Origin of the sequence: Cupriavidus numazuensis (assembly GCF_905397435.1) — a bacterium.
In the GTDB taxonomy this organism is placed as follows: Bacteria; Pseudomonadota; Gammaproteobacteria; order Burkholderiales; family Burkholderiaceae; genus Cupriavidus; species Cupriavidus numazuensis.
The window spans coordinates 165,519-222,086 of record NZ_CAJPVI010000001.1 but is presented as its reverse complement, the minus strand read 5'-3'; the positions used below and the strand labels follow the sequence as shown (position 1 = coordinate 222,086).

General features: G+C 65.8%; 55 protein-coding genes (2 of these 55 running past the window's edge). 36 read left to right on the top strand and 19 right to left on the bottom strand.

What is annotated here, in order from left to right; translation table 11 throughout:
• Positions 1-137: the 5' end (the start) of an electron transport complex subunit RsxB gene (rsxB, locus tag KHO41_RS01145; RefSeq protein WP_211951473.1), read on the bottom strand. Its footprint begins 610 nt before the window's first position; only the first 137 of its 747 coding nucleotides appear in the window; the start codon lies at positions 135-137; the stop codon falls past the left edge of the window.
• Between the two features lie 206 nt (positions 138-343).
• Here rsxB and KHO41_RS01140 point away from each other — a divergent pair, with 206 nt between their 5' ends.
• Complete coding sequence (locus tag KHO41_RS01140; RefSeq protein ID WP_211951472.1) at positions 344-976, top strand: TetR family transcriptional regulator; 633 nt, start codon at positions 344-346, stop codon at positions 974-976.
• A gap of 78 nt (positions 977-1,054) precedes the next feature.
• On the opposite strand, the gene KHO41_RS01135 is transcribed toward KHO41_RS01140, so the two are convergent.
• Together KHO41_RS01135 and KHO41_RS01130 are read right to left on the bottom strand one after the other, a co-directional pair.
• Positions 1,055-2,296, bottom strand: a complete 1,242-nt coding sequence (locus KHO41_RS01135; protein WP_211951471.1) for a polyhydroxyalkanoate depolymerase — start codon at positions 2,294-2,296, stop codon at positions 1,055-1,057.
• A 279-nt stretch (positions 2,297-2,575) separates the two neighbouring features.
• Complete coding sequence (locus KHO41_RS01130) at positions 2,576-3,772, bottom strand: amino acid aminotransferase (protein ID WP_211951470.1); 1,197 nt, start codon at positions 3,770-3,772, stop codon at positions 2,576-2,578.
• 188 nt (positions 3,773-3,960) lie between these two features.
• Between KHO41_RS01130 and uvrB the strand changes: the two genes are divergently transcribed.
• The 15 genes from uvrB (at position 3,961) to iscX (ending at position 15,889) form a co-directional block, all read left to right on the top strand.
• Positions 3,961-6,048 carry an excinuclease ABC subunit UvrB gene (gene uvrB, locus KHO41_RS01125; protein WP_211951469.1) on the top strand — a complete coding sequence of 696 codons (2,088 nt, stop codon included), beginning with the start codon at positions 3,961-3,963 and terminating at the stop codon, positions 6,046-6,048.
• 70 nt (positions 6,049-6,118) lie between these two features.
• Positions 6,119-6,418: a putative quinol monooxygenase gene (locus KHO41_RS01120; RefSeq protein WP_211951468.1), complete on the top strand. Its 300-nt coding sequence runs from the start codon at positions 6,119-6,121 to the stop codon at positions 6,416-6,418.
• A 17-nt stretch (positions 6,419-6,435) separates the two neighbouring features.
• Positions 6,436-6,657 carry a hypothetical protein gene (locus tag KHO41_RS01115; protein WP_211951467.1) on the top strand — a complete coding sequence of 74 codons (222 nt, stop codon included), beginning with the start codon at positions 6,436-6,438 and terminating at the stop codon, positions 6,655-6,657.
• 55 nt (positions 6,658-6,712) lie between these two features.
• Positions 6,713-6,952 (top strand): hypothetical protein, encoded by a 240-nt coding sequence (locus tag KHO41_RS01110; protein WP_211951466.1) that lies wholly within the window; start codon positions 6,713-6,715, stop codon positions 6,950-6,952.
• 153 nt (positions 6,953-7,105) lie between these two features.
• Entirely contained in the window at positions 7,106-7,597 is a 492-nt protein-coding gene (locus KHO41_RS01105; RefSeq protein ID WP_211951465.1) for a low molecular weight protein-tyrosine-phosphatase, read from the top strand.
• A 40-nt stretch (positions 7,598-7,637) separates the two neighbouring features.
• Positions 7,638-9,755: a site-specific recombinase gene (locus KHO41_RS01100; RefSeq protein ID WP_211951464.1), complete on the top strand. Its 2,118-nt coding sequence runs from the start codon at positions 7,638-7,640 to the stop codon at positions 9,753-9,755.
• 81 nt (positions 9,756-9,836) lie between these two features.
• The gene (gene iscR / locus KHO41_RS01095) at positions 9,837-10,397 is read left to right on the top strand and encodes a Fe-S cluster assembly transcriptional regulator IscR (RefSeq protein ID WP_211951463.1); all 561 of its coding nucleotides are present in this window, start codon (positions 9,837-9,839) and stop codon (positions 10,395-10,397) included.
• Between the two features lie 59 nt (positions 10,398-10,456).
• Entirely contained in the window at positions 10,457-11,680 is a 1,224-nt protein-coding gene (locus tag KHO41_RS01090) for an IscS subfamily cysteine desulfurase (RefSeq protein ID WP_280519685.1), read from the top strand.
• 67 nt (positions 11,681-11,747) lie between these two features.
• A complete protein-coding gene (gene iscU, locus KHO41_RS01085; protein WP_011297241.1) occupies positions 11,748-12,149 on the top strand; it encodes a Fe-S cluster assembly scaffold IscU in 402 nt (133 codons plus the stop codon).
• A 37-nt stretch (positions 12,150-12,186) separates the two neighbouring features.
• A complete protein-coding gene (gene iscA, locus KHO41_RS01080) occupies positions 12,187-12,507 on the top strand; it encodes an iron-sulfur cluster assembly protein IscA (protein ID WP_211947813.1) in 321 nt (106 codons plus the stop codon).
• Positions 12,508-12,529: 22 nt separating this feature from the next.
• A complete protein-coding gene (locus KHO41_RS01075) occupies positions 12,530-12,766 on the top strand; it encodes a DUF3565 domain-containing protein (protein WP_211951461.1) in 237 nt (78 codons plus the stop codon).
• A 50-nt stretch (positions 12,767-12,816) separates the two neighbouring features.
• Positions 12,817-13,335, top strand: a complete 519-nt coding sequence (gene hscB, locus KHO41_RS01070) for a Fe-S protein assembly co-chaperone HscB (protein ID WP_211951460.1) — start codon at positions 12,817-12,819, stop codon at positions 13,333-13,335.
• Between the two features lie 97 nt (positions 13,336-13,432).
• A complete protein-coding gene (gene hscA, locus KHO41_RS01065) occupies positions 13,433-15,298 on the top strand; it encodes a Fe-S protein assembly chaperone HscA (RefSeq protein ID WP_211951459.1) in 1,866 nt (621 codons plus the stop codon).
• Positions 15,299-15,340: 42 nt separating this feature from the next.
• Positions 15,341-15,679: an ISC system 2Fe-2S type ferredoxin gene (gene fdx / locus KHO41_RS01060; RefSeq protein WP_211951458.1), complete on the top strand. Its 339-nt coding sequence runs from the start codon at positions 15,341-15,343 to the stop codon at positions 15,677-15,679.
• Positions 15,680-15,694: 15 nt separating this feature from the next.
• A complete protein-coding gene (gene iscX / locus KHO41_RS01055; protein ID WP_211951457.1) occupies positions 15,695-15,889 on the top strand; it encodes a Fe-S cluster assembly protein IscX in 195 nt (64 codons plus the stop codon).
• 15 nt (positions 15,890-15,904) lie between these two features.
• On the opposite strand, the gene KHO41_RS01050 is transcribed toward iscX, so the two are convergent.
• From KHO41_RS01050 to prfB, 7 genes are all read right to left on the bottom strand, one after another.
• Complete coding sequence (locus KHO41_RS01050; protein WP_244873677.1) at positions 15,905-16,930, bottom strand: porin family protein; 1,026 nt, start codon at positions 16,928-16,930, stop codon at positions 15,905-15,907.
• A 123-nt stretch (positions 16,931-17,053) separates the two neighbouring features.
• Entirely contained in the window at positions 17,054-17,857 is an 804-nt protein-coding gene (locus KHO41_RS01045) for an ABC transporter permease (protein ID WP_211951455.1), read from the bottom strand.
• A 5-nt stretch (positions 17,858-17,862) separates the two neighbouring features.
• On the bottom strand, positions 17,863-18,702 hold the full coding sequence (locus KHO41_RS01040) for an ABC transporter permease (protein ID WP_211951454.1): 840 nt from the start codon (positions 18,700-18,702) through the stop codon (positions 17,863-17,865).
• A 3-nt stretch (positions 18,703-18,705) separates the two neighbouring features.
• Entirely contained in the window at positions 18,706-19,563 is an 858-nt protein-coding gene (locus KHO41_RS01035; RefSeq protein ID WP_211951453.1) for an ABC transporter ATP-binding protein, read from the bottom strand.
• Positions 19,564-19,726: 163 nt separating this feature from the next.
• Complete coding sequence (gene lysS / locus KHO41_RS01030; protein WP_211951452.1) at positions 19,727-21,268, bottom strand: lysine--tRNA ligase; 1,542 nt, start codon at positions 21,266-21,268, stop codon at positions 19,727-19,729.
• A gap of 51 nt (positions 21,269-21,319) precedes the next feature.
• Positions 21,320-22,075, bottom strand: coding sequence for an SDR family oxidoreductase (locus tag KHO41_RS01025; protein ID WP_211951451.1), 756 nt, complete (start codon positions 22,073-22,075; stop codon positions 21,320-21,322).
• Positions 22,076-22,165: 90 nt separating this feature from the next.
• Positions 22,166-23,270, bottom strand: a protein-coding gene (gene prfB, locus KHO41_RS01020) for a peptide chain release factor 2 (RefSeq protein WP_211951450.1) whose coding sequence is annotated in 2 segments (ribosomal slippage) — positions 22,166-23,188 and positions 23,190-23,270 — 1,104 coding nt in all. Because the reading frame shifts where the segments join, the coding sequence is not laid out codon by codon here.
• 215 nt (positions 23,271-23,485) lie between these two features.
• On the opposite strand from prfB, the gene KHO41_RS01015 reads away from it, so the two are divergent.
• A complete protein-coding gene (locus KHO41_RS01015) occupies positions 23,486-24,214 on the top strand; it encodes a peptidoglycan DD-metalloendopeptidase family protein (protein ID WP_211951449.1) in 729 nt (242 codons plus the stop codon).
• 7 nt (positions 24,215-24,221) lie between these two features.
• Here the strand turns inward: KHO41_RS01015 and recJ are convergent, their stop codons facing one another.
• A complete protein-coding gene (gene recJ, locus KHO41_RS01010) occupies positions 24,222-25,919 on the bottom strand; it encodes a single-stranded-DNA-specific exonuclease RecJ (RefSeq protein ID WP_211951448.1) in 1,698 nt (565 codons plus the stop codon).
• Between the two features lie 30 nt (positions 25,920-25,949).
• Positions 25,950-27,050: a hypothetical protein gene (locus KHO41_RS01005; RefSeq protein WP_211951638.1), complete on the bottom strand. Its 1,101-nt coding sequence runs from the start codon at positions 27,048-27,050 to the stop codon at positions 25,950-25,952.
• A gap of 105 nt (positions 27,051-27,155) precedes the next feature.
• Here KHO41_RS01005 and KHO41_RS01000 point away from each other — a divergent pair, with 105 nt between their 5' ends.
• The 4 genes from KHO41_RS01000 (at position 27,156) to KHO41_RS00985 (ending at position 32,473) form a co-directional block, all read left to right on the top strand.
• Entirely contained in the window at positions 27,156-28,406 is a 1,251-nt protein-coding gene (locus KHO41_RS01000) for a lipoprotein-releasing ABC transporter permease subunit (RefSeq protein WP_211951447.1), read from the top strand.
• Positions 28,399-29,133, top strand: a complete 735-nt coding sequence (gene lolD, locus KHO41_RS00995) for a lipoprotein-releasing ABC transporter ATP-binding protein LolD (protein WP_211951446.1) — start codon at positions 28,399-28,401, stop codon at positions 29,131-29,133. Before KHO41_RS01000 ends, lolD begins: the two co-directional genes overlap by 8 nt.
• Before the next feature lie 12 nt (positions 29,134-29,145).
• Positions 29,146-29,979 (top strand): TatD family hydrolase, encoded by an 834-nt coding sequence (locus KHO41_RS00990; RefSeq protein WP_211951445.1) that lies wholly within the window; start codon positions 29,146-29,148, stop codon positions 29,977-29,979.
• 91 nt (positions 29,980-30,070) lie between these two features.
• On the top strand, positions 30,071-32,473 hold the full coding sequence (locus tag KHO41_RS00985) for a DNA internalization-related competence protein ComEC/Rec2 (RefSeq protein ID WP_211951444.1): 2,403 nt from the start codon (positions 30,071-30,073) through the stop codon (positions 32,471-32,473).
• Positions 32,474-32,485: 12 nt separating this feature from the next.
• Here KHO41_RS00985 and KHO41_RS00980 read toward each other — a convergent pair whose 3' ends face one another.
• Complete coding sequence (locus KHO41_RS00980; protein ID WP_211951443.1) at positions 32,486-33,415, bottom strand: MurR/RpiR family transcriptional regulator; 930 nt, start codon at positions 33,413-33,415, stop codon at positions 32,486-32,488.
• 237 nt (positions 33,416-33,652) lie between these two features.
• Between KHO41_RS00980 and edd the strand changes: the two genes are divergently transcribed.
• The 5 genes from edd to KHO41_RS00955 all read left to right on the top strand — a co-directional run bounded on the left by edd (position 33,653) and on the right by KHO41_RS00955 (position 39,772).
• Positions 33,653-35,524 (top strand): phosphogluconate dehydratase, encoded by a 1,872-nt coding sequence (gene edd / locus KHO41_RS00975; protein ID WP_211951442.1) that lies wholly within the window; start codon positions 33,653-33,655, stop codon positions 35,522-35,524.
• Positions 35,525-35,668: 144 nt separating this feature from the next.
• Complete coding sequence (locus tag KHO41_RS00970; protein WP_211951441.1) at positions 35,669-36,175, top strand: gluconokinase; 507 nt, start codon at positions 35,669-35,671, stop codon at positions 36,173-36,175.
• A 225-nt stretch (positions 36,176-36,400) separates the two neighbouring features.
• Positions 36,401-37,873, top strand: coding sequence for a circularly permuted type 2 ATP-grasp protein (locus KHO41_RS00965; RefSeq protein ID WP_211951440.1), 1,473 nt, complete (start codon positions 36,401-36,403; stop codon positions 37,871-37,873).
• A gap of 41 nt (positions 37,874-37,914) precedes the next feature.
• A complete protein-coding gene (locus KHO41_RS00960) occupies positions 37,915-38,868 on the top strand; it encodes an alpha-E domain-containing protein (RefSeq protein ID WP_211951439.1) in 954 nt (317 codons plus the stop codon).
• Between the two features lie 64 nt (positions 38,869-38,932).
• On the top strand, positions 38,933-39,772 hold the full coding sequence (locus KHO41_RS00955; protein ID WP_211951438.1) for a transglutaminase family protein: 840 nt from the start codon (positions 38,933-38,935) through the stop codon (positions 39,770-39,772).
• Between the two features lie 809 nt (positions 39,773-40,581).
• Here KHO41_RS00955 and KHO41_RS00950 read toward each other — a convergent pair.
• Entirely contained in the window at positions 40,582-42,222 is a 1,641-nt protein-coding gene (locus tag KHO41_RS00950) for an acyl-CoA dehydrogenase family protein (RefSeq protein WP_211951437.1), read from the bottom strand.
• 98 nt (positions 42,223-42,320) lie between these two features.
• Here KHO41_RS00950 and KHO41_RS00945 point away from each other — a divergent pair, with 98 nt between their 5' ends.
• From KHO41_RS00945 to ftsB, 8 genes are all read left to right on the top strand, one after another.
• Positions 42,321-42,989, top strand: a complete 669-nt coding sequence (locus KHO41_RS00945) for a TetR/AcrR family transcriptional regulator (protein ID WP_211951436.1) — start codon at positions 42,321-42,323, stop codon at positions 42,987-42,989.
• A 137-nt stretch (positions 42,990-43,126) separates the two neighbouring features.
• A complete protein-coding gene (locus tag KHO41_RS00940) occupies positions 43,127-43,948 on the top strand; it encodes a peptidase (RefSeq protein ID WP_211951435.1) in 822 nt (273 codons plus the stop codon).
• Between the two features lie 13 nt (positions 43,949-43,961).
• Complete coding sequence (locus KHO41_RS00935; protein WP_211951434.1) at positions 43,962-44,768, top strand: alpha/beta fold hydrolase; 807 nt, start codon at positions 43,962-43,964, stop codon at positions 44,766-44,768.
• 127 nt (positions 44,769-44,895) lie between these two features.
• On the top strand, positions 44,896-46,548 hold the full coding sequence (locus KHO41_RS00930) for a CTP synthase (RefSeq protein ID WP_211951433.1): 1,653 nt from the start codon (positions 44,896-44,898) through the stop codon (positions 46,546-46,548).
• 26 nt (positions 46,549-46,574) lie between these two features.
• On the top strand, positions 46,575-47,444 hold the full coding sequence (gene kdsA, locus KHO41_RS00925) for a 3-deoxy-8-phosphooctulonate synthase (RefSeq protein ID WP_211951432.1): 870 nt from the start codon (positions 46,575-46,577) through the stop codon (positions 47,442-47,444).
• Positions 47,445-47,525: 81 nt separating this feature from the next.
• Positions 47,526-47,819: a DUF1330 domain-containing protein gene (locus KHO41_RS00920; RefSeq protein WP_211951431.1), complete on the top strand. Its 294-nt coding sequence runs from the start codon at positions 47,526-47,528 to the stop codon at positions 47,817-47,819.
• A gap of 106 nt (positions 47,820-47,925) precedes the next feature.
• Entirely contained in the window at positions 47,926-49,215 is a 1,290-nt protein-coding gene (gene eno / locus KHO41_RS00915; protein WP_011297273.1) for a phosphopyruvate hydratase, read from the top strand.
• Between the two features lie 158 nt (positions 49,216-49,373).
• Positions 49,374-49,715, top strand: a complete 342-nt coding sequence (gene ftsB / locus KHO41_RS00910) for a cell division protein FtsB (protein WP_211951430.1) — start codon at positions 49,374-49,376, stop codon at positions 49,713-49,715.
• Positions 49,716-49,754: 39 nt separating this feature from the next.
• On the opposite strand, the gene KHO41_RS00905 is transcribed toward ftsB, so the two are convergent.
• From KHO41_RS00905 to KHO41_RS00895, 3 genes are all read right to left on the bottom strand, one after another.
• Positions 49,755-50,183 (bottom strand): hypothetical protein, encoded by a 429-nt coding sequence (locus tag KHO41_RS00905; RefSeq protein ID WP_376988959.1) that lies wholly within the window; start codon positions 50,181-50,183, stop codon positions 49,755-49,757.
• 107 nt (positions 50,184-50,290) lie between these two features.
• Positions 50,291-51,292 carry an Hsp33 family molecular chaperone HslO gene (gene hslO, locus KHO41_RS00900; RefSeq protein WP_211951429.1) on the bottom strand — a complete coding sequence of 334 codons (1,002 nt, stop codon included), beginning with the start codon at positions 51,290-51,292 and terminating at the stop codon, positions 50,291-50,293.
• A 42-nt stretch (positions 51,293-51,334) separates the two neighbouring features.
• The gene (locus KHO41_RS00895; RefSeq protein WP_011297277.1) at positions 51,335-51,859 is read right to left on the bottom strand and encodes a gamma carbonic anhydrase family protein; all 525 of its coding nucleotides are present in this window, start codon (positions 51,857-51,859) and stop codon (positions 51,335-51,337) included.
• Positions 51,860-52,019: 160 nt separating this feature from the next.
• Between KHO41_RS00895 and KHO41_RS00890 the strand changes: the two genes are divergently transcribed.
• A complete protein-coding gene (locus tag KHO41_RS00890) occupies positions 52,020-52,868 on the top strand; it encodes a ferritin-like domain-containing protein (RefSeq protein ID WP_211951428.1) in 849 nt (282 codons plus the stop codon).
• Here the strand turns inward: KHO41_RS00890 and KHO41_RS00885 are convergent.
• Entirely contained in the window at positions 52,865-54,595 is a 1,731-nt protein-coding gene (locus KHO41_RS00885; RefSeq protein WP_211951427.1) for an acyl-CoA synthetase, read from the bottom strand. The two genes, KHO41_RS00890 and KHO41_RS00885, sit on opposite strands and share 4 nt — an antisense overlap.
• Before the next feature lie 122 nt (positions 54,596-54,717).
• Between KHO41_RS00885 and KHO41_RS00880 the strand changes: the two genes are divergently transcribed.
• The gene (locus tag KHO41_RS00880) at positions 54,718-55,611 is read left to right on the top strand and encodes an alpha/beta fold hydrolase (RefSeq protein ID WP_211951426.1); all 894 of its coding nucleotides are present in this window, start codon (positions 54,718-54,720) and stop codon (positions 55,609-55,611) included.
• A 15-nt stretch (positions 55,612-55,626) separates the two neighbouring features.
• Here KHO41_RS00880 and KHO41_RS00875 read toward each other — a convergent pair whose 3' ends face one another.
• On the bottom strand, positions 55,627-56,568 hold the 3' portion of the coding sequence (locus KHO41_RS00875; RefSeq protein ID WP_211951425.1) for an NAD(P)/FAD-dependent oxidoreductase. Its footprint extends 147 nt past the window's final position; 942 of the gene's 1,089 nt are visible here — the last part of the coding sequence; its start codon lies beyond the right edge, outside the window; the stop codon is at positions 55,627-55,629.

Genomic DNA, 56,568 nt, shown 5'->3' with positions numbered 1-56,568 from the left:
GGGCAGCGGTTGCACGCGGCTTCGCCGCTGGCCATGGCTTCGGCGTACGGACGGCAGCCGTTGAAGCCGCACTTGGTGCACTGGGTTTGCGGCAGCAGCGCCTCTAGGCGGTCTGCAAGGGTTTGGGCGGGACTCACGACAACAGCAGGAATGGCGGGAACAGGAATATTCGTGATGGCGGCAGGCTGCCGGCAACATCGCGGGCCGGCCTCTGCGGGCCGTGCGCCGCACGGATTATCCCCGATTTCACGATCGGGCAGAACCGGCCATCATGCGCGACGGCCAGCGGGCCAGAAGCCAGCGCGGGTGTGCCATAATCCGCGCAAACATCGACCCTTATCCCATGTCAAACGAGACCAGAACCAAGCGGGACCCAGAGGGCACGCGCCGCCGCATCCTGGCGGCGGCCACGGAGGAATTTGCCAAGGGCGGCCTGGCCGGCGCCCGAGTCGACCAGATTGCGCGCCGTGCCGAGACCAACGAGCGCATGCTGTACTACTACTACGGCAGCAAGGAAGGGCTCTTCCTGGCCGTGCTCGAGAAACAGTACGCCGAGTTCCGCGCCGATGAGGAACGGCTGCACATCACCGACGAAGACCCCGTCGCCGCGGTCCGCACGCTGGCCCGCTTCGTCTGGGACTGGTACTACCAGCACCCGGAGTTCATCCGGCTCGTCAACAGCGAGAACCTGCACGAGGCGCGCCACCTGAAGAAATCGGCGCAGCTGCACCAGCTCGTCAATCCGATCGTCAACGTGCTGGCGGATATCATCCGTCGCGGCCAGCAGCAGGGGCTGTTCCGCGACAACATCGACGTTCCGCAGTTCTACCTGACCATTTCGGCGCTGGGCTACTACGTGCTGTCCAACCGCTATACGATCAGCGCCGTGATCGGCAGGGACGTGGCTTCGCAGGACGAGCATGAACGTTTCGCCGAGCTGCACACCGACATGCTGCTGAGCTACCTGCGGCGCTGACGGGCGCGTGCATCCACAGCGCTGCTGAATGAAAAAACGCCCGCGGTTGCGGGCGTTTGTACGTGGCGGGCGATCAGGTCACCGGTGCTTGCGGATGAAATCGCGCAGCTGCGGATAGATTTCATCGCGCCAGCGGCGGCCCGAGAAGATCCCGTAGTGGCCGCACTTCGCCGCGGACAGATGGTGCTTGTGCGTCTTGGGAATGCCCGCGCACAGGTCGTGCGCCGCGGCAGTCTGGCCGGCGCCGGAGATGTCGTCGAGCTCGCCTTCAACGGTCAGCAGCGCGGTGCCCTTGATGTCCTGCGGGCGCACCGGGTTGCCGTCGATGGCCCACGTACCGTTGGCCAGCCGGAATTCCTGGAAGACCTCGCGAATCGTGTCGAGGTAGTACTCGGCCGCCATGTCGAGCACGGCGTTGTACTCGTCGTAGAAGCGTACGTGCGCTTCAGCATCGTCGGCGTCGCCCTGAAGCAGACTCAGGTAATAGTCGTAGTGCGACGACAGGTGGCGGTCCGGGTTCATCGCCACGAAGCCCGCATGCTGCAGGAAGCCCGGATAGACGCGGCGGCCGTGGCCTGGGTAATTGGCCGGCACGGTGTAGATCACGTTGTTCTCGAACCACTCGAACGACTTGTTGGTCGCCAGCGAGTTGACCGCGGTCGGGCTCTTGCGAGCGTCGATCGGTCCACCCATCATGGTCATGGTGAGCGGCGTCTTCTCGCCGGCCGAAGCCATCAGCGAGATCGCTGCCAACACTGGGACGGTCGGCTGGCACACGGAAATGACGTGGAGCTTGTCCGCGCCGATATGGCGAATGAACTCCTGAATGTAATAAATGTAGTCCGACAGGTGGAACGGGCCATGTTCGGCCGGCACCATGCGCGCGTCGACCCAGTCGGTCACGTAGACCTTGTGGTCCTGCAGCAGCGTGCGCACCGTGTCGCGCAGCAGCGTGGCGTGGTGGCCCGACAGCGGCGCGGCGACCAGCACCACGGGCTCGTCCTTGAGCAGCTTGATGGTGTCCGGATCATCGGCGTAGCGCTTGAAGCGGACCAGGCGGCAGAACGGCTTTTCCATGATGGTCTGTTCGACGATCGGGATTTCGCGGCCGTTCGAGCGTACCGACTTGATGTCGAACGCGGGTTTCTCGTATTCCTTTCCGAGCCTGTACAGGAGTTCGTAGCCGGCAGCCAGGCGGGGGGCGCCGGGAACCAGGGACAACGGGCTGAGGGGGTTGGTGAAAGTCTTGGCGGTCGCCTGTGCCCACGCGGTCAGCGGGTGCAGCATCGAACGCTGGAACTCATGCAGTTGGTAGAGCATGGCGGTCTGGCCTGGTGATACGAATACGATGAAAACGTCTTCTGGATGGGGGCACCATCGTCCGACTGTGTGCCGATTATGCACGCAACCGAACAATCGTGCTGTGCAGCATATACCCTAAGGTACGACGGCAACGGGGAAAAACAATAGCCCAAAGGCCTTAATTCCGCATGACAAAAAGGAATGACAAAAAGAAAAAGGCAGCCGTGGCTGCCTTTTTCTGATGCATGCTTCATGCCAGTGCTGCCCTGGTGTCGGCAGCACTGCACAATGCGGTCTTTACAGCACTGCCGCGATAGCGTCGACGACGGCGTCGATGTTGCGGCTGTTCAGCGCGGCGACGCAGATGCGGCCAGTACCGACGGCGTAAATGCCATGCTCGTTACGCAGGCGGTCGACTTGCGCCGAGGTCAGGCCCGAGTACGAGAACATGCCGCGCTGCGCCTTCACGAACGAGAAGTCGGTCTTCACGCCCTTGGCGGCCAGCTTGTCGACCAGCGCATGGCGCATCAGCTTGATGCGGTCGCGCATTTCGGCCAGTTCCTCTTCCCACATGGCGCGCAGTTCCGGGCTGTTCAGCACGGTAGCCACCACGGTGCCGCCGTGGGTCGGCGGGTTCGAGTAGTTGGTACGAATGACGCGCTTGACCTGGGACAGCACGCGCTGGGCTTCTTCCTTGCCGGTCGTGACGATCGACAGGGCGCCCACGCGCTCGCCGTACAGCGAGAAGCTCTTCGAGAACGAACTCGACACGAAGAACGGCAGACCCGAATCCGCGAACAGGCGCACGGCGGCGCCGTCCGGATCGATGCCGTCGGCAAAGCCCTGGTAGGCCATGTCGAGGAACGGGATCAGGTTGCGGTCCTTGATCAGCGCGACCACTTCCTTCCACTGGTCGGCCGACAGGTCGACGCCGGTCGGGTTGTGGCAGCAAGCGTGCAGCACGACGATCGTGTTGGCCGGATACGATTTCAGCGATTCCACCATGCCGGCGAAGTTCAGGCCGTGGGACGGGGCGTCGTAGTAGGCGTAGTTCACGACCTCGAAGCCGGCGGCTTCGAACAGGGCGCGGTGGTTTTCCCAGCTCGGGTCGCTGATGGCGACCTTCGAGGTCGGGTAGAGGCGCTTCAGGAAGTCGGCGCCGATCTTCAGCGCGCCGGTACCGCCGAGCGCCTGAGCCGTCACAACACGGCCTTCCGTGATCAGCGGCGATTCCTTGCCGAACAGCAGCGACTGCACGGCCTGGTCATAGGCGGCAATGCCTTCGATCGGCAGGTAGCCGCGCGGCGTGGCGGTGGTCAGGCGCGCCTTTTCCGCTTCCTGCACGGCGCGCAGCAGCGGAATTTTCCCTTCGTCGGTGAAGTACACGCCAACGCCCAGGTTCACCTTGGTGGCGCGGGTGTCGGCATTGAAAGCTTCATTCAGGCCCAGGATCGGGTCGCGCGGGGCCATTTCGACGGCAGAAAACAAACTCATTTGGACTCTCGTGGTCGGCAATGTAAGAAAACGGGAAGGCGTAGAATGCTTCGGACTGCGCTGGGGGGCGTGCGGCAGACCTGCTTGCGGGCGTTGACTGACTTGAAGCTAGGCTGTGCAACCCCAAGATTCTAGCGTATCTGCCCCCGCACTCGCCCCCTTTTCTCAGGTTTTTCCCCTAGTCGCCTATGTCAAACCTTGCCGAAGTCGCGCCGGCCCTGGACGAAGACAAAATCGTCACTTTTCCGGGTTCGCCGTTCCAGCTCTACCAGCCGTTCCCGCCGGCGGGCGACCAGCCGGAAGCGATCCGGCAACTGGTTGAAGGGGTGGAGGACGGCCTGTCGTTCCAGACGCTGCTTGGCGTGACGGGCTCCGGCAAGACTTACACGATGGCCAACGTGATTGCGCGCATGGGGCGCCCGGCTATCGTCTTTGCACCCAACAAGACGCTGGCTGCCCAGCTCTACTCCGAATTCCGCGAGTTCTTCCCGCGCAATGCCGTTGAGTACTTCGTCAGCTACTACGACTACTACCAGCCCGAGGCCTACGTCCCGCAGCGCGACCTGTTCATCGAGAAGGATTCATCGATCAATGAGCACATCGAGCAGATGCGCCTGTCGGCCACCAAGAGCCTGCTGGAGCGCCGCGATACGATCATCGTGGCCACGGTGTCGGCCATCTACGGTATCGGCAACCCGAACGAATACCATCAGATGATCCTGACGCTGCGTACGGGCGACAAGATCAGCCAGCGCGACGTGATCGCGCGGCTGATCGCGATGCAGTACACGCGCAACGAAACCGATTTCCAGCGCGGCACCTTCCGCGTGCGCGGCGATACCATCGACATCTTCCCGGCCGAACACGCGGAAATGGCGGTGCGGCTCGAGATGTTCGACGACGAAGTCGAGTCGCTGCAGTTCTTCGACCCGCTCACCGGCCGCGTGCGGCAGAAGATTCCGCGTTTCACCGTTTATCCGTCCAGCCACTACGTCACGCCGCGCGAAACCGTGCTGCGCGCGATCGAGGACATCAAGACCGAACTGCGCGACCGGCTCGAGTTCTTCCACAAGGAAAACCGGCTCGTGGAGGTGCAGCGTCTCGAGCAGCGCACGCGTTTCGACCTGGAGATGCTCTCCGAGCTGGGTTTCTGCAAGGGCATCGAAAACTATTCGCGCCACTTGTCCGGCGCGAAGCCCGGCGAGCCGCCGCCGACACTGGTCGATTACCTGCCGTCGGACGCGCTGATGTTCCTCGACGAATCGCACGTGCTGATCGGCCAGCTCAACGGCATGTACAACGGCGACCGCGCGCGCAAGACCACGCTGGTTGAGTACGGCTTCCGGCTGCCGTCCGCGCTCGACAACCGGCCGCTCAAGTTCGAGGAATTCGAGCGCAAGATGCGCCAGGTGATGTTTGTGTCGGCGACGCCTGCTCAGTTCGAGAAGGAACACGCCGGGCAGGTCGTGGAGCAGGTCGTGCGGCCGACCGGGCTGGTCGACCCGATCATCATCGTGCGGCCCGCTACGACGCAGGTCGACGACCTGCTGTCCGAGATCAACTTGCGCGTGGAGGCCGGCGAACGCGTGCTGGTGACCACGCTGACCAAGCGTATGGCCGAGCAGCTGACCGAGTTCCTGTCGGAGAACGGCGTCAAGGTGCGTTACCTGCACTCGGATATCGATACCGTGGAACGCGTCGAAATCATCCGCGACCTGCGACTGGGCACGTTCGACGTGCTGGTGGGCATCAACCTGCTGCGCGAAGGGCTGGATATCCCCGAGGTGTCGCTGGTCGCCATCCTCGACGCGGACAAGGAAGGCTTCCTGCGCGCCGAGCGTTCGCTGATCCAGACCATCGGCCGTGCCGCGCGCAACGTGAACGGGACCGCGATCCTGTACGCCGACCGCATCACCGATTCGATGCGCAAGGCCATCGACGAGACCGAGCGGCGCCGCGCCAAGCAGATGGCGTTCAACGAGGCCAATGGCATCACGCCGCGCGGCGTGGTCAAGCGCATCAAGGACATCATCGACGGCGTCTACGATGCGGGCGAGGTCAAGGCCGAACTGCTGGCAGCGCAGGAACGCGCGCGCTACGAGGACATGAGCGAGAAGCAGGTCTCCAAGGAAATCAAGCGGCTTGAGAAGCTCATGATGGATCACGCCAAGAACCTCGAATTCGAAAAGGCGGCGCAGGTGCGCGACCAGCTCGCCAAGCTCAAGGCGCAACTGTTCGGCGCCAGTGGCGAGGAAGCGCCATTGCCGCCGGTGTAGCGCCGCGGCGGCGCGCCGTGCACGGGCTGGCCTATAGTGAAAAGCGTCACGCCAGATCAGGAGACGCGCCATGGTCAAGCTAGGGTTGTGGGTGCCGCTTCAAGCCAAGCCCGGCAAGGAGGCGGAGGTGGAGCAGTTCCTGCGCGACGGCCTGTCGCTGGTCGAGCAGGAGGCCGGCACCACGGCCTGGTTCGCGCTGCGGCTGGGACCCTCGACGTTCGGTATCTTCGATGCGTTTCCGGACGAAGGCGCGCGCGATGCGCATCTGGCAGGCAAGGTGGCGGCTGCGCTGATGGCGAAGGCGCCCGATCTGCTCGTCGCCGCGCCGCCGATCCAGAAGCTCGAAGTCCTGGCAGCCAAGCTGCCTTGAACGGCGGGAGGCTCGACATGGAACGACAGTTCGAATACGGCGGCTACACGGTAGTGGCCAGCGCGGTCCCGGAAGCGGGCGGTGGCTTTGCCGCACAATTGCGCATTGGCGACGCCTTTGGCGAACCTTCCGGTCCGACGTTCGAGGCATTGGCCGGCAAAGCGCCGACACCGGAAGCCGCAGTGGCCATGGCGGAAGCGGCTGCCATGCGCGCCATCGACGCCGGCGAGGTGAACTGACAACAACGCACCCGCGCGCAATACGCCGGCACGCCCATCATTCCTGGAGACGGTTATGGCCGAAATCGGCGAATGGAAGAAGAAGGTTTATGAAACCCACGAAGTGCAGGTCCAGGTGCGGCTCCGCTCGCAGAGCGAGTGGGAATACACCGTCCGGGTCTGCCGCGCCGGCTGCAATATCCGCGCCGCGGCTACGCTGACCGAGAGATCCCTGATCACCGACCACTACAAGTCTGCCGAAGCGGCGGAAATCGCCGGATTCGTGCACGGAGAGCGGCTGGCTAAACGGCTCTAGCGGGTTGCCGCCGGTCAGGGGCGGTAAAATCGCGCCCTTCGCCGGCAAGGTGCCCACGCTCGATACCAGGTGTGGTCCGGCCCATGGCTGGCGCTCTGCGCCGGGTGGATGACGCCTGTTGCGGCGTTTCATCCACTCACCGGACAGGAAGTCATGAAGAAATACGCCATCCTGATGTGCTGCATGGGCAATATCTGCCGCTCGCCCACGGCCGAGGGCGTGTTGCGCGCCAAACTTGTCGCCGCCGGTCTCGACGATCTGGTCGAACTCGATTCGGCCGGAACCCACGACTATCACCTGGGGAGGGCGCCGGACCAACGCACCCAACGCCATGCGCAGCAGCGCGGCTATGACCTGTCGGCGCTGCGCGCCCGCAAGGTCGGCGTGCCGGACTTCGCGCGCTTCGACCTCGTGCTCGCGATGGACCGGGACAACCTCGAGCGCCTGTCGGCCTTGTGCCCGGACGCCGAGGCCCAGCAGCTTCGGCTGTTGATGAGCTTCGCCACGCGCCACGACGCGGACGAGGTGCCTGACCCCTACTACGGTGAAGGTGACGGCTTCGAGCGCGTGCTCGACTACGTGGAAGACGCCTGTGACGGCATCGTCGAGATGCTGCGCGAGCGCCTGCGTCGCGAGCGCGGCTGACGCACGGCGCAAGCCGTCCCGCCACCTTTTGTGAGAATTGATGCTTCGAAACCTGTTCCGGAAATGGCGCGAATCGCGCAATGCCAGCCTGCAACTCGACGCCATCCTGATGGCGGCCGATCCTGACGCGCCGCTGGCGGACCGCAACCGCTGGCTGATCGAACTGGGCTTCTGGATTCGCCGCGACGGCATGGCCGGCGTGGAGGTCGACGGCGGCGAACGTGCCGGGGGCGATGCCCGCAGCCATCGCGAGCACGTACGCATGCGCTACCTGATACAAGTGCTGGAGCGGCATCCCGACTGGGCCGGGCGCTTCGGCGCCACGGTGCGCAGCATCGTGCGCGACAACGATCCGACGGCGCTGTTCTGCGATACCGGCGTGGCGTCGCATCCGGGCTTCGTCAGCGAGATGGTGCACCGTATGCAGGCGCGCTTCCTGCCACCGCCGCCCAACCTCAGCGACATGGCGGCGCTGTTCGCGCTGCTGTTTGTCGGGCCGCACGACGCGGACTGGGTCGAGGCGCTGGATGATGAACTGCTGGGCCGGCTCGCGCGCGTGATGCGCGACAGCACGGCCGATGCCGGGCAGCCGGAGGTGCGAGCGCAGGCCATGGCGCGCTACTGGGACGCGCTCGGACACACGCTGTCGACCAGCATTGCCGTGCTCGTGAGCCAGGTGCGCGCCACCGGCTTGAGCCAGTCCGTGCGTTCGCGGCTGCGTGGCAAGGTAGAAGACACGCCGTTCTATCACCTCGACAGCGCCATCAAGGCCCTGTGCGAACCGGATCTGGCCCACACCGACGACGCATTCGGCCACCGCCTCAACTATTTCCGCGCACTGCTGGACGAATGCCATGCCGCCGCGCATCAGGTCTACGCGGAGCTCGAGGAAAACGGCGTTTCGGTCGAAGTCGTGTTCCAGATCGAACGGATGAAGGTCCAGCTTGCGCGCATTGAGCTGCTGCTGGCCGCGTGGGTGGAACCGGGCCGTCCCGGCATGCACGCACATCTGGTCGCGGAACTGATCCGCTCGACGCAGGCGCGCCGCAGCGTGTCCGACCTGGCCGGCGCGTCGTTCGCGCAACTGGCGCGCCGCGTGGTGGAGCGTTCGGCCGAGACCGGTGAGCACTACATCACGCGCGACCGCAAGGAATATGGCGAACTCATGCGTGCCGCGGCCGGCGGTGGCTTGATCACGGTGGCGACCGTGTACCTCAAGTTCTTTATCTACGGCCTCCACCTCGACAAGTTCATCGAAGGGCTGCTTGCCTCGCTCAACTACGCGGGCAGTTTCCTGACCATCCATTTCGCGCACTTCACGCTGGCCACCAAGCAGCCCGCCATGACGGGTCCTGCGCTGGCGCACCGGCTTGACGGGGCAGGGCGCCCGGAAGGGCGCGAGGCGTTCGTCGACGACACGATCTCGATGATCCGTTCCAATGCGGCGGCGATCTTCGGCAACCTGGCGGTGGTCTTTCCCGTTGCGCTGGCAATCCAGTGGCTGGCCAGCAAGATCCTTGGTGCAAACCTGATCACGCCGGCCAAGGCCATCGCCACCATCGAATCGTTCTCGATCCTGGGGCCGACGCCGCTCTACGCGGCGTTCACGGGCGTGCTGCTGTGGCTGTCGAGCCTGATCGCGGGCTGGGCCGACAACTGGTTCGCGCTGCACAAGGTGCACGATGTCATGGCCTACAACCGGCGCCTGTGCTACGTGCGGGGCGAGCGCGGCGCGCTGCGGCTCGCGGATTTCTGGAAACGCAATATGTCGGGCATCAGTGCCAACGTGTCGCTCGGTTTCCTGCTGGGGCTCGGGCCCGAGATCCTGAGCTTCTTCGGGCCGCACATGGAAGTGCGGCACGTGACGCTGTCGACCGGCTCGGTGGGTACGGCGCTGGGCGTGCTGGGACTCGACGCCTTGCGGTTGCCGTCGCTGTGGCTGGCGGTGGCGGGCATCGCGCTGATGGGCGTGCTGAACGTGGGCGTGAGCTTTGCACTGGCGTTCAATATGGCGCTGCGATCACGTCACCTGAGGCGCGTAGACCGGGCCGAACTTAGCGCGGCCGTGCGGCGCCGCATCCTGAAACACCCGTTGCTGCTGATCGTGCCGCCCCGGACGGCAGGCGCGGAGCCGGTCGCGGGAGGCCGCCAGGTTTGATGCGGTGCCATAGGGGTAGTTGACTGAAATAGTCGGGTACCTTTATACTTGACGGAAACGATCAAGTATTAGCCCTGCATCATGAGACTGACCACCAAAGGCCGCTTTGCGGTCACTGCGATGATCGACCTGGCCATGCGCCAGGACCAGGGGCCCGTCACGCTCGCGGGCATCAGCCAGCGGCAGAAGATCTCGCTGTCCTACCTGGAACAGCTGTTCGGCAAGTTGCGCCGCCATGAGATCGTCGAAAGCGTGCGCGGACCGGGTGGTGGCTACAGCCTCGCGCGCAAGGCGGAAGACGTCACCGTGGCGGACATCATCATCGCCGTGGACGAGCCGCTCGATGCCACCCAGTGCGGTGGAAAGGGCAATTGTAACGGAGATGACGGCTCCGGGCGTTGCATGACCCACGAGCTGTGGGCGACGCTGAACCAGAAGATGGTCGAATACCTCGACTCCGTCTCTCTCAAGAACCTGGTGGACCAGCAGCGCGCGAAGCAGCCGGCTGTCCTGCACGATATGCGCGAAGACGCTGCCGTGCAGCAGGCGGCACCCGCGGCGCGCGGCAAGGCGGAAAAGCCCGCCGAAAAGCCGGTCCGTGCCCGGGTGGTGAATTCGGTTTTCAGCCTGGCGCAGTCCTGAAGCGTCCGGTAGCAAGCAGCGATACAAGCGATCAGCGGTCCCCCTGAAAAAAGGCAGTCATAACGATGAGCACCCCACATTTCCCCATCTACATGGATTACTCGGCCACCACGCCGGTGGACCCGCGCGTGGCGGACAAGATGATTCCGTACCTGCGCGAGCAGTTCGGCAATCCCGCGTCGCGCAGCCACGCGTATGGCTGGGATGCGGAGCGTGCGGTCGAAGAGGCACGCGAGCAGGTGGCCGCGCTGGTCGGCGCCGATCCGCGTGAAATCGTGTGGACGTCGGGGGCGACCGAGTCGAACAACCTGGCGATCAAGGGCGCCGCGAACTTCTATTCGGGCAAGGGCAAGCACCTGATCACGGTGAAGACCGAGCACAAAGCCGTGCTCGACACCACGCGCGAACTGGAGCGCCAGGGCTTCGAGGTGACCTACCTCGACGTGAAGGAAAACGGCCTGATCGACATGGACGTGCTCAAGCAGGCGATCCGCCCGGACACGATCCTGGTGTCGGTCATGTATGTGAACAACGAGATCGGCGTGATCCAGGACATCGCGCAGATCGGCGAGATCTGCCGCGAGAAGGGCATCATCTTCCATTGCGACGCCGCGCAGGCGACCGGCAAGGTGGTGATCGACCTCAACAAGCTGAAGGTCGACCTGATGTCGTTCTCGGCCCACAAGACCTATGGCCCGAAGGGCATCGGCGCGCTGTACGTGCGCCGCAAGCCGCGCGTGCGCATCGAGGCGCAGATGCACGGCGGCGGCCATGAGCGCGGCATGCGCTCGGGCACGCTGGCCACGCACCAGATCGTCGGCATGGGCGAAGCGTTCCGTATCGCCCGCGAGGAAATGGCGACCGAGAACGAGCGCATCCGCATGCTGCGCGACCGCCTGTGGAATGGCCTGAAGAGCATGGAAGAGGTCTACCTGAACGGCGACCTCGAACAGCGCGTGCCGCATAACCTGAACGTCAGCTTCAACTTCGTCGAAGGCGAGTCGCTGATCATGGCGATCAAGGACGTGGCCGTGTCGTCGGGCTCGGCCTGCACCTCGGCCTCGCTGGAGCCGTCGTACGTGCTGCGCGCACTGGGTCGCAATGACGAACTCGCGCACAGCTCGATCCGCTTCACGGTTGGCCGTTTCACGACCGAGCAGGAAGTCGACTACACGGTCGAACTGCTCAAGAACAAGATCGGCAAGCTGCGCGACCTGTCGCCGCTGTGGGAGATGTTCAAGGACGGCGTCGACCTGAATTCGATCCAGTGGGCCGCGCACTGAGCATCCGCCAGCCCAAGCAAGAATAAGAGCAAGACCCCCCGTAAAAGATACGCAAGAGGTAAGCAAAATGTCATACAGCACGAAGGTTCTCGACCACTATGAAAACCCCCGCAATGTCGGTTCGTTCGACAAGAACGACGACGACGTGGGTACCGGCATGGTCGGCGCCCCGGCTTGCGGCGACGTGATGAAGCTGCAGATCAAGGTGAACGAGGCCGGCGTGATCGAAGACGCCAAGTTCAAGACCTATGGCTGCGGCTCGGCCATCGCCTCGTCGTCGCTCGTGACCGAGTGGGTCAAGGGCAAGACCGTCGACCAGGCCCTCGAGATCAAGAACACCCAGATCGCCGAAGAACTGGCGCTGCCGCCGGTCAAGATCCACTGCTCGATCCTCGCTGAGGACGCCATCAAGGCGGCCGTCGAGGACTACAAGAAGAAGCACCCGGCTGCCGACCAGAAGGCCGCCTGAGTTTCTTGGGTTCCGAAAGAAGAAGGAAGACGCAACGATGATCACGATGACCGAGAAGGCCGCCAGGCACGTGGCCCGTTACCTGGAACGCCGTGGCAAGGGCGTAGGCCTGCGCCTGGGCGTGAAGACCACTGGCTGCTCGGGCCTGGCCTACAAGCTCGAATATGTTGACGAGCTGCACCCTGAAGACCAGGTGTTCGAGACGCACGGCATCAAGGTCATCGTTGACGCCAAGAGCCTGCCGTACATCGACGGCACCGAACTCGACTATGCACGCGAAGGGTTGAACGAAGGTTTCCGCTTCAACAACCCGAACGTCAAGGACGAGTGCGGCTGCGGCGAGTCGTTCACGGTCTGAGTGCTGGGCTGGAAGACGCCGGATGGAACGCAGCATCGTCGGGTTCCATCGGGATGAGGAAGGCGACTGGGTCGCCGAACTCGATTGCGGTCACGGGCAGCACATGCGCCACAACCCGCCCTGGCAATTGCGGCCGTGGACGGCCACGGAGCAGGGCAGGGCGGCACGGCTTGGCGCCGTCGTGAACTGCCTGAAATGCGATCGCAATGAACCGCCGGCCGACTGGGCGCAGTTCACTGAACGCGCCGGACGCGGTTGACGTGAATGCACAAGGGGGCGGCGCGGCCGCTCCTTTTTGTTGGGGAAGCTTTGAAAGACGATTTTTTTGCGCTGTTCGGCCTGCCGGTGCAGTTCGGCGTCGATGAAGCGGCGCTCGACGCCGCGTATCGCACCGTGCAGTCGCAGGCGCATCCGGACCGCTTCGCCAAGGCGGGCGAGGCCGAGCGGCGCGTGGCGATGCAGTGGGCCGCGCATGCCAACGAGGCCTACCGCACGCTGCGCCAGCCGCTCAAGCGCGCGATCTACCTGCTGGGACTGCGCGGCGTGGACGTGCAGGCGGAGAACAACACCGCCATGTCGCCCGCGTTCCTGATGCAGCAGATGGAGTGGCGCGAGGATCTGCAAGACGCCGTCGAGTCCCGCGACGTGGACCGTCTCGATGGCCTGCTGCGCGGGCTGCGCAAGGAAAAGCGCGAGCGGCACACCGCGCTTGGCGCGCTGCTCGATGCAGGCGACAACGAAGCCGCGGGTGCGGCAGTACGGCAGCTGATGTTCATCGAGAAGATCGAACACGATACCAGCGAGGCGATCGACCGGCTGGAAGGGTAGTCCCGGCACGTTTGGCGGGGCCATGTGACAATGGCGCCCGTCGCGAAAGCCGCCTGTGCGGCGGACATCATCGCGCACGAGAAAGCGAAGAATCATCATGGCACTGCTCCAGATTTCCGAACCCGGCATGTCGCCGGCGCCCCATCAACGCCGCCTGGCCGTTGGCATCGACCTTGGCACCACCAACTCGCTGGTGGCGGCCGTGCGCAACAGCATTCCCGAAGTGCTAGGCGACGAGCGCGGCCGTGCGCTGCTGCCCTCGGTGGTGCGCTACCTGCCGGACCGCACCACGCATATCGGCTACCGCGCCCAGGACGAGGCGGTGCGCGACCCGAAGAACACCATCGTTTCGGTCAAGCGCTTCATGGGCCGTGGCCTCAAGGACGTGGCCCATAACGAGCACAGCCCCTACGACTTCATCGATGCACCGGGCATGGTGCAGATCAAGACCGTGGCAGGCGTGAAGAGCCCCGTGGAAGTCTCGGCCGAGATTCTTGCGACGCTGCGCCAGCGCGCCGAAGATTCGCTTGGCGATGACCTGGTCGGCGCCGTCATCACCGTGCCGGCTTATTTCGACGAAGCGCAGCGCCAGGCCACCAAGGACGCCGCGCGCCTGGCCGGGCTGGAAGTGCTGCGCCTGCTTAACGAGCCCACCGCCGCGGCCATTGCCTACGGCCTCGACAATGCGTCCGAGGGCATCTACGCGGTCTATGACCTCGGCGGCGGCACCTTCGATATCTCGATCCTGAAGCTGACCAAGGGCGTGTTCGAAGTCCTGTCCACGGGTGGCGATTCCGCGCTCGGCGGCGATGATTTCGACCAGCGCCTGCTGTGCTGGATCGTCGAGCGGGCAGGCCTGCAGCCGCTGTCGGCACAGGACATGCGCCTGCTGATGGTGCGCGCGCGCGCTGCCAAGGAAGCGCTGTCCGAGGGCGACAGCACGGTGATCGACGCCGTGCTGGACTCGGGCGAGATCGTGCACCTGACGCTGACTGACGAAATCTTCGACAGCATCACCGCGCATCTCGTGCAGAAGACGCTGGCGCCGGTGCGCAAGGCGCTGCGCGACGCGGGCGTGGCGCCGGACGAAGTCCAGGGCGTGGTGCTGGTCGGCGGCGCGACGCGCATGCCGGCCATCCGCAAGGCGGTGGGCGACTTCTTTGGCCAGCCGCCGCTGACCAATCTCGATCCGGACCGCGTCGTCGCGCTCGGCGCCGCCATGCAGGCCAACCTGCTGGCGGGCAACCATGCGCCGGGCGAAGATTGGCTGCTGCTGGACGTGATTCCGCTGTCGCTCGGCGTGGAAACCATGGGCGGCCTCGTCGAGAAGATCATCCCGCGCAACAGCACGATTCCCGTGGCGCGCGCGCAGGAGTTCACCACGTTCAAGGACGGCCAGACCGCCATGGCGATCCACGTGCTGCAGGGCGAGCGCGAACTGGCCAGCGATTGCCGTTCGCTCGCGCGCTTCGAACTGCGCGGCATCCCGCCGATGGTTGCTGGCGCGGCACGCATCCGCGTGACCTACCAGGTCGACGCCGATGGCCTGCTGTCGGTTACCGCGCGCGAGACACATTCGGGCGTGGAGTCGTCGGTCACCGTGAAGCCGTCGTATGGCCTGGCCGACGACGACATCGCGCGCATGCTGCAGGAAGGCTTCCGCGAGGCCGAGCACGACATGAAGAGCCGTGCGCTGGCCGAAGAGCGCGTCGAGGCCGACCGTCTGGTCGAAGCCACCACGCGTGCGCTGGAGACCGACGGCGACCTGCTGTCCGCCGACGAGCGTGCCGCGGTCGAGGCGCTGATCGTCTCGGTGCGCCAGATCGCCACCGGCGAGGATCATCACGCCATCAAGGCTGCCGTCGAGACGCTGTCGCGCGGCACCGACGAATTCGCCGCCCGCCGCATGGATCGCTCGATCAAGAGCGCGCTGGCCGGGCGCAAGGTGCAGGAACTCGGCTGATCACCGGCTTCCGCATCGCACAGCATCAATACAGGACACGACATGCCACAGATCATCGTTTTGCCCCACGCCGAATACTGCCCGGAAGGGGCCGTGATCGAAGCCAAGACCGGCGTCAGCGTCTGTGACGCGCTGCTGGCCCATGACATCGACATCGAACACGCGTGCGAGAAGTCGTGCGCCTGCACGACCTGCCACGTGATCGTGCGCGAAGGCTTCGACTCGCTCAATGAGGCCGAGGAAAAGGAAGAAGACTTGCTCGACAAGGCCTGGGGACTGGAGCCCAATTCGCGTCTGTCATGCCAGGCCATCGTTGCCGACGAAGACCTGACCGTCGAGATTCCGAAGTACACCATCAACCACGCGAAAGAAGGCCACTAAGGCCCGGAGAATTCCATGAAGTGGACCGATACCTACGACATCGCCGCGGCGCTGTATGACAAGTTTCCCGAGGTGGACCCTGTGACGATCCGCTTCACGGACCTGCGCAAGTGGGTACTGGAACTGGACGGGTTCAGCGACCTGCCGGAGCGTTCGGGCGAGAAGATCCTCGAAGCGATCCAGGCTGCCTGGATCGAAGAAGCGAGCTAAGCCGCTGACTCATCTTCAGAAGCGATAGCCGACACCCGCCAGGAACAGGTCGGCATCGCGGTCGTAGCCGGTCATCACGCGGTTCCACGACATTCGGCCCAGCCAGTGGCTGCTGAGCCGGTAACTGGCCGACAAAGTCAGCAGGGCGGACCAGCGCGAAGGCGAAGCCTCCGCGTCGGGTCCGCGGACATGCAGGGTGGTCGCATAGTACGGGCCGGCGCCGACGCCAAGCGTCAGCCGATCGTCAAAGAAGCCCCCGTTCAGCCATGCCTGCGCTGCCACGCCGCGGCGCTGAACCAGATCGGAGCTGCTTTCCGAGAAGTAGCTGATGGTTCCTTCCACGCCTCGCCAGAACCCGTGCCGGTACTCCGCCGCCGCCGCGAAGCCCGTTTCCGATTCGAAGCTGTTCACGATTCTGGCGCCCAGGAACACGGTCAGCTCGTCGCCCGTCAGGGCCGTGGTACGCGTACCCGCAATGAAAGGCCCGTCGCGCCGGCCATGATCGAGCTGGTAGCCAACACCAAGCAAGGCTGTGTTCGAGCTGAAGCTTGACCAGGCTTGCGTCCGGTTAAAGCGAGCCTGCACCATCCAGGGGCCGCCGCTGACATACCAGGTCGCGGCCGCGCTGGCCTGCAGTGCGACCCCATGGTGGTTTCGATAGCTGCCATCGTCCTGTGCTTCCGTGGTGTCGAAAAACAGGTACGGGCCCGCGCCGACCGAAAGTGCCAACTGGCGGCCCGGTGTCAGCCAGCGCCACCATAGCTGGGCGCTGTGGCCGTCCCGATGGTGGCCGCTCACATGTCCTTCATTCAGGTAGGTGTAGGTCGCGTACCAGTTGTCAGTGAGGTTCTGCTGGTAGCTGTAGGCATAGACCGCGCTGCGGTCATCGTCACCATGGATCGGCGGGTTGGTGTGAGCGCCGCCCATCAGCAGCAGCTCTTGCCCATGCGCTGCCTGCTGCAGCATGGCGAGCAGCAGTCCGCCAGCCAGGGGCGCGGCACGCTGCCAGATCCTTCGGGTCCTGCGATTGGCGCATTGCATCTTGTGGATTCCGATGAGCCGGGGACGCTCAGGAATCATAGCAAAGTGCAGCTATGGCAGCCGGGGCCGGGCGGTGCCTGTTTGTTACGGAATATTCCCGCCCCCACCTTCGGACTAGCGGCGTTAGCTGCCTGTCGACGTGTAATGGCGCACCCCCACGCGCCACGCGCCGAGGGCCGCCGCCAGGAAAACAAAGCCCGCCAGTGGCGACACCAGCCCCAGCGACGCAGGCGCACCGAGCGGATCGGCCTTGCCCAGGATGGCCAGCACCGGGTAGTAAGCGACGCAGGCCAGCGGGACGGCAAATGTGAGTACATAGCGGAACCATCGCGCGTACAGCGCCATCGGGTATTGCGCCGCCTCCACGCCGCCGTATGTCAGGACATTGGCAATTTCCAGGCTTTCGATCGTCCAGAAAGACAGCGTGCCTTGCACCACCAGGATGCCGAGAAACAATGCGATGCCACCGGCGAGCGCGAACAAGGCAATGGCGACCGATGCCGGCGTCCAGGCGATGCCGGCCTGTACCGTGGCAAACGCCACGACCGCGAGTCCTTGCAGCAATCGCCCGAGCCGGCTGACGCGCACGTCGTAGCCCATGAGCTGCAGGGCAAGCGGACGTGGCCGCAGCAGCAAGCGGTCGAAGTCGCCAGTGCGCAGCAACGTGGTGCCGAGCACGTCGAAGCCGCGCCCGAGCGCATCGGCAATCGCGAACATGCAGTTCACGAGCCCGTAGAACAGCGCAACTTCGCCGATTTTCCAGCCCTGCACATCGCCGAAGCGGTGAAACAGCGCCCACACCGCGACCATCTCGATGCCCGTGACCAGGAACTGCCCAAAGGTCAGCATCAAGGCCGAGCCGGGATAGCGCGCCTGGCCGCTCAGCGAGGCTGTCACGAGGCGGGCGAACAAGGCAAGGGAGTTCATGCGCATTACCCGCCTTGCACTTCAAGCCGGCGCATCGTGCGGCCCATGGCCGCGTGGCCGGTTGCCACCAGCAGCACGATCCACAGGCATTGCAGGCTCAACGCGGCGAACATGTGCGCGCCGCCGAGTTGTCCGAAGTAGATGCGAGCGGGGATGTCCATCACGCCGGCCAGTGGCTGCACCAGCAGCGCCGCCTGCCAGGCATCGGGCAGCAGCGCCAGCGGCAACAGGTTGCCCGACAACACGATGACCACCGGCACCGCAAGCGTATTGATGCCCCGTTCATTGAGTGCCGCTGCAGCCGCGATATTGAGCAGCATCACCAGCGATGTGGATAGCAGCAGTGCCAGCAGTGCCGACGCGATGAAACCCATGCCCGCGGACAGGCCCGCTGGCGGCTGCCAGGCCCAGTCGCCGAGTCCGACAATGGGCAGTACGACGCCGGCGAAGGCGAGCATCATCGCCACGCGCGGCAACACGCGCGCTGCCGTCCAGCCCGCGGTACGTGCAAACCACAGCGCATAAGCATTGACCGGCCGCAGCCGGTCGTAGGCGACAGCACCCGTGCGGACAGCTAGTGCCACTTCAGGATCGCCGCCCCATGGCAGCAGCGCCAGCAGTCCTTGCGCCAGCCAGGTGTAGGTGATGACCTGGCCGAGCGTGAGCGGGGCCTCGTGCGCCGAGGCGCTGCTGTAAAACGCCGCCAGCACCATGATCTTGATGCCGCCCCACCAGCACTGCGTGAAGAAGCCGGCGTAGGCGGCCAGCCGGTACTGCAGCATCTGCAGGAACCGCGACCGGAACGCGGCCAGATAGGGTCGCGCGAGTTCGCGCGGCGCCGTCATGGCCTAAGCCTCCGCGGCGCCATGCATCGCGTAGAAGCGCGCGATGACGGCTTCGATGGCCATGCCCTCGTCTTCGGCGTCCTCGGGCAGGCCATCACCGAGACGGCGCGCGGCCAGCACCTGCTGCCGCAAGGCCTCGACGTCGCAGTCGGCCAGCACGCGCCCGTGGCCGATCACGATCACACGCCGTGCGAGTGCCTCGATGTCGTGCATGTCGTGCGTGGTCAGCAGCACCGTGGTGCCGCGCTCCCGGTTGGCACGCCGGATAAAGTCGCGAACCGCGAGCTTGGACGGGGCGTCGAGTCCGATAGTCGGCTCATCGAGAAACAGGATATCGGGCTCGTGCAGCAGGGCGGCCGCGATCTCGGCGCGCATGCGTTGGCCCAGCGACAACTGGCGTACGGGCTGGTCGAGCAGTCGTTCGAGATTCAACAGCGCCACCAACTCGTCGCGCGTGCGGCCAAAGCGAACCGGGTCGAGCCGATAGATATCGCGCAACAGCGCGAAGCCGTCGCCGACCGGCAGATCCCACCACAGCTGCGTACGCTGCCCGAATACCACGCCGATACGGGCGACATGGCGCTCGCGCTCTTCGAACGGAACGCAGCCGTTGACTTCGACACGGCCGCTATCAGGCCGCAGGATGCCCGAGAGGATCTTGATGGTCGTCGATTTTCCCGCACCGTTCGGACCGATGAAGCCGAGCAGTTCGCCGCGCTCCAGTTCGAACGACACGCCGGCCAGCGCCTCGACCGTGCGGTAGCGTGGGCGAACCAGCGCACGCAGCGCACCGAGCACGCCCGGATCACGTTCGTGGATGCGGTAGGTCTTGCGCAGTTGACTGACTAGGATCTGTGGCATGGCTGCGGCGCGAGAAGGGCGGGGGATTATACATGGGGTGCATCTGGCCGCACACGTCTGATCCCCTTTGCCCTTAATATCCCCGATCGTCGGATCAAAAGAAAAACCCCGTCGTGGAGGCGGGGTTTTTGCTGTTCAGCGTCGTATTTCCTTGCGGCCGCGCTCAGTCTTCGCGGCGCAGGTGCGGGAACAGAATGACGTCGCGGATGTTCGGGCTGTCCGTCAGCAGCATCACCAGGCGGTCGATACCGATGCCGCAGCCGCCCGTCGGGGGCATGCCGTATTCCAGCGCGCGGATGTAGTCGGCGTCGTAGTACATCGCCTCTTCATCGCCGGCGTCCTTCTGCTCGACCTGCTTGCGGAAACGATCGGCCTGGTCTTCGGCGTCGTTGAGCTCCGAGAAGCCGTTGGCGATCTCGCGGCCAGTGATGAACAGTTCGAAGCGTTCGGTAATGCCCGGCACCGTATCCGATGCACGTGCCAGCGGCGAAACTTCCACCGGGTAATCGATGATGAAAGTCGGCTCCCACAGCTGGCTTTCCGCGGTTTCCTCGAACAGCACGAGTTGCAGCGTACCGATGCCGGCGTTCAGGAACTGCGGCGCGCTGGTGTTCACGCCAAACTTCTTCAGCTCGGTGCGCAGGAAATCGGCATCCGCCAGTTGCGCGTCGGTGTATTGCGGCGCGAACTTCTGGATCGCCTGGCAGATGGTCAGGCGGTGGAACGGCTTCGACAGGTCCAGCTCGCGGCCCTGGTAGGTCAGCACCGCAGTGCCGCTGGCGTCGATGGCGGCCTGGCGGATCAGGTTCTCGGTGAAGTCCATCAGCCAGCGGTAGTCCGTGTAGGCCGCGTAGAACTCCATCATCGTGAACTCGGGGTTGTGGCGCGGGCTCACCCCTTCGTTGCGGAAGTTGCGGTTGATCTCGAACACGCGCTCGAAGCCGCCGACGATCAGGCGCTTCAGGTACAACTCGGGCGCGATGCGCATGAACATCTGCATGTCCAGCGCATTGTGGTGCGTGATGAACGGCTTGGCCGCGGCGCCGCCCGGGATCGGGTGCAGCATCGGCGTTTCGACTTCCATGAAGCCGGCGTCGGACATATGGCGGCGCAGCGAGGACATCGCCTTGGTGCGCGCGCGGAAGGTGTTGCGGGTTTCCGGCGAGACGATCAGGTCGACATAGCGCTGGCGGTACTTCATTTCCTGGTCGGCCAGGCCGTGGAACTTGTCCGGCAGCGGGCGCAGCGACTTGGACAGCAGGCGCAGTTCCTGCACCTGCACGGACAGCTCGCCCTTGTTGGTGCGGAACAGCACGCCGCGCGCGCTGACGATGTCGCCGAGGTCCCAGTGCTTGAACGCGGCGTAGACGTCTTCACCGACCTTGTCGCGCGTGATGTAGAACTGGATCTGGCCGCTGCCGTCCTGCACGGTGGCAAAGCTGGCCTTGCCCATGACGCGCTTGAGCATCATGCGGCCGGCGATGGCAACTTCGACCGGCGTCGCTTCCAGCGCGGGCTGGTCGGTTTCGCCGTACTGTTCGTGCAGCGCGGCGGCCTGGTGGGTCGGACGGAAATCGTTGGGGAAGGCCACGCCTTGCTGGCGCAGGGCCGCCAGTTTCTCGCGACGCTCGGCGATGATCTTGTTCTCGTCTGCGGCGGGCGTGTCTGAGGCCGGTGCGGCCTGGGCGCGGTTGGGTTCGGTCATGATGTCTTGTCGGATCGCACGCGGCATGCCGCGCGCGGGTTCAGTATGGCTTCAGTAATTGCGCAGGTCGTCCAGCTCGGTGCTGCCGAAGTCCGGGCGATGCAGATAGGCGATGATGCGGCCGGCGGTTTCCTCGGCCGAGGCGAGCTGCTGGTTCGCCTTCAGGTCGCGGAAACGCTCCACGCCGGCAAAGTCGGCATTGCGGATGGTGGCCTGCATGCCGGTATCGACCACGCCCGGCGCCAGCGACACTGCGCGTACGGTGCGCGGCTCCGGCGTGCCGGCGTACTCGGCGTTGACCGAGCGGATGAACATGTCCAGCCCGGCCTTGCCGGCGCAATAGGCGCTCCAGCCCTCGATCGGGCGGCGTGCCGCACCGGACGAGATCGCCAGCACCTTGCGCGGGCAGTTGAACTTCTCGGTGCGATCGAGGAACGCGCCGGTCATGATCATCGGCGTGGCCAGGTTGGTCAGCAGGTGCGGCAGCAGCGTGCCTTCCTGCAGGCGCGACACGGGGCCGATCGGCTCGACCACGCCGGCATTCAGGATCAGCGTGACGCTGGCGGGCGGGTCCTGGCTTTCCAGCACGCTGGATAGCCAGCCCGCGGCCGACGCGGGCTGCGACAGGTCCTGCAGGTGCCAGGCCACCGGCACGCCGCTCATGGTGGCGACACGCTCGAGTTCCAGGTTGCGGCTGCGCGCCACGCATATCAGGCGATTGCCCGGTACGAGCAGCGCATTGGTCATTGCCGCACCGAGTCCGCGCGAGGCGCCGGTGATGATGTAGAGGTGGTCTGCTTCGCTCATGATGCCCCGGTTGGAGGAGCCGCCGCGCCGGGCGGTGAGTCGTTGGCGGTTGCAGCCGGCCATGCCCGCGGTGCGGGCACGGCAGCGGCCTTACAGTCCCTGCTTGAGGCTGGCCTCGATGAACGGGTCCAGGTCGCCGTCCAGCACCTTCTGGGTGTTGGACATTTCCACGTTGGTACGCAGGTCCTTGATGCGGCTCTGGTCCAGCACGTACGAACGGATCTGGTGGCCCCAGCCCACATCGGTCTTGCCGGCTTCGAGCTTGTCGGCCTCGGCCTGGCGCTTGCGCATCTCGTGCTCGTACAGGCGCGACTTCAGCATCGACATGGCCTCGGCACGGTTGCGGTGTTGCGAACGGTCGTTCTGGCACTGCACCACGATGCCGGTCGGCATGTGCGTGATACGCACGGCCGAATCGGTCTTGTTGATGTGCTGGCCGCCGGCGCCCGAAGCGCGGTAGGTATCGACGCGCAGGTCGGCCGGGTTGACCTCGACCTCGAACGAATCGTCGACTTCCGGATACACGAACACCGACGAGAACGACGTATGGCGCCCGCCCGACGAGTCGAACGGCGACTTGCGCACGAGGCGGTGCACGCCGGTTTCGGTGCGCAGGTAGCCGAACGCGTATTCGCCTTCGATCTTGATCGTCGCGCTCTTGATGCCGGCCACGTCGCCTTCGGACTCTTCGAGCACCTCGGCCTTGAAGCCCTTGCGCTCGCAGTACTTCAGGTACTGGCGCAGCAGCATCGACGCCCAGTCGCACGCTTCGGTGCCGCCGGCGCCGGCCTGGATGTCGATAAAGGCGTTGGCCTGGTCCATCTCGCCCGAGAACATGCGGCGGAATTCCATGCCCGCGACGATTTCCTCGAAGCCCTTGACGTCGGTTTCGATCGACTCGAGCGTTTCGTCGTCGCCTTCTTCCTTGGCGAGCTCGAACAGCTCATCGGCACCATTGAGGTCGTCCGTGAGCTTGCCGAGGACGCTTACCACGCCCTCGAGAGCTTTCTTTTCCTTGCCGAGATCCTGGGCGCGCTTGGGGTTGTTCCAGACGTCCGGGTCTTCCAGCAAACCGTTGACTTCTTCCAGCCTTCCTACTTTGACATCGTAGTCAAAGATACCCCCGTAGATCTTCCGTCCGGGAACGGAGATCGGAGATGGCACCGGAGATGGCGTTGAGGCGTTCTGCTTCCATGATGATCCTGCGCTTCGAAAACCTTGAATTATAGCGGAATCGGGCCGTAAATCGCGCCGATGGGAGGCGCTGGCGGCCCATTCCGCAGCGAACGCACGGCCCTTCGCACGGTCTATCTGGCGGGCCGTGTGGCGCGGGCGGCGATAATAGGGCCGCTACAGGCGCGCTGCACACACGCAAGTCGCCCCCCCGGAAGACCATATCAACAGGGACGAATGACGCCAACAAGACAAGACACCGCAGACACCGCCGGCCGCCGCCGGATGCTGGGATGGATGCTCGCCGCCGCCTCCGCGGCGCTGGCCGCCGGGTGCGGCACCATGTCCACCGAACCCGCGCCGGACGGCTTCTACCGCGTGGAGAGCGGCGACACGCTGTACTCGATCGCGCGCAATCACCGCCGCAACGTGCGCGACCTGGTGCGCTGGAACAATCTGCCGAGCGCGGACCGCATCGAAGTGGGCCAGCTCATTCGCGTCAAGCCGCCGGGTGCCGGCACGGCTGCCGCGTCAACAGGCTCGTCGCCGCAGACTGTGACGGATACGCCGCGCGTGGATGCCGGCGGCCAGTCGAAGCCGCCCTCGAGCGCTCCTCGACTGCAATGGCCCGCCGACGGCAAGGTCACCGCACGCTTCGCGCCGCCCGCGAGCAAGGGCCTGACCATCGCGGTGCCGCCGGGCGGCATGGTGAAAGCGGCGGCGGCGGGGTGGGCCATCCATGTCGGCGACCTGCGCGGCTACGGCATGCTGGTGATCGTCAAGCACAGCGACGACTGGCTGACGGTCTACGGCAACCTCGACAAGCCGCTGGTCAGCGAAGGCGCGCGCGTCGCCGCGGGCCAGGACGTTGGCCGCATGGGCAGCGCCGGCAGCGACCTGCATTTCGAGGTGCGCGGCAACGGCAAGCCGGTCGATCCGGCCAACTACCTGCCGGCGCGCGGCTGAACTGACGTTACTGCGCGTGCTCGATCACGAGTTGCACGCGCGTGATGCCGTTGAAGGTGTTGTTGTCGAGCCGGTAGGCGATCTGCGCGCTGGCGCCGAGTTCGTCGGCGTGGTTGAACCAGATCGCGTCGAAGCGCTGCTTGCCGCGCCCCAGTTGCAGCTTCAGGTGCTTGCCCTTGAGCACGCTCTGGCGCAGCACGTCGAATTCGCCGCAGAAGGTCGGCGCCGGGAAGCCCTGGCCCCAGACCTGCTGTTCGAGCAGCGTGACGAAGTCCGGGCTGAAGCACTGGTCCTCGATATCGCCATCGGTCTCGATCACGCGCGCGAGTTGTTCATCGCTGAGCCATTCCTTGCCGACCGCTTCAAAGGCTTCCTGGAACTCGGCAAAGCGCTCGGCGCGCACGGTCAGGCCGGCCGCCATGGCGTGGCCGCCGAATTTGACCATCATGCCCGGGCAGCGCTTGGAGACCAGGTCCAGCGCATCGCGCAGGTGGAAGCCGGGGATCGAGCGGCCGGAGCCCTTGACGGTGGTCTCATCGCCGGGCGCGAACGTAATGGTCGGGCGATGGAACTTGTCCTTGAGCCGCGACGCGACAATGCCGATCACGCCCTGGTGCCAGGTGTCGTTGAACACGCTGACCGTAAAGCGCGCCGACGGATCGGGGCCGGCCAGCGGCTGTTCGAGGATCTGCAGCGCCTCCTGCTGCATGCCGGCCTCGATGTCGCGGCGCTCGCGGTTCATGCCGTCCAGTTCCTGAGCGATCTCCCACGCGCGATTGGCATCGTCGGTCAGCAGGCATTCGATGCCAAGCGACATGTCGGCGAGCCGGCCGGCGGCATTGAGGCGCGGGCCCAGGCCGAAGCCGAGGTCGAAGGTGTTGGCGCGCGCGGCTTCACGCCCCGCGGCACGGAACAGCGCCGCCACGCCCGGCTGCATGCGGCCGGCGCGCATCCGCTTCAGGCCCTGTGCCACCAGGATGCGGTTGTTGGTGTCGAGCTTGACCACGTCGGCCACCGTGCCCAGTGCTACCAGATCCAGCAGCGTCTGCAGCGGTGGCTGGGTTTGCTGCGTGTAAACGCCGCGTTTGCGCAGTTCGGCGCGCAGCGCCATCAGCACATAGAACATCACGCCGACGCCGGCCAGGTTCTTGCTGGGGAATTCGCAGCCGGGCTGGTTCGGGTTGACGATCACCGCGGCCGGGGGCAGTTCCGAGCCGGGCAGGTGGTGGTCGGTCACCACCACGTCGATGCCGGCCGCATTGGCGGCTGCAACGCCGTCGACGCTGGCAATGCCGTTGTCGACGGTGACGATCACGTCAGGCTGCTGCTTCGCGGCCAGCGCGACGATCTCCGGCGTCAGTCCGTAGCCGTACTCGAAGCGGTTCGGGACGATGTATTCGACGCGCGCGCCCAGCATGCGCAGCCCGCGCACGCCGACTGCACACGCGGTCGCGCCGTCGCAATCGTAGTCGGCCACGATCAGCAGGCGCTTGCGTGCTGCGATCGCGTCAGCCAGGTACTCGGCGGCATGGCCGATGCCCTTCATGGCCGAGGGTGGCACCAGTTCCGGCAGTTCGGTGGAAAGTTCGGACGGCTGTGCCACGCCGCGCGCGGACAGGATGCGGGCCAGGGTCGGGTGCAGGCCGGCAGCCGCCAGGGTATTGGCGTGCTCGGCGGAATAGGTGCGGATGGCAATCCGGGTCATGGGGCGTTCTGCTTCTTTTGTGTGTGCGGCTCAGGCCGCGTAGGCAAGGTCGGACAGCAGCGCGCGCCAGTCGCCGCGCTGGCCCATGCCGCGCCAGAACTTGCGCAGGTCGGCGCGGCGCACGGTGAATTCGGCGAAGTGGTTCTCGCCGCCGAGCACCAGCGTGATGGCTTCGATGCTGCCGTCGGCGAGCGCTTGCAGCGCCGGCGCGAACCAGTCTGCGTCCAGCGCATGCATGCGCTCGATCCACAGGCCCCAGTCTTCGGCGATATGGGCTTCGGTGGCGCTATCGAGCGTCGCCATGACGGCGCCGTCGGCCTGAAGGCTGGCGAATCCGGCCGGCATGGCCGCGATCCGGCTGCCGCCTGCAAGCCCCAGGCCTGTCAGGAAGGGATCGACGGTCACGATGACATCCGCCAGCTTCGGCACCGCTTGCATCGCGCCTCCGCCGTACAGCCAGACGGAATTGATGGGCAGTTCGCCGGCCGCTTCACGGGCCTGGTTGACCGGGTGGTCGAACCACGTCATCTGGATCTCGTTCTGCAACCGCCGCCAGTCGCGCGCGCGCTCGCCAGCCTGCAGCCAGATATCGATATTGCGGCCGGTCGCGCGCAACGGTGTGGTGGCGTCCAGCGGGCCGAACACGGCTTCGGGCAGGTACCAGCGCGCTGCGCAGGGTGCTTCGAGTGTGATGTTGGATTCGCGCAGCAATGGCTCGATCGCCGCGAACAGTGACGTGGCTTCTTCGTCACGTACACGCAGCTGGTCGGGATGCATCAGCACAAGATGGTCCCGGGCCGCGTGAATGTGCACAAGTTGCAGGCAGGTCCAGGCTTCGCTGCCGGCCGGCGCGGCGCCGCGGCTGTCGGCCAGCCGCATATAAGGCGCCATCGGCACCCGGGCCGTGTCCAGCCCCGCCTTGCCGGCAAGCCAGCGCTCGTGCGGCAGGCTGCGCAGCCACGGGTCGTCGTGCCGCTCGCGCTGGCCGGGCGTGGCCCGGGTCAGCAACTTTCCGAGCGCCGGCAACTCCAACTGCCGCAGCAGCGCGCCGGGCACGACATCGTCCGAGGCGTCGTCGCCGGCGCCGGGCGGGACGGAAAAGGGCACAATCAGGGTCAGGTGCGTCATCATGGTGGCGAGATTGTAAACTTCCGGCTGGCCGGCGCCAGCCTCGCGTGTGGCGCGGGACACCTGCGCAACCGCCCAGGGCGCTTTCCCGAAACAACAGGAACCCTCTTGAAATTTCCCTACGAGTGGCAGATTGGCTGGCGATACACCCGCGCAAGCAAGCGTGCCAGCCGCAATACGTTCATATCGTTCATCTCGATGATCTCGATGCTCGGCATCGCGCTGGGCGTGGCCGCGCTGATCGTGGTGCTGTCGGTGATGAACGGCTTCCAGAAGGAAGTGCGCGACCGCATGCTGTCGGTGCTGTCGCATATCGAGGTGATCGGCCCGTCGGCGCTGCCCGACTGGCAGCGCACCGCGGCCGAGGCCATGCAGAACAAGGAAGTCATTGGCGCCGCGCCATATGTGGCGGCCCAGGCCATGCTGACGCGCGAAGACGCCGTGCGCGGCGTGCTGCTGCGCGGTGTGGACCCGGCTGAAGAGCCGAAGGTCTCGGACATCGGCAAGCAGTTCAAGGCCGGCCACATGGAAAGCCTGCAGCCGGGCGAGTTCGGTATTGCGCTCGGCAACGAACTGGCCAACGCCATGGGCGTGCAGGTCGGCGACAAGATCACGCTGCTGGCGCCGCAGGGCACGATCACGCCGGCCGGCGTGCTGCCGCGCCTGAAGCAGTTCACCGTGGTCGGTGTGTTCTCGTCAGGCCATTTCGAGTTCGACAGCGCGCTCGCGCTGGTGAATATCCGTGACGCCGAGACGCTGTTCCGCATGACCGGCCCGACCGGCGTGCGTCTGAAACTCGCGGACATGCAGCGTGCGCCGCAGGTCGCCAACGAACTGGCCGGCACGATGTCGGGCGAGCTTTACCTGCGTGACTGGTCCAAGCAGAACCGCAACTGGTTCGCGGCCGTGCAGACCGAGAAGCGCATGATGTTCATCATCCTGACGCTGATCATTGCCGTGGCCGCGTTCAACCTGGTGTCGACACTGGTGATGACCGTGACCGACAAACAGGCCGACATTGCCATCTTGCGCACCATGGGCGCGCAGCCCGGCTCGATCATGAAGATCTTCATCGTGCAGGGCGTGGCCATCGGCTTTATCGGCACGTTGCTCGGCGTGGCAGGCGGCACGCTGATCGCCACCAATATCGATGTGATCGTGCCTTTCATCGAGCGGCTGCTGCACGTGCAGTTCCTGCCGCGCGACATCTATTTCATCAGCGAATTGCCTTCGGACCCGCGTGTGAACGATATCGCCACCATCGGCATCATTTCCTTCGTGCTGGCTACGCTGGCAACCCTCTACCCAAGCTGGCGCGCCGCCCGCGTCAATCCGGCGGAGGCGCTGCGCTATGAGTGAAGCGATGCTGCAAGCCGATACGAAGCCCGTCGCCGGGCAACAGCCGGGTACGCCGGTGCTGATGGGCGAAGGCCTGTTCAAGCGTTTCCGCCAGGGCGGGCTCGACGTCGAAGTGCTCAAGGGCGTGGACGTGCGCGTGGATGCTGGCGAGAAGGTCGCCATCGTCGGCGCCTCGGGCTCGGGCAAGAGCACGCTGTTGCATGTGCTGGGTGGTCTCGACAACCCCGACGCGGGCCGCGTGGCGCTGCACGGCAAGCCGTTCACGGCGCTGCGCGAGCGCGAGCGCAATGTGGTGCGCAACCGCTCGCTTGGCTTCGTCTACCAGTTCCACCACCTGCTGCCGGAATTCACGGCGCTCGACAACGTGGCCATGCCGATGCGCATCCGCGGGCTGAACCAGCAGCAGGCGCGTGACACGGCGCAGGCCATGCTTGAGCGCGTCGGCCTGGGCGGCCGTTCGAAGCATCGTCCGGGCGAGCTGTCGGGCGGTGAACGGCAGCGCGTGGCCATTGCCCGCGCATTGGTCGGGCAGCCTGCCTGCGTGCTGGCCGACGAGCCGACCGGCAATCTCGACGACCACACGGCAGGCGGGGTCTATGACTTGATGCTGGAGCTATCGCGCACGCTGGGCACGAGCTTTATCATCGTCACGCACGACCTGGACCTCGCCAGCCGCTGCGACCGCGTGCTGCGGCTGCGCGACGGGCACCTGCACCAGGAGCGCTGATCGCGTACGGTCATGTGGATCGATACCCATTGCCATCTCGACGCCAGCGAATTCGACCCTGATCGCGGCGAAGTGGCCGATGCGGCCGAAGCGGCCGGTGTGGCGGGCATCGTCGTGCCGGCCGTGGCGGTGTGGAACTTCGAGACCGTTCGTACGCTGGCCCGGCAGGATTCCCGCTGCGTCTATGCGCTCGGGATTCATCCACTCTGCTCGCCGGGAGCGGGGCAGGCCGATGTCGATGCGTTGCGCAGGGAAGTGGCGGCGTCGATGGGCGATCCTCGCTTCGTCGGCATCGGCGAGATCGGGCTCGACTTCTTTGTCGCCGGTCTCGATGCCGACCACCAGACCTGGCTCTACATCGAGCAGCTCAAGATTGCGCGCGAATTCGACCTGCCGGTGCTGCTGCACGTGCGCAAGTCGCAGGACCAGGTTGGCGCGCAACTGCGCAAGCTCGGGGTGCGGCAGGGTATCGCCCACGCATTCAACGGCAGCCACGAGCAGGCGCGACGCTTTATCGATCAGGGGCTCAAGCTCGGCTTTGGCGGTAACGTGACGTTCAGCCGCGCGCGCCAGATCCGCCGGCTCGCTACCGAGTTGCCGCTCGACGCGCTGGTGCTGGAAACCGATGCGCCCGACATCGCGCCCGCGTGGCTGTCCGACGACCAGTTCGGCGAGCAGCACAAGGCCCGCAATACGCCTGCCGAAGTTGCCGGCGTCGCGCGGGTGCTTGGGGAGCTGCGAGAGATGGAACCGGATGCATTGGCGCAAGCCATGTGGCGCAATTCGGTCGCCGCGCTGCCCCGACTGGCGGCATTCGCCGATGCGATGGCGCCAGCCGGCGCCTGACATTCTCGACACCAACTTCTGACACGCTGACAAGCTTTTCGCGGCAAGGCAAGGGTACAACGATGGCCCTCTGAACTTGCCGGGGAGCTTCGTGCGCCTGATCCTGCTGGGTTTCGTGGCCGGCTGCTGGGCCTTGCAGCGGCAGGGCTCGCTGCCGGCGGACAGCGCGCTGGGCTTCGCATCTGCCGCCCTCGCAATCCTCGTCGTCTGGCTGGTCCGGTACGGACGCACAACGCGGCTGGCACACGGACTCGCGATTCTGCTGGCGGTCTCCGTTGGCTTCTGCTGGGCGGCGTGGCGCGCGCATTCGCGCATGGGCGACTGGCTACCCACGCAACTGGAGGCGCGCGATATCGAGGTCATCGGCGTGGTGTCCGGCTTGCCGGCCGAACTGTCGCCCGGTGCGCGCTTTGCCTTCACTATCGAGGCCGCGCCGCACGGCGAACACGTGCCGGCCCGCGTGCAACTGAGCTGGCGAGAGGCCACGCTCGAATTGCGTCCGGGTCAGCGCTACACCTTTACGGTGCGCTTGCGTCGTCCGCGCGGGCTCGCCAATCCCCACGGTTTCGACTACGCGTACTGGCTGCTCGCGCAGGGCTATGGCGCGACGGGTTACGTGCGCAGCGTCCGCAACGGGCCGCAGGAGGCGGCGCACGAACAGCTCTCATGGCGCATCGAGGCGCAACGTGCCACGTTGCGTGACCACATCCGCGCCGCGTTGCCGGCGGATGCCCGCTTCGCGCCGGTGCTTGTGGCGCTGGTCGTCGGCGACCAGCGCGGCATCGATGGCGATGACTGGCTGCTGTTCAACCGTACTGGCATCGGGCATCTCGTCAGCATTTCCGGGCTTCATATCACCATGATCGCGGGCTTCGCCGCGGGTCTCGTGCACTGGGCGTGGCGGCATTCATTCGGGCTGGGCCGCCGCGTGCGCCGGCCGCTGCCGCTATGGTGTCCGGCGCGGCAGGCGGCGCTCGTCGCGGCAGTGCTCGCGGGGCTTGGATACGGCCTGATCGCCGGGCTGCAGATTCCGGCGCTGCGCACCGTAGCCATGCTGTCCATCGCCGCCGTGGCCGCGTGGAGCGCGCGCACGCCACCGACATCGCTGGTGCTCGCATGGGCGGCCTTCGTTGCGCTGCTGCTGGACCCGTGGGCGGTGACGCAGCCCGGGTTCTGGCTATCGTTCGGCGCGGTCGGCGTGATCTTCCTGGCCGCATCGCGTCCTGAAGTGCCGGTGAGCGGGTGGTGGCCACGGATACGCGCGACGCTTGCCTCCGCTGCGCGCACGCAATGGGCAGTAACCGTCGGTCTGGTACCGCTGACGTTGCTGCTTTTCCGGCAGTTTCCGGTCATTTCCCCGCTTGCGAATGCTGTTGCCATTCCCGTGGTCAGCATGTTCGTCACGCCGCTTGCGCTGCTTGGTGCGGTGGTGCCGGCTACGCTGGCCGCGCCATTGCTGGCGTTGGCGCACGGGGCGCTGGCGTGGCTGGTGGTCGTGCTGCAGTGGCTGGCATCGCCCGACTGGGCGGTCTGGGAGACCGCGCAGGCCGGCATGCTGGAAACGGTGCTGGCGCTACTGGGTACTCTCATCCTGCTGGCGCCCGCCGCGTTCGGATTGCGCATACGGCTGCATGGGGTGCTGTTGATCCTTCCCATGGTGTGTGCGCGCGGCGAGGATGTGGCGTATGGCGAATTCCGGGCGGCGATGCTGGATGTCGGGCAGGGCACTGCCGTGCTGGTGCAGACGCGCGCGCACGCCTTGCTCTACGACGCGGGGCCGGCCTATGCCTCGGGCGGCAGCGCCGGAGCACAGGTCATCGTGCCTTATCTGCGCGCGTCCGGCATACGCAAGCTCGACCATCTGATGGTCAGCCACGAAGATGCCGATCATGCGGGCGGTGCGCGCCACGTCATGGACGCCGTGCCCATCGGCATCCGGTCCACGGCGGCGCCGGCCGGCCATGCTCTCCTTGGCAAGGCCGAATGGGTGGCATGCGCGGCCGGCCAGCAATGGCGGTGGGATGGCGTCCAATTTACGGTGCTGCATCCCAACGCCGGGCAATCTCGCGACGGGGCGATCGGAAGCAATGCGCGCAGCTGCGTGCTGCGTGTGGACAACGGCCGCCGTAGCGTGCTGCTGACTGGCGACATCGGCAAGGCGGAGGAGCGCGAGCTGGTCGAGAAGATGCCTGCGGAGACGCTGCGCGCCGATGTCCTTGTCGTGCCGCACCATGGTAGCGGCACCTCCTCCAGTTCCGAGTGGCTGGCGGCCGTCAATCCCGAAGCTGCAGTGTTCCAGCTCGGCTACCGCAACCGCTATCAGCATCCGCGCGCCGATGTCTGGCAGCGCTATGGCGATGCCGGCATCCTGCGCTACCGCTCCGACGAAACGGGCGCGGTCACGATGGTTACACAGGGCGGGGCCTATGCGATGGAGGCGTTTCGCCAGGCCGAGCGGCGCTATTGGCGTGAAGCGCCTGCGGCGCCGCAATAGTGGAGGGTGGCGTTAGCCAGGGGTGCGAGTGCGGGGCCGCGATGCTGTCTTGCGACTGGCGGCTGGTTCGGGCGCATCCTGCTCCTGCGGGGCTCGCGCAGGTTCGGCGCCGCCAATGCGGCGCTCGCGCAGATGGGCCTTCGCGCGCTGCAGGCCCGCGGCGACGGTGTCGGCGCGTTCGAGCGCCACGCCGGCCGCAAGCACGTCGCCGAGCACGAGGTGGCAGATGCGCGAGGTCATCGGCGTATAGACCTCGCTGTCCTCTTCCACATCCGAAAACACGCAGACGTCGGCCAGCTTCGCGAGTGGCGAGCCGCTGTGCGTGAGCGCCAGCACGCTCGCGCCGCTGGAGCGGGCCAGCGTGGCGGCGGTCAGCATGTCCCACGTACGTCCGCTGTTCGACACCAGCACCGCCACGTCGCCCGGGCCGAGCAGCGCGGCGGACATGCTGAATACGTGTGGATCGGAGTAAGCCGTGGTGGGCATGCCCAGCCGGAAGAACTTGTGCTGGATGTCGAGCGCGACAATGCCGGAATTGCCACAGCCGTAGAACTCGATGCGGCGCGCACTGGCCAGCAGGCGGATGCCGTGCTCGATCTGGTCCGCCGACAGCGCATTGCGCACGCTCATCAGCGTGGCGATGGTGCGGTCGAACACCTTGCCGGCAATGTCGGCCGGGCCGTCTTCGGCCTTCACGTCCTGGTGGACGAACGGCGTGCCGCCGCCGACGTTCTGCGCGAACTGCAGCTTGAATTCGCGGAAGCCGTCGTAGCCCAGCGCCGCGCAGAATCGCGCGATGGTCGGCTGTGACACGCCGGCGCGCTCGGCCAGCTCCGGCATCGAAAGCCGGATCACGCTGGCACCGTGGCGGGCCACATAGTCGGCCAGGCGGCGTTCGGACGGGCGGAGCGTGTCGTAGACGGCAAGGATTCGGTCGCGCATGACGGTGGCGGGTGTCGCGGGCATAAATGGGAATGTAGATATTCTACAATCCGGAGGGCTGCGGAACACAGTTGATTCTGGGGTTCTGTGGCTAGGGATTTCCCGAATTCAAGGCGATTTTTGAGCAATTGTGATGTAAGCAAGGCTGCGCTCAGGGTTTTGGTGTCGCTATAATGTAGAAAATCTACATGCCGGAGGCGGTTGGCCCGCCCGGGTTTCCTAAAGGAACGTTCATCCATGCCCCACGCCGTCCATGCCGAAATCCTTGCCGTGACCCGGCGCATCACCGAGCGCAGCCGCGCCAGCCGCGCCGCCTACCTGGCGCGCTGCGAACGCGCGCAGGCTGAGCTAGGTCCATTGCGCGGCCTGTCGTGCGCCAACCTCGCGCACGGCTTTGCCGCGCTGCCGGCGCACGACAAGCTCAAGCTGCGCGTCGAACACGCGCCGAATCTTGGCATCGTCACGGCCTACAACGACATGCTGTCGGCGCACCAGCCGTACGAGCGCTACCCCGGCGTGATCCGCGAAGCCGCGCGCGCGGTCGGTGCGGTGGCGCAGGTGGCCGGCGGCGTGCCGGCGATGTGCGACGGCATCACGCAGGGCAACCCCGGCATGGAGCTGTCGCTGTTTTCGCGTGATGCGATCGCCATGAGCACGGCGGTCTCGCTCTCGCACAACACGTTCGACGCGGCGGTGATGCTCGGCGTATGCGACAAGATCGTGCCCGGCCTCGTCATGGGCGCGCTGCAGTTCGGCCACTTGCCCGTCGTGTTCGTGCCGGCCGGGCCGATGGCGAGCGGCCTGCCGAACAAGGAAAAGGCGCGCGTGCGCCAGCTTTATGCGACCGGCCAGGTCGGCCGCGAAGCCTTGCTCGAAGCTGAATGCGAGGCGTACCACAGTGCCGGCACCTGCACGTTCTACGGCACTGCCAACAGCAACCAGTTCCTGATGGAAATCATGGGCCTGCACCTGCCCGGTGCGGCCTTCGTTCACCCGGACAGCGGTTTGCGCGATGCACTGACTGCGGCAGCGGCGCAGCGCGCGCTGGCGCTGTCGGCGCGCGGCACTGAATACATGCCGATGGCGCGCATCGTCGACGAGCGCGCCATCGTCAATGCAATGGTCGGCCTGCTGGCCACTGGCGGCTCTACCAACCACACCATCCACCTGGTCGCCATGGCGCGCGCCGCGGGCGTGCTGATCGACTGGGACGATTTCGACCGGTTGTCCGGCATCACGCCGCTGCTTGCGCGCGTGTATCCGAACGGCTCGGCGGACGTGAACCATTTCCATGCGGCGGGCGGCACGGGCTTCGTGATCGGCCAGCTTCTGGAGGCCGGTCTCCTGCACGAGGACGTGCAGACCGTCGTCGGCCCGGGTCTCGCGCGCTACACGCAGGAGCCCGTGCTTGCCGATGGCGTGCTGCGCTGGCGCGATGGCGCCAGCACCAGCGGCGACGCCCAGGTGCTGGCCACGGCGGCGGAGCCGTTCTCCGCCGAGGGCGGCCTGCGCCTGATGCAGGGCAATCTCGGGCGCGGTGTGATCAAGGTGTCCGCCGTGGCACCGGAGCATCGCGTGGTGGAGGCGCCGGCGCGCGTGTTCGATTCGCAGGAGGCGCTGCAGGCGGCCTTCGAGGCAGGCGAGCTCAACGGCGACGTGGTGGCCGTGGTGCGCTTCCAGGGGCCCAACGCCAACGGCATGCCCGAGTTGCATCGCCTCACGCCTGTGCTTGGTGCGCTGCAGGACGCCGGCCACAGCGTCGCGCTGGTGACGGACGGGCGTATGTCCGGTGCATCCGGCAAGGTGCCCGCAGTGATCCACGTCGGCCCCGAGGCGCTGGCTGGCGGCCCGCTGGCCCGGGTGCGCGACGGCGACCGCGTACGGGTGGACGCCGTTGCCGGTACGCTCGAATGGCTCGGCGACCCGGCCGAATTCGCTGCGCGCCCGATTTCGCCGGCGCCGGACGATGGCTTCGCGCAGTTCAGCGTCGGCCGCGGCCTGTTCGGCCTGTTCCGGCGCCACGCGCGCAAGGCGGAAGAGGGCGGCAGCGCACTCGACCTGTCCGAAGCCGATGCCGTTCCCGCGGCGGCGCATTCCGTCGCACAATAGTCGGGCCTGGGGCCCGTTTCACCCGCATTTTTCGATTCCCCGGGCGGCGCAGCCGCCGTCCGGCACCTGCGCGCCGTTTGCCGGCGCGCGGGCTACCGACAAGGATGGGGAAAACCATCCGACACCATGATCGATGGAGCAGACATGATCTATATCCTGATGGGCGTTTCCGGCAGCGGCAAGTCGACGGTCGGCGAACTGCTCGCGAAACGCCTGGGCTGCGCTTTCCATGACGCGGACGAATTCCACAGCGCCGCGAACAAGGCCAAGATGCATGCCGGCATCCCGCTTACGGACGAAGACCGCTGGCCGTGGCTCGCGGCCATGCGCGCCGCCATCGATGCCGCCCGCGCCGAAGGCCGCACCCACGTGTTCACCTGTTCGGCGCTGCGCCAGGTCTACCGCGACCGCCTGACGCCGCCGGACGGCGGCGTGGTCTTTGTCTACATGAAGGGCGACGCGCAGCTGATCGGCTCGCGCCTGTCCGCGCGCACGGACCACTTCTTCAACCCCGCGCTGCTGGAAAGCCAGCTCGAGACGCTGGAAGAACCCCACGGCGCGCTCGTGCTCGATATCCGGCAGTCGCCGGAAGCGCTGGTGCAGGCCATCCTCGGCGACGGCGAGCGGCACCGCGTCGCCGCCGCGCGCTGAAGCTGCGGCGCACCGCCTGCCGGGACGTTGGCAGGCATCTTGCTTAACCCGTTTCCGTGCTGCGCAACCGCAGAAGCTTGCGGCTTTCGCTGGCACAAGTATGCTGAAAGGGCCAGTCACTCGACAGCTGTACAGCCAGGAAAAACAAGGGGGCGGCGATTCCGGCGGGAGGCCGGCAGGCCAGGCGACCAGGACGCCCCCCATTTCACGGAGGGAAGGGCCATCATGGCGGCGCGCTTTTTCGACGAGATGCTGGATTGGCGGGATGGCGATACCCCGATCATCCAGGCGGGGCAGGCATTGCCGGGCGGTGTGGTACGGCCGCACTACCGGCACTTCACGGACTGGCTGGCGCGGCAGTCCGAGAACACGATGGCCAACAAGCGCGCCGAGGCGGACCTGATTTTCCGGCGCGTGGGCATTACCTTCGCGGTCTACGGCGACAAGGACGAATCCAACAGCGGCACCGAACGGACCATTCCGTTCGACGTGATCCCGCGCATCTTTCCGGCCAGCGAGTGGGCCACGCTGGAAAAGGGCCTGCGCCAGCGCGTGGCCGCGCTGAACCGCTTCATCCACGACATCTACCACGGGCAGGACATCATCCGCGCGGGCGTGATCCCGCCGGACCAGATCTACAACAACGCCCAGTATCGTCCCGAGATGCTCGGCGTCGACGTGCCGCGCGACATCTATGCGCACGTGGCCGGCATCGACGTGGTGCGCGCCGGCGAGGGCGAGTTCTACGTGCTCGAGGACAACCTGCGCGTGCCGTCAGGCGTGTCGTACATGCTCGAGAACCGCAAGATGATGATGCGCTTGTTCCCGGACCTGTTCGCGCGCAACCGCGTGGCGCCGGTCGCGCACTATCCCGATCTGCTGCTCGACATGCTGCGCGGCGTCTCGCCGCAGGCCATCACCGACCCGACCGTGGTGGTGCTGACGCCGGGCATGTACAACTCCGCGTACTTCGAGCACGCGTTCCTCGCGCAGCAGATGGGCGTGGAACTCGTGGAGGGCAGCGACCTGTTCGTCGAGGACGACCACCTCTTCATGCGCACCACGCAGGGCCCGCAGCGCATCGACGTGATCTACCGGCGCGTGGATGACGACTTCCTCGACCCGCTCGTGTTCCGGCCCGATTCCGCGCTCGGCGCGGCTGGCCTGTTGTCGGTCTATCGCGCGGGCAACGTGACCATCTCCAACGCCATCGGCACGGGCGTGGCCGACGACAAGTCGATCTACCCGTACGTGCCCGACATGATCCGCTTCTACCTCGGCGAAGAGGCCATCCTCAACAACGTGCCGACGTATATGTGCCGGCGCCCGGATGACCTGCAGTACGTGCTCGACAACATGGCGGACCTGGTGGTGAAGGAAACGCACGGCGCGGGCGGCTACGGCATGCTGGTGGGCCCAGCGGCAACGCGCGCGGAGATCGATACCTTCCGCGAAGTCGTGAAGTCGCGGCCGGAGCAGTACATCGCGCAGCCGACGCTGGCGTTGTCGACGTGTCCGACGTATGTGGAGTCGGGCATTGCGCCGCGCCACATCGACCTGCGTCCGTTCGTGCTGTCGGGGCGCGAGGTGCGCATGGTGCCGGGCGGCCTCACTCGCGTAGCACTGCGCGAAGGCTCGCTCGTGGTGAATTCCTCGCAGGGCGGGGGGACCAAGGACACGTGGGTGCTGGAGCGCTGAACGCGCCCGCCGCCAGGACCGCATTGCGAGGAGAAACCAACATGCTGAGCCGCACCGCCGACCATCTGTTCTGGATGGCGCGCTATACCGAACGCGCGGAGAACACCGCGCGCATGCTGGACGTCAACTACCAGACCTCGCTGCTGCCGCAGTCCGCGGAAGTGGCCGAACAGGGCTGGTGGGCCATGCTTGATATCTCAGAGCTGACCAACGCATTCGACCACAAATATGGGCTGCTCACGCGCGACGACGTGATTGATTTCATGGTGCGCGACATGACCAATCCGTCATCGATCATGAGCTGCCTGCGCGCGGCGCGCGAGAACGCGCGCGCCGTGCGCGGTTCGCTGACCACGGAGGTCTGGGAAACCGTCAACACCACGTGGCTTGACGTGCAGCGCCTGATCGCGGACGGCGAGTTGCAGGAAGACCCGTCGCGTTTCTTCGAATGGGTCAAGTTCCGTTCGCACCTCGCGCGCGGCGTGCAGTTCGGCACCATGCTGAAGGACGATGCCTTCCACTTCATGCGCCTCGGCACGTTCCTGGAACGCGCGGACAACACCGCGCGGATACTCGACGTGAAATTCCAGGCGTCGGGCAGCGACGACAGCGATCCGAACCGCGAGCAGAACGACTTTTATCACTGGGCGGCGGTACTGCGTTCGGTGTCGGGCTTCGAGGTCTACCGCAAGGTTTACCGCGCGGTGATCACGCCGCAGCGCGTGGCCGAGCTGCTGATCCTGCGCCCGGACATGCCGCGTTCGCTGGTGTCGAGCATGGACGAGGTCGTGGCGATCCTGGCGATGGTCCGCAACCAGCAATCGGAGGAGACCGAGCGGCAGGCTGGTAAACTCCATGCCGACCTGAAATTTGCCCGCATCGACGACATCTTTGCCGTCGGCCTGCACGCCTTCCTCACGAGCTTCCTGGAGCGCATCGGCGACATCGGCAACGGCATCAGCCGTGATTTCCTGGTGCCGCTTTTGGCGGCCTAGGCGCCGTGAACGCCGCAAGGAGGGCCTTATGTGCAGCAGTCGTCGCCGCGGCCCTCCGAACACTGTGAAATACAAGATCCACCACCAGACCGTCTACCGCTATGCGGAGCCGGTGCGGCGCAGCGTGCACGAGTTGCGGCTGGCGCCGCGCTCGGGCCCGCTGCAGGCCGTCAAGGCCTGGGAGCTGCAGACGCCTGGCACCCTGTCCGAGGCGCGTGACGGCTTCGGTAATATCGTCCACAACTTTACTGTCAGCGGCCCGGCCGACACGATTGCGATTACGGCGGTCGGCGAGGTACAGGTGAACCTGCAGCAGGGCAGTGGCGGACCTGACAGCCACCACGCGTTCCGCGATGCACCGGCCAGTGGTGAATCGCGCGTGTCGCCGCTGTACTTTGTCGGTGGTACGCCACTCACATCGGCTCCGCCCGAAATGCAGGCCTTTGCCGCGCCGTTCCTGGCAGCAGGGCATGAAGTGCCGGCGCTGCTCGCGCTGGCCGACGGCATTGCCGAACGCGTGCGGTATGCGGCGAACACCACGCACGTTGGCACTTCCGCGGCGGAAGCCTTCCGCCTCGGCAGCGGCGTGTGCCAGGACCAGGCGCAGGTCATGGTCGCCGCTTGCCGCGCGTTCGGTATCCCGGCGCGCTATGTGAGCGGATACTTCTATGACCCGGCCGCTACGGAACTGGCTAGCCATGCGTGGGCCGATGTGTGCCTCGATGCCGCCAACGACTTGTGGTGCAGCATCGACGTGACGCACCGTTGCGTAACGGACCACCGCCACGTGCGACTGGCCGTTGGGCGCGACTATCAGTCGGCCGCACCAGTGCGGGGCATTCTCGAAGGTGGCAGCGGGGAGACGCTGCAGGTGAATATTGCTATTTGCCCGGTTGTTGATTGATGTGATGCGCGATGCGCCAATGAGGGGCGGGTTTGTCCCTTTTGTGGTGCTTTGGTTGGTTGGTTTGGTGGGGGCTTCGTGCTTGGCGGGCGCCGCTGTTTCGCACCGGCGTAGCCGGCGAGTCACTTTTGTCCGAGCGACAAAAGTAACCAAAAACGCGTTTTGGTTGCCCCAAAGGGGCGAATTTTTATCGTAGTGTGCCAGGGGTGTTGTACGGGTATGGGCTTCAGAGTCAGTCAGGCTGCCTGCCGCGTGGGGCACCACCGTGAGTGGGAATACCGCGCTGATTGAACGAGCCCTGCAAGCGTCTGTGGCCCCTGCTGCGAGCAATATCGTGTGATCGCCTTCGGCTGCGCTGCGCGCAGAGCCCTAGTCTGAGCACGCAGGCCCAGGGCAAATCAGGCCCGGGTGAAGATGCCGCGCTTGCATGCGCGCAGAAAAAGGAAATCTGGACTCGGGCGCCGGCGACGCTGATGAGCTGGCACCCAGACTACGCCGTGCGCGCAGCGCAGCCGAAGGCGTCCCACCACTGACCGTGTTGAAACGCTGTACCCGAGTCCGTCTTGGGGATCGTCCAAAAGTCGTGCCGCGCCAGGCACAGGTTCTGACTCACATGGCGTAGCAGGTTGGAACGGCCGACCACCATCGCAGGCGTCCAAAGCCGTTTGAACGACTGCCACCGTGGAATTGATGGCCAGCGGCAACGACGCGCTTTTTGGTTACTTTTTGTCGCTCGGACAAAAAGTGACTCGCCGGCTACGCCGGCGAAACAGCGCCGCCAGCCAAGAGCGACAAACCGCCTCATCGCCCTAAACCGCCCATGCCCTCCCCAATATCCCCTCACACGATATACCCTCCGGCAGCATCCCAAAAATCCTCCCCCACTGCCCATCGAACCGGCTCGCGATAAACGCATCGGCCATGGCCTGCGGCGCATGCTCGCGCAGCAGGCGCGCCTGCACCAGCAACACTAACTGCTGGGCATGGCGCCGCGCCTGCCCTTCCAGATCAGGTTTGCCCAGCGCATCAGCCAGCCCGGCCACCTGCGCGCGCAGCGGCGCCTCGCCGGAAAGCCCGTCATGCAGATCGCCGAGCAACGCATGCATGGCATCAGGCTCGCGGCTGACCGCGCGCAGCATGTCGAGCGCCATCACATTGCCTGAGCCTTCCCAGATCGAGATCACCGGCGTTTCGCGATAGAGCCGGCCCGCAGGGCTTTCCTCCATGTAGCCATTGCCGCCGAACACTTCCATGGCTTCAGCCGACAATTCGATGCTGCGCTTCGCGACCCACAGCTTGGCCGCGGGCGTGACGATGCGCTGGTACGCGCGCTGCAGCGGGTCTTGCGCCGCCTGCGCGAACGCTTCGGTCAGGCGCATCATCAACTGCGTGGCGGCTTCGCTTTCCAGCGCCATGTCGGCAAGCACATTGCGCATCAACGGCTGTTCGATCAGGCGCTTGCCAAACGCGCTGCGGCTGCGCGTATGGTGCAGCGACTGCACCAGGCACTGCCGGATCAGGCCGGCGCTGCCCATCACGCAGTTCAGGCGCGTGTAGGTGGCCATCTCGATGATGGTCGGCACGCCGCGGCCTTCCTCGCCGATCATGCGGCCCCACGCGCCATGGAACTCGACTTCGCTGCTGGAGTTGGAGCGGTTGCCGATCTTGTCCTTGAGGCGCTGGATATGGATGGCGTTCTTGCTGCCGTCCGGGCGATAGCGTGGCACGAAGAAGCAGGCCAGGCCGCTCTCGGTACGCGCCACGACAAGATGCGCATCGCACATCGGCGCGGAGAAGAACCACTTGTGGCCCGTGATCTCGTACTCGCCGCCGCGGCCTTCGCCCCGCATCGGCACGGCGCGCGTGCTGTTGGCGCGCACATCGGAGCCGCCTTGCTTTTCTGTCATGCCCATACCGACCAGGATCGAGTCTTTCTGCTCGAGCGGGATGTCGCGCGCATCGTACTTGCGCGAGTAGAGCTTGGGCGCCAGTTGCGCGAACAGCTCTGGCTCTTTCTGCAGCACCGGGATACACGCGAACGTCATCGAGTTCGGACATTGCGAGCCCGCTTCAATCTGCCCGTGCATCGAGAAGCCGGCGGCATAGGCGGCCCAAGCGCCGGGGCGCGGATCGGAGAACGGTTGCGATACCAGGTTCTGCTCGCGCGCCATCCGCATTACGCCGTGCCAGGCCGGGTGGAACTCGACGCGGTCGATGCGGCGGCCCTGGCGGTCGTGGGTATGCAGTTCGGGCTTGAAGTGGTTGGCGTCCTCGGCCATGCGCAGCGTTTCGGCGCAGCCCAGGCGCGCACCGTAGGCCGCGAGTTCGGCCTCGTGCCCGGCGCCGCCGGCGCGCCGCACGGCCTCCTGCAGGGCGATGTCGGTGGTGTAGACGTTATAATCGTGCAGCTCTGTCACCACGTTGGTGACTTCGTGCGTGCCCTCGTACATATGCGTGTCTCCGGTGGAATGGCAGCCCGTGCATGGCAGCCTGCATGGCCAACGAGTATAAAAACGAGCCTGCCCGACGGTGTTCGGGTTTTGCAGAGATGAAGCCAGCGCCCCCCAGTGCTCCTGATCGTCCGCAGCGACGCAAGCCGGCCCAGTCGCGTGCCCGGGCCACCGCCCATGCCATTCGCGAAGCGTTTGTCCGGCTGCTCGTCGAAAAGGGCTATGACAAGGTCAGCATCCGTCAGGTGATCGCGCTGGCAGGCGTGGGCATCGGCAGCTTCTACGAATACTTCTCCAGCAAGGAAGCGCTGGCTGCGGTCTGCATCCACCTGCGCGTCAAGGAAATTGCCGCGGCGATGAGCGCCAGCATCGATGCCACGCGCGACCGGCCGTTGCCCGATCGCGTCGATGCCTTGCTGCAGGCCCAGTGCGCGGCGCCGCTGGCCGAACCCGAACAGTGGACGGCCTTGTTCCTGCTGGAGCGCAAGGTGTCCGGAGTGGAGGCATTCCGGAGCCTTTACGCCGAATACGTGCAACTCTGGGAAGCGGCGCTGAGCGCCGGCAGCGACTGGCCCGCAGGTGCCGCGATAGCCGAAGCTGCCTTTGCCGCGCATGCGATGACCTACAGCCTGGTTTCCCAGTCGCTGATGACGTCGGCGCGGCCGCCCGATCCGCAGGCCATGCAGCGCATGCTGCGCACCGCGGTGCATGGTTACCTGTCCGTGATGGCGCCGCTGGCCTACCGGATGCACCGGTTTGACGCCTGAGCCAAGCCGGTAAAGCGCTCCCGGCCCCAAATCCGAACACTGACTCGAAACCGGCGATGCCGGCGCCCGCAGCCCGGCGCGGGGCGCTAGAATTCCCGCTGCGACTCCGCTCGGTTCCGAGTGAACCCGACAAGACCATGACCTACTGTGTTGCCATGCGGCTCGATGCCGGCCTGGTGTTCCTTTCCGACTCACGCACCAATGCTGGTGTCGATGCGATTTCCACCGCGCGCAAGATGACCGTGTTCGAAGAGCCCGGCGACCGCGTGATGGTGCTGATGACCGCCGGCAATCTCGCCATCAGCCAGTCGGTGCGCCAGTGCCTGGTCGAAGGGCGGGACGAAAAACGCTCGCTGTGGACCGCGCGCGATATGTTCGAAGCCACGTCCATCGTCGGCGAGGCCGTGCGCCAGGTGCACAAGCGCGATGCCCACGCGCTGCGCGATGCCGGGATCGAGTTCAACGTCAGCCTGATTTTCGGCGGCCAGATCCGCGGCGAGCGCATGCGCTTGTTCAATGTCTACGCGGCCGGCAATTTCGTCGAGGCCACGCCCGAGAACTGCTTTTTCCAGATCGGCGAGGCCAAGTACGGCAAGCCGATCCTGGACCGCGTGGTGCATCCGTCGCTGCCGCTCGGCGAAGCCGCCAAATGCGCGCTGATCTCGATGGATTCCACGCTCAAGTCGAATATTTCGGTGGGTTTGCCGCTGGACCTGATGGTCTATGAGGCCGATGCGCTTCGGGTGACGCGCTTTGTCAACATCGACGAAAGGAACGCCTACTTCCGCATGATCCGCGATACGTGGGGCCAGCGGCTGCGCCAGGTGTTCGGTGAGATCAACGATCCCGAATGGGATGCTTCCCGCGACGCGGAGTTTCCGCTTGCGCGTACGGACGAAGTCGATCGCTGGGGCCAGCCGGTGCGCGCCACGCGCGAGCGTTCGCGCACGCAAGACTGAGCCGGGCAGGGCAATGCGCGACATCATTCATTTTTCCCATGCCAATGGCTTCCCGGTGCCGACGTACCGCAAACTGTTCGCCGAACTCGAGGGCGACTTCGAATTTCGCGCGGTGGAGCGCTACGGGCACCGTCCCGAATTCCCGGTGACGCGCGGCTGGCCGTATCTGGTGGAAGAGCTGCTGGATTCGCTGGAGCGCCAGTACCGCGAGCCGGTGTGGCTGGTGGGGCATTCGCTAGGTGGCTTCCTGTCGCTGATGGCCGCGCTGCGGCGTCCGGAGTGGGTGCGCGGCGTGGTGATGCTCGATTCGCCGATCATCGCCGGCTGGCGCGCGTCGTTGCTCAAGACCGCGCAACTGTTCGGCATGGACGAGAAGCCGGGGCCGGCCGCGGTGACCAAGAACCGCCGTACGCACTGGCCCGATGCCGAGGCGGTGTGGGAGCACTTTCGCTCCAAGCCGAACTTTGCAGTCTGGGATCAGGACATGCTGCGCGACTACACGCTGCACGGCACCGAGCCGACCGGCAAGGACGACGAACGGCAGCTCCGCTTCAATCGCGAGGTGGAGTACTGGATCTATCGCACACTGCCGACCAGCCTTGGCCGCAAGGTCGCGCGCGGTGCGCCGGTACCGGTCGGCTTCGTTGCCGGTACGCGTTCGAAGGAGGTCCGGCAATGTGGTCTTGACGCAACGCGCAAGCTGGTTGGCGAGAACCTGCGCTTCATCGAGGGCGGCCATCTTTACCCGATGGAGCGGCCGCAGGAGACGGCGCAACTGGTCCGCGAACTGATCGCGGCGATGCGGCGCGACGGGCGCTGAAGTGCAAGCGGCGCATGCGCCGCAGCCGTTCCGACAGGCGTGTCGCCGGGCGGCGGTGTCACAATTTGCGGGCGTTCGGCAGCCGGGGTCTCATGTATAATCCTAATTTCCCCGGCAAGCTCGGTTTATGACCAAATTCGTCTTCGTCACCGGTGGCGTCGTCTCTTCTCTCGGCAAGGGCATCGCTGCCGCCTCGCTCGCGGCTATTCTCGAGTCGCGCGGCCTCAAAGTCACCCTCCTCAAGCTAGATCCCTACATCAACGTCGATCCCGGCACGATGAGCCCCTTCCAGCATGGCGAGGTGTTTGTCACGGAAGACGGTGCGGAAACCGACCTTGATCTCGGCCACTACGAGCGTTTCGTCTCGGCCAAGATGCGCAAGTCGAACAATTTCACCACGGGCCAGATCTACGAATCGGTGATCCGCAAGGAGCGCCGCGGCGAATACCTGGGCAAGACCGTGCAGGTGATCCCGCATATCACCAACGAGATCCAGGCCTTTATCGAGCGTGGCGCTGCCGCTTCGCATGAAGGCAAGGCTGACGTGGCGCTGGTGGAAATCGGCGGCACCGTGGGTGACATCGAATCGCTGCCGTTCCTGGAAGCCGCGCGCCAGATGAGCCTGCGCATGGGCCGCAACCGCTGCGCGTTCGTGCACCTGACCCTGGTGCCGTTCATTGCCAGCGCCGGCGAGCTGAAGACCAAGCCGACCCAGCACTCGGTGCAGAAGCTGCGTGAAATCGGCATTTCGCCGACCGCGCTGCTGTGCCGCGCCGACCGCCCGATCCCGGACGACGAGCGCGCCAAGATTTCGCTGTTCGCCAACATCCCGCAAGACGCCGTGATTTCGGTGTGGGATGCCGACAGCATCTACAAGATCCCGCAGATGCTCAACGAGCAGGGCCTGGACCGCCTGATCTGCGAAGAACTGCGCCTGGACCCGAAGCCGGCCGACCTGTCGATGTGGCAGAAGCTGGTGAATGCGCAGGAAAACCCGCAGCACGAGATCACCATCGGCATGGTTGGCAAGTACGTCGACCTGACCGAGTCGTACAAGTCGCTGATCGAGGCGCTGCGCCACGCCGGCATGCACACCGCCACCCGCGTGAACATCGAGTACATCGATTCCGAGGAACTGGAATCGGGCCATCTCGAAGTGCTGGCCCCGCTGGACGCCATTCTGGTGCCGGGCGGTTTCGGCAAGCGCGGCACGGAAGGCAAGATCCGCGCAATCCAGTACGCCCGCGAGAACAAGGTTCCGTACCTGGGCATCTGCCTGGGCATGCAGCTGGCCGTGATCGAGTTTGCCCGCCACGTGGCTGGCATGGGTGACGCCAACTCGACCGAGTTCAACCTGGAAACCGAGCATCCGGTGGTCGCGCTGATCACCGAGTGGATGGACCGCGAAGGCAAGGTCGAGCAGCGTTCGGCCGATTCCGACCTGGGCGGCACCATGCGCCTGGGTGCGCAGCGTGTGCCGGTGAAGGAAGGTACCAAGGCCGCGTCGATCTACGGCGCCGAGGTCAACGAGCGCCACCGTCACCGCTACGAGGTCAACAACCACTATGTGCCGACGCTCGAAAACGCCGGCATGGTGATTTCGGCCCGTACCCCGACCGAGAACCTGCCCGAGATGATGGAACTGCCGGTGTCGATGCACCCGTGGTTCGTCGGCGTGCAGTTCCACCCGGAATTCACCTCCACGCCGCGTGACGGCCATCCGCTGTTCAAGGCCTACGTCGAAGCTGCGCTGGCTGGCCAGCAACGCAAGGGCGCCTGAAGCCGGGCGCCGAGCAGGAGACTGTCATGAAACTCTGCGGATTCGAGGTTGGCCTCGACAAGCCGTTCTTCCTGATTGCCGGCCCGTGCGTGATCGAGTCGGAACAGATGGCGCTGGATACCGCCGGCGAGCTCAAGGCCATCACCAGCGAGCTGGGCATCCCGTTCATCTACAAGTCGTCGTTCGACAAGGCCAACCGCTCGTCGGGCAAGTCGTTCCGCGGCCTGGGCATGGAAAAGGGCCTGGAGATCCTGGCGACCGTGAAGCGCGAGATCGGGGTGCCGGTGCTGACCGACATCCATGAGATCGACGAGATCAAGCCTGTCGCGGCCGTCGTCGACGTGCTGCAGACGCCGGCGTTCCTGTGCCGCCAGACGGATTTCATCCGCGCATGCGCCCAGAGCGGCAAGCCGGTGAACATCAAGAAGGGCCAGTTCCTCGCGCCGCACGACATGAAGAACGTGATCGACAAGGCCCGCGACGCCGCGCGCGACGCCGGCCTGCCCGACGACGTGTTCATGGCCTGCGAGCGTGGCGTTTCGTTTGGCTATAACAACCTGGTCTCAGACATGCGCTCGCTCGCGATCATGCGCGAGACCGGCGCCCCCGTGGTGTTCGATGCCACCCACTCGGTGCAGTTGCCGGGCGGGCAGGGCACCAGCTCGGGCGGCCAGCGCGAGTTCGTGCCTGTGCTGTCGCGTGCCGCCGTGGCCACCGGCATCGCCGGCCTATTCATGGAAACGCACCCGGACCCGAACAAGGCCATGTCCGATGGCCCCAACGCGGTGCCGCTGTCGCGCATGAAGGAGCTGCTGGCCGTGCTCAGGGATCTGGACGCGCTGACCAAGCGCGCCGGCTTCCTCGAGGACAACTTCGGCTGGCCGGCCTGCGCCTGAGCAGGCCCCGGTTGTCACGGCCGCTGACCCGGCCGTGACAAACCGTATCGAAAGACAATACAAAACATCGGGAGATACAGCATGGCCGCGGGCTTTATCATCGCGTACGTCGACGTAACCGACCCCCAGCAGTACGAGGAATACAAGGTGCTCTCCAGCAAGGCCATGCAGCTCCATGGTGCGGAAGTGCTGGTGCGCGGCGGCAAGGCCGAAAACCTCGAGGGCGAATGGTCGCCGACCCGTGTTGTCGTGCTGAAATTCCCGAGCGTCGAAGCTGCCAAGGCCTTCCATGACGGGGAGGCCTATCGCGCTGCCCGCAAGGCACGCGAGCATGCGGCGCGCATGAACATGATCGTGGTCGAGGGTGTGGCCTGAGCCGGCCAGTCCTGTCGAACCCTTTTCAGGCGCGTGACATCGCCCTGACACACGGGCAGGTTGCAGTAATCAGCAGCAGCAAGAATCAACAGTCAGAGAGGAATTCATGAGTGCAATCGTAGATATCATCGGTCGCGAGGTTCTCGACTCGCGTGGCAATCCCACCGTCGAATGCGACGTGCTGCTGGAATCCGGCGTGATGGGCCGTGCGGCAGTGCCGTCGGGCGCGTCGACCGGTTCGCGCGAAGCCATCGAGCTGCGTGACGGCGACAAGAGCCGCTACCTGGGCAAGGGCGTGCTGAAGGCCGTCGAGCACATCAACACCGAGATCTCCGAAGCCATCATGGGCCTGGACGCTTCCGAGCAGGCCTTCCTGGACCGCACGCTGATCGACCTGGACGGCACCGAGAACAAGAGCCGCCTGGGCGCCAACGCCATGCTGGCCGTGTCGATGGCTGTGGCCAAGGCCGCTGCCGAAGAAGCCGGCCTGCCGCTGTACCGCTACTTCGGCGGTTCGGGCGCCATGCAGATGCCGGTGCCGATGATGAACATCGTCAACGGCGGCGCGCACGCCAACAACAGCCTGGATATCCAGGAATTCATGGTCATGCCGGTGTCGGCGACCAGCTTCCGTGAAGCGCTGCGCTGCGGCGCCGAGGTCTTCCACGCGCTGAAGAAGATCCTGGCCGACAAGGGCATGTCCACCGCCGTGGGCGACGAAGGCGGCTTCGCCCCGAACTTCTCGTCGAACGAAGAGTGCCTGAACACCATCGTCCAGGCCGTCGAGAAGGCCGGCTACCGCATGGGCGAGGACGTGCTGCTGGCGCTGGACTGCGCCGCGAGCGAGTTCTACCACGAAGCCGAAGACGTCTACGTGCTGGAAGGCGAAGGCCTGAAGCTGTCGTCGACGCAGTTCGCCGACTACCTGGCCAACCTGTGCGACAAGTTCCCGATCGTGTCGATCGAGGACGGCATGGCCGAAGGCGACTGGGACGGCTGGAAGACGCTGACCGACAAGCTCGGCAAGCGCGTGCAGCTGGTCGGCGACGACCTGTTCGTGACCAACACGAAGATCCTGAAGGAAGGCATCGACAAGGGCATCGGCAACTCGATCCTGATCAAGATCAACCAGATCGGTACGCTGACCGAGACGTTTGCCGCCATCGAAATGGCCAAGCGCGCCGGCTACACCGCCGTGATCTCGCACCGTTCGGGCGAGACCGAGGACAGCACGATTGCTGACATCGCCGTCGGTACCAACGCCGGCCAGATCAAGACCGGCTCGCTGTCGCGTTCGGACCGTATCTCGAAGTACAACCAGCTGCTGCGCATCGAGGAAGACCTCGGCGATATCGCCAGCTACCCGGGCAAGAGCGCGTTCTACAACCTGCGCTGAGCCCAGCCGGGCGCCTGACACGCCCCTGACGGCGGCGGCACGGATTGCATCCGGCCGCCGCCGTTGTTGTATCCGGATTTGTATCGAAATCTGGCCAGCATTGCCTTATGGCCCGAGTTCGCTGATCATTGTGCGGAAATTTCTGTCCGCCACGCCTCATGCGCCTGATTTCTTTGCTGTTGTTCGTGCTGCTGCTCGCCATCCAGTATCCGCTCTGGCTTGGCAAGGGCGGTTGGCTCCGCGTCTGGGAACTCAACCGGCAGGTGCAGGAGCAGGCCACGCGCAACCAGACGCTGAAGCTGCGCAATGCCAAACTGGAAGGGGAGGTGAAGGACCTGCAGGATGGCACGGGCGCCATCGAGGAGCGCGCCCGCTACGAGCTGGGCATGGTGAAGGACGGCGAAGTCTTCGTGCAGTTCGTCGCGCCGGCGCCCAAGGTCAGCGCCACGCCGCCCCTGCCTCCGCCGCCGAATTCGCCGGCCGCCACGGGCCGGCACTAAGCACTGGCGGACCGGCTTTGCGCCGGCCGTCCTGCCGCCTTACCACCAGTACGGGTAGCCGCCCCAATAGCCAGGTGAGCTGAAACCGACGCCAGCGCCCCAGTGGCCGCCACCCCAGCCTCCGTAGAACAGATTCCAGTTGACATTCGGGTAGGCGTAGGCCGAGCGGTAAGCGGCCTCGTAGGCCTGCTGCTGCCGGATGGCGGCTTCCTGGTCGCGCAGGATCTGCTGGTTCAGGGCGTCGAGCTGTTGCATCTGCTCGACCGTGATCGGTGCGGTCGTCGCGGCATCCGGGGCCAGACGCGCCGTGGCGGGGGTTCCGTTGAGATCACGTGGCACCGGCGCGGCACAGCCGCCGGCCAGCAGCGCGGCTGCCAGCAAGGTTGGCAGGGCAGGCAGGGAGCGAGTGAAGCGGGCGGCGGACATGGCAGCAACAAGTGGCAGGTCGGAACGTCTGGCGCCGGCCATGGGCAGGGCGCCATTTGCTAACAGCTTAGCTGTTGGACTTGCGCCCTGCAGGGTGGTTCGCACCCGACATGCTTGCTATGCCGCCGGCCAAGCCGGCGGTTTCCGGCTCAGTGGTGGTGATGGGCGCCTTCGCCGGCGCCGGTGGCCACGTGGGCCGGCGTGAACAGCTGGGCGCAGTCCACGGCATCGAATTCGTAGCGCTGGCCGCAGAAATCGCAATGGATTTCCACATGGCCGCGCTCGGCCACGATGCCGTCGATCTCTTCCTGGCCCAGCGACTGCAGCATGCCCGCCACCTTGGCGCGCGAGCACGAGCAATGGAAATGGGGGGTCATCGGCTCGAACACGCGCAGGCCGGCGTCTTGCAGGTCTTCCCAGAACAGCCGGCGCAGCAGCGTGTCCGGCGTCTCGGTCAGCAGCTCATCCGATTTCAGCGTGTTGCCAAGCTGGCACGCACGATCCCACGTATCGAGGTCCTGCGCACGGCTCTCGCCCGACAGGGCAGCACCGGTCTCGCCGACTTCCTGCGTGCCGCCGTAAGACGGCAGCTTCTGCAGCAGCATGCCCGCTGCGGCGTGGTCGTCCGCGGCCAGCCACAGGCGCGTGTCGAGCTGTTCGGACGCCTGCATGTAGTGTTCCAGCACGGCGCTCATCGACGCCAGCGGACCGTGCGCGTCGGACAGCGGCACGATGCCCTGGTACGGCTGCTGGCCCGGCAGCTTGTCCTTCGGATCGAGCGTGATGGCGAAGCGGCCGTGGCCGTGGACATTGACGAGGTCGGCCAGCGTGGCGTCATCGGCAATCTGCACGCCTTCGGCCAGCTTGGCCGTGGCGCGCATCGACAGGTCGGACAGGCACTCCACCACCAACATGCGCACCGGGCCGTCGCCGTGCAGTTGCATCACGAGCGCGCCGTTGAACTTGAGGTTCGCCGACAGCAGCGCGGCGGCCGCCATCATCTCGCCGAGCACGCGCCGCACGGGCGCGGGATAGGCGTGGCGGTTCAGCACTTCGCGCCAGGTGGCTTCCATGCGGACCAGTTCGCCGCGCACGGGGGCCGCGTCGAACAGGAATTTCTGCAGGGTGTCGGTAGTGGTCGTATCAGTCACAATAATCTGTCTGTCAATCGGTTGTAGCTGCCGCGGCGCGTGTCAGTCGATCCGCTTGAGCTGTTGCTTGTACATGGCCTGACGCGTGGCGTAAGTCTCGGCGTTGCGGTACAGGTTGGCCACGTCCTGGTCGGTCAGTTCGCGCACGACCTTGGCCGGCGCGCCGAGGATCAGCGAGCGGTCCGGGAACACCTTGCCTTCGGTTACCACGGCGCCCGCGCCGACCAGGCATTCCTTGCCGATCACGGCGCGGTTCAGCACCACGGCCTGGATGCCGATCAGCGAGCCTTCGCCCACGGTGCAGCCGTGCAGCATGGCCTGGTGGCCGATGGAAACCTTGTCGCCCAGCGTCAGCGGGCAGCCCGGGTCGACGTGCAGCACGGAGCCTTCCTGGATGTTGGTGTCCACGCCGACCACGATCGGTTCGTTGTCGCCCCGGATGACGACGCCCGGCCATGCACTGGCGCGCGACTTCATGGTCACGTTGCCGATGATGGTGGCTTCGGGAGCCACATAGGCGTCCTGGTCGATATTGGGAACGAGTTCGCCGAGCTGGTACAGCGCCATGGAATCTCCTGCACGAAGGTAGTTATCTGGGGATTGCCGCCGGTCTTTAAAGAGCGCCGGAGAATTGCCGCGGGGCCGGCCAGGGTGCCGGCACGCCGCATACGGGGCCGGGCAGCGCCCGGCGTGGCTCTACAATGGCGGCAGACCGGATTTTACGCCCATGCCAGAGATTTCACCCGCCGCCCGTTTGCCCGATCCTCCACAAACGCTGCGCCGGCAGGCGCTTGATGTACTTTGCCTGACCGATGCGCGGGACAAGGCCGCTGCGGCGCGCGCGCTTTTCCGAGGCGTCGCGGAGGCTGACGAAGGCATTCTGGGCACGAAAGACCACATGGAGGCCGCGCTTCCCATCCCCGGCCGCCCGGCGCGTCCCGAACTGGTGCCGCCGCAACGCGTGGAACGCCGTCGCTCACTGCATACCGACGCCGGCCGCGCTGCCCTGATCCACGCGCTCTGCCATATCGAGTTCAACGCCATCAACCTCGCGCTCGATGCCGTGTGGCGCTTCGCCGGCATGCCCGCGGACTATTACCGTGACTGGCTGCGCGTCGCCGACGAGGAAGCGTTCCATTTCACGCTGCTGGCCGACCATCTCGGCACGCTGGGATTTGCCTACGGTGATTTTCCGGCCCACAACAGCCTGTGGGAGATGTGCGACCGCACGGCAGGGGATGTGCTGGCGCGCATGGCGCTGGTGCCGCGTACGCTGGAGGCACGCGGGCTCGATGCCTCGCCGCCGGTGCGCGCCAAGCTGGCCGGTGCCGGCGACCAGGCGGCCGCGGCCATCATCGACATCATCCTGCGTGATGAAGTCGGGCATGTGGCGATCGGCAACCGCTGGTACCGCTGGCTGTGCGAGCAGCGCGGACTGAATCCGGTATCGACCTATGCTGCACTGGCGCAGCAGCACCGCGCGCCGAAGCTGCGCGGACCGTTCAACCTCGATGCGCGCCGCGCAGCCGGCTTCGACGAGGATGAACTGGCGTGGCTGGAGGCATCGGCCGGCTAACGCTTGCTGCCAGCGCGTTCCTGCTCCATCAGCCTGAGCACGCGCCGCTGCACCTTGCCGGTCGTCGTCATCGGCAACTGGTCGATGAACTCGATCTTCTTCGGATACTCGTAAGGCGCAAGTTGGCCGCGCACATGCTCCTGCAGTGCGGTCACCAGCGCCGCGTCGCTGTCGAACGAGCGCGCCACCGAAGGCGTCAGCACGATGAACGCCTTGACCACCGCGCCGCGCTCGGGGTCAGGCGACGGCACCACCGCGCAGTTCGACACGGCCGGATGCTTGAGCAGGCAGTTCTCGATCTCGCTCGGGCCGATGCGGTAACCCGACGACTTGAACACATCGTCGGCACGGCCCTGGTACCACAGGTAGCCGTCGGCATCGACGCGCGCCATGTCGCCAGTGCGGCACCAGCGCAGGCCGTCGCGCTCCACATAGCGCGCGGCGGTGGCCGCTTCGTTTTTCCAGTAGCCGAGGAAAAACACCGGATCGGGGTGGCCATGGATGTCGGTGGCACAGACGGCGACCTCTCCGTCCTCGCCGGGGGCGCACGGCCTGCCTTCGTCATCGATGACCTGTACCCGATGGCCCGGATAGGGCCGCCCCATCGATCCGGCGCGCGCGGGCCAGCCCAGGCGCGCTTCGTCATGCTGGGCCGTGCAGTTGCCGACGATGTAGTTGATCTCGGTCTGCCCGAACATCTCGTTGACGACCACGCCCATGGCATCGTGGCACCATGTGAACACCGTTTCGCCGACCGCCTCGCCGGCGCTCATCAGCGCGCGCAGCTTCAGCGTGTAGCGCTGCCGTGGTTCAGGGCAGGCCTTCATCATCTGCTTGAGCGCTGTCGGAAACAGGAAGGTATTGGTGACGCCGTAGCGTTCCAGCAGTTCGAACGCGCGTTCGGCCGTGAATCGGCTCTGGTAGCCGACGATCGATTTGCCGAAGTAGAGCGCCGGCATCAGCGCATCCCACAATCCGCCGGTCCACGCCCAGTCGGCCGGGCTCCAGAACACGTCGTCGTCCTGCGGATACCAGTTCTGCGAGCACACGAAGCCGGGCAGGTTGCCGATCAGCGCGCGGTGCGGGATCACCGCGCCTTTGGGCGGCCCTGTGGTGCCGCTGGTGTAGATCAGCACGGCGGCTTCGTCGGCCTTGGTCTGCGCGGCCGTGAAGGTCGGCAGTTGCGCGGCCAGCAGGATGTCCCAGTCGTGATTGCCACGTCCCCGTGCATCGCCGGCGGCAATCACGGTGGCGAGCGTCGGGCATTCCGGGCGCGCGGCGAGCACGTTGTCGATCGAGGTCTCGTCGGCAATCGCCACGATGGCTTCGCTGTGGCTGATGCGATAAGCCAGCGCCTCAGGCCCGAACAGCATCGACAGCGGCGTGGCGATGGCGCCAAGCTGGGAAATCGCCATGTACGCAATGGCGGTCTCGATCCGTTGCGGCATTACGATAGCAACGCGGTCGCCGCGCTGTACGCGGAGCTCCTGCAGCGCCGCAGACAGCCGGTTGGCTTCGGCCTGCAGGTACGCATAGCTGAACGCGTCGCGGCGCCCGTCCTCGTGCTCGGTGTAGACCGCGATGCGGTCCGCGGTGGCCGGGTCGCGTGCCCAGCGGCCGCAGCAGGCTTCGGCCAGGTTGAAGTGCTCGGGCACGTGCCAGCGGAAAGAATCGTAGAGCGCCTGGTAGTCATCGCGCCGGCTTGCCGGCAGGGCCGCTGCAGCCATGTAGCTGTCTCCTTGAGAGTCTCGTTATAATTCTGCGAACGGTCGTTCTATTTTGTGCGGGCTTCCGCGCCGGCCCCCAAACTCCGTGCAAGGATGAGAAGAACCGCAACCAGGGGAGACACATGACAATCAAGGAAACCTCGCGCTCTGAATTTATCACGTTGCGCGGCCTGCGCTACCACGTGCGCCAGTGGGGCACGCCGGGCGCGCCGAAGCTGTTCATGCTGCATGGCTGGATGGACGTGGCGGCATCGTTCCAGTTCCTCGTGGACTGCCTGGAACGTGACTGGCACGTGATCGCGCCCGACTGGCGCGGCTTTGGCGAGACCGACTGGCCGACGCGCTACCCGGGCACCGGGTCCTACTGGTTTGCCGACTACCTTGCTGACCTGGAGGCGTTGCTCGACCACTACCAGCCCGACGGGCAGGTCGATCTTGTGGGCCACAGCATGGGTGCCAACGTGTCCTGCCTGTATGCGGGCATCCGGCCCGAACGCGTGCGCCGCGTGGTGGATCTCGAAGGGTTTGGCTTGACGCAGACGCGCGCCGAGCAGGCGCCGAAACGCTATGCGCGCTGGCTCGACGAACTGCGCCAGAAGCCCGAACTGCGTACCTACGACGATGTGAGCGGCGTGGCGGCGCGGCTGCAGAAGACCAATCCGCGCCTGCCCGATGACCGCGCCGCGTTCCTGGCCGAGCATTGGTCGCGCCGCAATGAAGCAGGGCAGTGGGAAATCCTCGGCGATTCGGCGCACAAGCTGGTGAATCCGGTGCTGTACCGGGTCGACGAGGTGATGGCGATCTGGGCGCAAGTCAGCGCGCCGGTGCTGCATGTGGAGGCGCGTGACTCGGCGACGTTGCGCCATATTGCCCACAAGCAGACGCTTGAAGAATTCCGCGAGCGTTTCCGCGCGTTCCGCGATTTCCGCGAGGCCGTGATCGACGACGCGGGCCATATGCTGCACCACGACCAGCCCGCCGCGGTGGCGGCGCTGATCGAATCGTTCATTGCCTGACGCAGGCCGCGCGCCTCAGGCGTGCGTGAGCTTTTCCTTGAGCGCCGCGTTGTTGCTGGTGTGCACGTGCACCAGCGACTTCTGCGGAAACGCGTAGTGATAGGCCTTGCGCAAGGCCAGCGCGGCTTCGTGAAAGCCGGACAGGATGAGCTTCTGCTTGTTGGCGTAATACGCGATGTCGCCGGCAGCGAAGATGCCGCGCCGCGAGCTTTCGTACGTCGTGGTGTCCACCAGGATGCGGCCGGCGCGCATGTCCATGTCCCACTGTGCGATCGGGCCCGGCTCCGACACCAGTCCGTAGAGCGCCACGAGTTCGTCGGCGGGCAGGGTCTGCACGCCGTCGCGGCTGCGGACTTCGATCTCCGAGAGTGCCGCATGGTCGCCGTCGCCAGAAGTCTTGAGCGCGCCGAGCATGCCGACGACGAAGTCCATTTCGCCGGCTTCCACGGCCGCGCGCATTTCCGCCACGGTGCCATCGGCCGCGCGGAAGCCCTCGCGCCGGTGCAATAGCGTCACGCGCGCGGCGACCTTGCGCAGGGCCAGCGCCCAGTCGAGCGCGGAGTCTCCGCCGCCCGCCACCACCACGCGCTTGCCTGCAAAGCGCGACACATCGCGCACCGCATAGTGCACGTGGCGGCCTTCGAGCGCCGGTGCTTCCGGTAGCGATACCCGTTGCGGCGCAAACGCGCCAGCGCCGGCACAGACCAGCACGGCGGCCACGTCGAAGCGCTTGCCGCTGTCGGTCGTTACCAGCAGGCGCGGATGGCCGTCGCCCTGCGCGGGCAGCACTTCGGCCACGCCTTCAGCGCGCTGGTTGAAGTGCATCGGAAAGGCAAACGGCGCGCATTGTTCGAGCAGGCGGTCGACCAGGTCCTGGGCCAGGCAGCCCGGCACGGCCGGAATATCGTAGATCGGCTTCTCGGGGTACAGCTCCGTGCATTGGCCCCCGGCGCGATC

Bases quoted from the DNA above. Each gene is read 5' to 3' on its own strand.
- KHO41_RS01140 (WP_211951472.1), top strand. From the start codon at position 344: ATGTCAAACGAGACCAGAACCAAGCGGGACCCAGAGGGCACGCGCCGC.
- KHO41_RS01135 (WP_211951471.1), bottom strand. From the start codon at position 2,296: ATGCTCTACCAACTGCATGAGTTCCAGCGTTCGATGCTGCACCCGCTG.
- KHO41_RS01130 (WP_211951470.1), bottom strand. From the start codon at position 3,772: ATGAGTTTGTTTTCTGCCGTCGAAATGGCCCCGCGCGACCCGATCCTG.
- uvrB (WP_211951469.1), top strand. From the start codon at position 3,961: ATGTCAAACCTTGCCGAAGTCGCGCCGGCCCTGGACGAAGACAAAATC.
- KHO41_RS01120 (WP_211951468.1), top strand. From the start codon at position 6,119: ATGGTCAAGCTAGGGTTGTGGGTGCCGCTTCAAGCCAAGCCCGGCAAG.
- KHO41_RS01115 (WP_211951467.1), top strand. From the start codon at position 6,436: ATGGAACGACAGTTCGAATACGGCGGCTACACGGTAGTGGCCAGCGCG.
- KHO41_RS01110 (WP_211951466.1), top strand. From the start codon at position 6,713: ATGGCCGAAATCGGCGAATGGAAGAAGAAGGTTTATGAAACCCACGAA.
- KHO41_RS01105 (WP_211951465.1), top strand. From the start codon at position 7,106: ATGAAGAAATACGCCATCCTGATGTGCTGCATGGGCAATATCTGCCGC.
- KHO41_RS01100 (WP_211951464.1), top strand. From the start codon at position 7,638: ATGCTTCGAAACCTGTTCCGGAAATGGCGCGAATCGCGCAATGCCAGC.
- iscR (WP_211951463.1), top strand. From the start codon at position 9,837: ATGAGACTGACCACCAAAGGCCGCTTTGCGGTCACTGCGATGATCGAC.
- iscU (WP_011297241.1), top strand. From the start codon at position 11,748: ATGTCATACAGCACGAAGGTTCTCGACCACTATGAAAACCCCCGCAAT.
- iscA (WP_211947813.1), top strand. From the start codon at position 12,187: ATGATCACGATGACCGAGAAGGCCGCCAGGCACGTGGCCCGTTACCTG.
- KHO41_RS01075 (WP_211951461.1), top strand. From the start codon at position 12,530: ATGGAACGCAGCATCGTCGGGTTCCATCGGGATGAGGAAGGCGACTGG.
- hscA (WP_211951459.1), top strand. From the start codon at position 13,433: ATGGCACTGCTCCAGATTTCCGAACCCGGCATGTCGCCGGCGCCCCAT.
- fdx (WP_211951458.1), top strand. From the start codon at position 15,341: ATGCCACAGATCATCGTTTTGCCCCACGCCGAATACTGCCCGGAAGGG.
- iscX (WP_211951457.1), top strand. From the start codon at position 15,695: ATGAAGTGGACCGATACCTACGACATCGCCGCGGCGCTGTATGACAAG.
- KHO41_RS01050 (WP_244873677.1), bottom strand. From the start codon at position 16,930: ATGCAATGCGCCAATCGCAGGACCCGAAGGATCTGGCAGCGTGCCGCG.
- KHO41_RS01045 (WP_211951455.1), bottom strand. From the start codon at position 17,857: ATGAACTCCCTTGCCTTGTTCGCCCGCCTCGTGACAGCCTCGCTGAGC.
- KHO41_RS01040 (WP_211951454.1), bottom strand. From the start codon at position 18,702: ATGACGGCGCCGCGCGAACTCGCGCGACCCTATCTGGCCGCGTTCCGG.
- KHO41_RS01035 (WP_211951453.1), bottom strand. From the start codon at position 19,563: ATGCCACAGATCCTAGTCAGTCAACTGCGCAAGACCTACCGCATCCAC.
- lysS (WP_211951452.1), bottom strand. From the start codon at position 21,268: ATGACCGAACCCAACCGCGCCCAGGCCGCACCGGCCTCAGACACGCCC.
- KHO41_RS01025 (WP_211951451.1), bottom strand. From the start codon at position 22,075: ATGAGCGAAGCAGACCACCTCTACATCATCACCGGCGCCTCGCGCGGA.
- KHO41_RS01015 (WP_211951449.1), top strand. From the start codon at position 23,486: ATGACGCCAACAAGACAAGACACCGCAGACACCGCCGGCCGCCGCCGG.
- recJ (WP_211951448.1), bottom strand. From the start codon at position 25,919: ATGACCCGGATTGCCATCCGCACCTATTCCGCCGAGCACGCCAATACC.
- KHO41_RS01005 (WP_211951638.1), bottom strand. From the start codon at position 27,050: ATGATGACGCACCTGACCCTGATTGTGCCCTTTTCCGTCCCGCCCGGC.
- lolD (WP_211951446.1), top strand. From the start codon at position 28,399: ATGAGTGAAGCGATGCTGCAAGCCGATACGAAGCCCGTCGCCGGGCAA.
- KHO41_RS00990 (WP_211951445.1), top strand. From the start codon at position 29,146: ATGTGGATCGATACCCATTGCCATCTCGACGCCAGCGAATTCGACCCT.
- KHO41_RS00980 (WP_211951443.1), bottom strand. From the start codon at position 33,415: ATGCGCGACCGAATCCTTGCCGTCTACGACACGCTCCGCCCGTCCGAA.
- edd (WP_211951442.1), top strand. From the start codon at position 33,653: ATGCCCCACGCCGTCCATGCCGAAATCCTTGCCGTGACCCGGCGCATC.
- KHO41_RS00970 (WP_211951441.1), top strand. From the start codon at position 35,669: ATGATCTATATCCTGATGGGCGTTTCCGGCAGCGGCAAGTCGACGGTC.
- KHO41_RS00965 (WP_211951440.1), top strand. From the start codon at position 36,401: ATGGCGGCGCGCTTTTTCGACGAGATGCTGGATTGGCGGGATGGCGAT.
- KHO41_RS00960 (WP_211951439.1), top strand. From the start codon at position 37,915: ATGCTGAGCCGCACCGCCGACCATCTGTTCTGGATGGCGCGCTATACC.
- KHO41_RS00950 (WP_211951437.1), bottom strand. From the start codon at position 42,222: ATGTACGAGGGCACGCACGAAGTCACCAACGTGGTGACAGAGCTGCAC.
- KHO41_RS00945 (WP_211951436.1), top strand. From the start codon at position 42,321: ATGAAGCCAGCGCCCCCCAGTGCTCCTGATCGTCCGCAGCGACGCAAG.
- KHO41_RS00940 (WP_211951435.1), top strand. From the start codon at position 43,127: ATGACCTACTGTGTTGCCATGCGGCTCGATGCCGGCCTGGTGTTCCTT.
- KHO41_RS00935 (WP_211951434.1), top strand. From the start codon at position 43,962: ATGCGCGACATCATTCATTTTTCCCATGCCAATGGCTTCCCGGTGCCG.
- KHO41_RS00930 (WP_211951433.1), top strand. From the start codon at position 44,896: ATGACCAAATTCGTCTTCGTCACCGGTGGCGTCGTCTCTTCTCTCGGC.
- kdsA (WP_211951432.1), top strand. From the start codon at position 46,575: ATGAAACTCTGCGGATTCGAGGTTGGCCTCGACAAGCCGTTCTTCCTG.
- KHO41_RS00920 (WP_211951431.1), top strand. From the start codon at position 47,526: ATGGCCGCGGGCTTTATCATCGCGTACGTCGACGTAACCGACCCCCAG.
- eno (WP_011297273.1), top strand. From the start codon at position 47,926: ATGAGTGCAATCGTAGATATCATCGGTCGCGAGGTTCTCGACTCGCGT.
- ftsB (WP_211951430.1), top strand. From the start codon at position 49,374: ATGCGCCTGATTTCTTTGCTGTTGTTCGTGCTGCTGCTCGCCATCCAG.
- KHO41_RS00905 (WP_376988959.1), bottom strand. From the start codon at position 50,183: ATGGCCGGCGCCAGACGTTCCGACCTGCCACTTGTTGCTGCCATGTCC.
- KHO41_RS00895 (WP_011297277.1), bottom strand. From the start codon at position 51,859: ATGGCGCTGTACCAGCTCGGCGAACTCGTTCCCAATATCGACCAGGAC.
- KHO41_RS00890 (WP_211951428.1), top strand. From the start codon at position 52,020: ATGCCAGAGATTTCACCCGCCGCCCGTTTGCCCGATCCTCCACAAACG.
- KHO41_RS00885 (WP_211951427.1), bottom strand. From the start codon at position 54,595: ATGGCTGCAGCGGCCCTGCCGGCAAGCCGGCGCGATGACTACCAGGCG.
- KHO41_RS00880 (WP_211951426.1), top strand. From the start codon at position 54,718: ATGACAATCAAGGAAACCTCGCGCTCTGAATTTATCACGTTGCGCGGC.